This is a genomic window from Halomonas nitroreducens (assembly GCF_003966155.1).
In the GTDB taxonomy this organism is placed as follows: domain Bacteria; phylum Pseudomonadota; class Gammaproteobacteria; order Pseudomonadales; family Halomonadaceae; genus Halomonas; species Halomonas nitroreducens.
This window is the reverse complement of record NZ_RXNS01000004.1, coordinates 1-57,022: the sequence shown is the minus strand read 5'-3', so window position 1 is coordinate 57,022 and position 57,022 is coordinate 1. Positions and strand designations below refer to the sequence as shown.

At 68.3% G+C, this 57,022-nt stretch carries 50 protein-coding genes, 2 tRNA genes and 1 pseudogene (1 of these 53 cut by a window edge); 30 read left to right on the top strand and 23 right to left on the bottom strand.

The annotated features are described in order from the left end of the window. The 3 genes from grpE to dnaJ form a co-directional block, all read left to right on the top strand. On the top strand, positions 1-494 hold the 3' portion of the coding sequence (gene grpE, locus EKG36_RS05295) for a nucleotide exchange factor GrpE (protein WP_126481776.1). 127 nt of this gene lie to the left of the window's left edge; 494 of the gene's 621 nt are visible here — the last part of the coding sequence; the start codon falls outside the window, past its left edge; the stop codon is at positions 492-494. Positions 495-625: 131 nt separating this feature from the next. Next, positions 626-2,554, top strand: a complete 1,929-nt coding sequence (gene dnaK, locus EKG36_RS05290; protein WP_126481774.1) for a molecular chaperone DnaK — start codon at positions 626-628, stop codon at positions 2,552-2,554. Between the two features lie 91 nt (positions 2,555-2,645). After that, positions 2,646-3,785, top strand: coding sequence for a molecular chaperone DnaJ (dnaJ, locus tag EKG36_RS05285; RefSeq protein WP_126481772.1), 1,140 nt, complete (start codon positions 2,646-2,648; stop codon positions 3,783-3,785). Between the two features lie 66 nt (positions 3,786-3,851). Here the strand turns inward: dnaJ and EKG36_RS05280 are convergent, their stop codons facing one another. Both EKG36_RS05280 and corA read right to left on the bottom strand, forming a co-directional pair. Further along, positions 3,852-4,487 (bottom strand): HNH endonuclease, encoded by a 636-nt coding sequence (locus EKG36_RS05280; RefSeq protein WP_185827488.1) that lies wholly within the window; start codon positions 4,485-4,487, stop codon positions 3,852-3,854. A 437-nt stretch (positions 4,488-4,924) separates the two neighbouring features. Then, positions 4,925-5,890 (bottom strand): magnesium/cobalt transporter CorA, encoded by a 966-nt coding sequence (gene corA, locus EKG36_RS05275; protein ID WP_126481768.1) that lies wholly within the window; start codon positions 5,888-5,890, stop codon positions 4,925-4,927. A 174-nt stretch (positions 5,891-6,064) separates the two neighbouring features. Between corA and EKG36_RS05270 the strand changes: the two genes are divergently transcribed. Both EKG36_RS05270 and EKG36_RS05265 read left to right on the top strand, forming a co-directional pair. Further along, entirely contained in the window at positions 6,065-6,346 is a 282-nt protein-coding gene (locus EKG36_RS05270) for a DUF2218 domain-containing protein (RefSeq protein WP_126481766.1), read from the top strand. Next, positions 6,343-7,251, top strand: coding sequence for a DMT family transporter (locus EKG36_RS05265; protein WP_246007440.1), 909 nt, complete (start codon positions 6,343-6,345; stop codon positions 7,249-7,251). The genes EKG36_RS05270 and EKG36_RS05265 overlap by 4 nt, the downstream gene beginning before the upstream one ends. Before the next feature lie 145 nt (positions 7,252-7,396). Here EKG36_RS05265 and EKG36_RS05260 read toward each other — a convergent pair whose 3' ends face one another. Further along, positions 7,397-9,328 (bottom strand): MBL fold metallo-hydrolase, encoded by a 1,932-nt coding sequence (locus EKG36_RS05260; protein WP_126481764.1) that lies wholly within the window; start codon positions 9,326-9,328, stop codon positions 7,397-7,399. A 132-nt stretch (positions 9,329-9,460) separates the two neighbouring features. On the opposite strand from EKG36_RS05260, the gene dapB reads away from it, so the two are divergent. The 4 genes from dapB (at position 9,461) to greA (ending at position 15,459) form a co-directional block, all read left to right on the top strand. Further along, positions 9,461-10,267 carry a 4-hydroxy-tetrahydrodipicolinate reductase gene (gene dapB / locus EKG36_RS05255; protein WP_126481762.1) on the top strand — a complete coding sequence of 269 codons (807 nt, stop codon included), beginning with the start codon at positions 9,461-9,463 and terminating at the stop codon, positions 10,265-10,267. A 283-nt stretch (positions 10,268-10,550) separates the two neighbouring features. Continuing rightward, entirely contained in the window at positions 10,551-11,696 is a 1,146-nt protein-coding gene (gene carA / locus EKG36_RS05250) for a glutamine-hydrolyzing carbamoyl-phosphate synthase small subunit (protein ID WP_126481760.1), read from the top strand. Positions 11,697-11,755: 59 nt separating this feature from the next. Then, a complete protein-coding gene (carB, locus tag EKG36_RS05245) occupies positions 11,756-14,986 on the top strand; it encodes a carbamoyl-phosphate synthase large subunit (protein WP_126481758.1) in 3,231 nt (1,076 codons plus the stop codon). Continuing rightward, a complete protein-coding gene (gene greA, locus EKG36_RS05240; protein ID WP_126481756.1) occupies positions 14,983-15,459 on the top strand; it encodes a transcription elongation factor GreA in 477 nt (158 codons plus the stop codon). The genes carB and greA overlap by 4 nt, the downstream gene beginning before the upstream one ends. A 119-nt stretch (positions 15,460-15,578) precedes the next feature. On the opposite strand, the gene yhbY is transcribed toward greA, so the two are convergent. Then, positions 15,579-15,905, bottom strand: a complete 327-nt coding sequence (gene yhbY / locus EKG36_RS05235) for a ribosome assembly RNA-binding protein YhbY (RefSeq protein ID WP_126481754.1) — start codon at positions 15,903-15,905, stop codon at positions 15,579-15,581. Between the two features lie 183 nt (positions 15,906-16,088). On the opposite strand from yhbY, the gene rlmE reads away from it, so the two are divergent. From rlmE to EKG36_RS05155, 16 genes are all read left to right on the top strand, one after another. Further along, complete coding sequence (rlmE, locus tag EKG36_RS05230; protein WP_126481752.1) at positions 16,089-16,742, top strand: 23S rRNA (uridine(2552)-2'-O)-methyltransferase RlmE; 654 nt, start codon at positions 16,089-16,091, stop codon at positions 16,740-16,742. 219 nt (positions 16,743-16,961) lie between these two features. Then, complete coding sequence (ftsH, locus tag EKG36_RS05225) at positions 16,962-18,935, top strand: ATP-dependent zinc metalloprotease FtsH (protein WP_126481750.1); 1,974 nt, start codon at positions 16,962-16,964, stop codon at positions 18,933-18,935. A 94-nt stretch (positions 18,936-19,029) separates the two neighbouring features. Continuing rightward, entirely contained in the window at positions 19,030-19,896 is an 867-nt protein-coding gene (folP, locus tag EKG36_RS05220; protein WP_126481748.1) for a dihydropteroate synthase, read from the top strand. After that, positions 19,889-21,238: a phosphoglucosamine mutase gene (gene glmM / locus EKG36_RS05215; protein WP_126481746.1), complete on the top strand. Its 1,350-nt coding sequence runs from the start codon at positions 19,889-19,891 to the stop codon at positions 21,236-21,238. The genes folP and glmM overlap by 8 nt, the downstream gene beginning before the upstream one ends. 72 nt (positions 21,239-21,310) lie before the next feature. Next, positions 21,311-22,060 (top strand): triose-phosphate isomerase, encoded by a 750-nt coding sequence (gene tpiA / locus EKG36_RS05210; RefSeq protein ID WP_126481744.1) that lies wholly within the window; start codon positions 21,311-21,313, stop codon positions 22,058-22,060. 4 nt (positions 22,061-22,064) lie between these two features. Beyond that, a complete protein-coding gene (secG, locus tag EKG36_RS05205; RefSeq protein WP_126481742.1) occupies positions 22,065-22,427 on the top strand; it encodes a preprotein translocase subunit SecG in 363 nt (120 codons plus the stop codon). Positions 22,428-22,451: 24 nt separating this feature from the next. Continuing rightward, positions 22,452-22,538 (top strand) — tRNA-Leu (locus EKG36_RS05200). A gap of 120 nt (positions 22,539-22,658) precedes the next feature. After that, a tRNA-Met gene (locus EKG36_RS05195) sits at positions 22,659-22,735 on the top strand. A gap of 222 nt (positions 22,736-22,957) precedes the next feature. Continuing rightward, positions 22,958-23,419 (top strand): ribosome maturation factor RimP, encoded by a 462-nt coding sequence (gene rimP, locus EKG36_RS05190; RefSeq protein WP_126481740.1) that lies wholly within the window; start codon positions 22,958-22,960, stop codon positions 23,417-23,419. A 40-nt stretch (positions 23,420-23,459) separates the two neighbouring features. Further along, positions 23,460-24,953 (top strand): transcription termination factor NusA, encoded by a 1,494-nt coding sequence (gene nusA, locus EKG36_RS05185; protein ID WP_126481738.1) that lies wholly within the window; start codon positions 23,460-23,462, stop codon positions 24,951-24,953. A gap of 28 nt (positions 24,954-24,981) precedes the next feature. Beyond that, positions 24,982-27,504 (top strand): translation initiation factor IF-2, encoded by a 2,523-nt coding sequence (gene infB, locus EKG36_RS05180; protein WP_126481736.1) that lies wholly within the window; start codon positions 24,982-24,984, stop codon positions 27,502-27,504. 18 nt (positions 27,505-27,522) lie between these two features. After that, positions 27,523-27,942 (top strand): 30S ribosome-binding factor RbfA, encoded by a 420-nt coding sequence (gene rbfA / locus EKG36_RS05175; RefSeq protein WP_126481734.1) that lies wholly within the window; start codon positions 27,523-27,525, stop codon positions 27,940-27,942. Further along, the gene (gene truB / locus EKG36_RS05170; RefSeq protein ID WP_126481732.1) at positions 27,942-28,871 is read left to right on the top strand and encodes a tRNA pseudouridine(55) synthase TruB; all 930 of its coding nucleotides are present in this window, start codon (positions 27,942-27,944) and stop codon (positions 28,869-28,871) included. The genes rbfA and truB overlap by 1 nt, the downstream gene beginning before the upstream one ends. An 88-nt stretch (positions 28,872-28,959) precedes the next feature. Further along, positions 28,960-29,229: a 30S ribosomal protein S15 gene (rpsO, locus tag EKG36_RS05165; protein ID WP_126481730.1), complete on the top strand. Its 270-nt coding sequence runs from the start codon at positions 28,960-28,962 to the stop codon at positions 29,227-29,229. A gap of 167 nt (positions 29,230-29,396) precedes the next feature. Further along, positions 29,397-31,529, top strand: a complete 2,133-nt coding sequence (gene pnp / locus EKG36_RS05160; protein ID WP_185827487.1) for a polyribonucleotide nucleotidyltransferase — start codon at positions 29,397-29,399, stop codon at positions 31,527-31,529. 180 nt (positions 31,530-31,709) lie between these two features. Next, the gene (locus EKG36_RS05155) at positions 31,710-32,828 is read left to right on the top strand and encodes an MFS transporter (protein WP_425459578.1); all 1,119 of its coding nucleotides are present in this window, start codon (positions 31,710-31,712) and stop codon (positions 32,826-32,828) included. A gap of 87 nt (positions 32,829-32,915) precedes the next feature. Here EKG36_RS05155 and EKG36_RS05150 read toward each other — a convergent pair whose 3' ends face one another. From EKG36_RS05150 to dksA, 11 genes are all read right to left on the bottom strand, one after another. Continuing rightward, complete coding sequence (locus EKG36_RS05150; protein WP_126481724.1) at positions 32,916-34,091, bottom strand: acetyl-CoA C-acetyltransferase; 1,176 nt, start codon at positions 34,089-34,091, stop codon at positions 32,916-32,918. A 144-nt stretch (positions 34,092-34,235) separates the two neighbouring features. Next, positions 34,236-34,616: an aspartate 1-decarboxylase gene (gene panD / locus EKG36_RS05145; RefSeq protein ID WP_126481722.1), complete on the bottom strand. Its 381-nt coding sequence runs from the start codon at positions 34,614-34,616 to the stop codon at positions 34,236-34,238. A 38-nt stretch (positions 34,617-34,654) separates the two neighbouring features. After that, positions 34,655-35,503: a pantoate--beta-alanine ligase gene (panC, locus tag EKG36_RS05140; RefSeq protein WP_126481720.1), complete on the bottom strand. Its 849-nt coding sequence runs from the start codon at positions 35,501-35,503 to the stop codon at positions 34,655-34,657. Continuing rightward, positions 35,503-36,294 carry a 3-methyl-2-oxobutanoate hydroxymethyltransferase gene (panB, locus tag EKG36_RS05135; RefSeq protein WP_126481719.1) on the bottom strand — a complete coding sequence of 264 codons (792 nt, stop codon included), beginning with the start codon at positions 36,292-36,294 and terminating at the stop codon, positions 35,503-35,505. The genes panC and panB overlap by 1 nt, the downstream gene beginning before the upstream one ends. Before the next feature lie 105 nt (positions 36,295-36,399). Then, the gene (gene folK / locus EKG36_RS05130) at positions 36,400-36,897 is read right to left on the bottom strand and encodes a 2-amino-4-hydroxy-6-hydroxymethyldihydropteridine diphosphokinase (protein ID WP_126481717.1); all 498 of its coding nucleotides are present in this window, start codon (positions 36,895-36,897) and stop codon (positions 36,400-36,402) included. Further along, positions 36,894-38,291: a polynucleotide adenylyltransferase PcnB gene (pcnB, locus tag EKG36_RS05125; RefSeq protein WP_126481715.1), complete on the bottom strand. Its 1,398-nt coding sequence runs from the start codon at positions 38,289-38,291 to the stop codon at positions 36,894-36,896. Before pcnB ends, folK begins: the two co-directional genes overlap by 4 nt. A gap of 855 nt (positions 38,292-39,146) precedes the next feature. Next, positions 39,147-40,568, bottom strand: a complete 1,422-nt coding sequence (locus EKG36_RS05120; RefSeq protein ID WP_126481713.1) for a sigma-54-dependent transcriptional regulator — start codon at positions 40,566-40,568, stop codon at positions 39,147-39,149. Continuing rightward, positions 40,546-43,506, bottom strand: a complete 2,961-nt coding sequence (locus tag EKG36_RS05115; RefSeq protein WP_126481711.1) for an ATP-binding protein — start codon at positions 43,504-43,506, stop codon at positions 40,546-40,548. Before EKG36_RS05115 ends, EKG36_RS05120 begins: the two co-directional genes overlap by 23 nt. Positions 43,507-43,681: 175 nt before the next feature. Continuing rightward, entirely contained in the window at positions 43,682-43,861 is a 180-nt protein-coding gene (locus EKG36_RS05110) for a hypothetical protein (RefSeq protein ID WP_126481709.1), read from the bottom strand. A gap of 10 nt (positions 43,862-43,871) precedes the next feature. Beyond that, complete coding sequence (gene gluQRS / locus EKG36_RS05105) at positions 43,872-44,771, bottom strand: tRNA glutamyl-Q(34) synthetase GluQRS (RefSeq protein ID WP_126481707.1); 900 nt, start codon at positions 44,769-44,771, stop codon at positions 43,872-43,874. 81 nt (positions 44,772-44,852) lie between these two features. Further along, complete coding sequence (gene dksA, locus EKG36_RS05100) at positions 44,853-45,290, bottom strand: RNA polymerase-binding protein DksA (protein ID WP_126481705.1); 438 nt, start codon at positions 45,288-45,290, stop codon at positions 44,853-44,855. Positions 45,291-45,530: 240 nt separating this feature from the next. On the opposite strand from dksA, the gene EKG36_RS05095 reads away from it, so the two are divergent. Then, positions 45,531-46,700 carry a pyridoxal phosphate-dependent aminotransferase gene (locus tag EKG36_RS05095; RefSeq protein ID WP_126481703.1) on the top strand — a complete coding sequence of 390 codons (1,170 nt, stop codon included), beginning with the start codon at positions 45,531-45,533 and terminating at the stop codon, positions 46,698-46,700. Then, a complete protein-coding gene (gene sfsA, locus EKG36_RS05090; protein WP_126481701.1) occupies positions 46,700-47,452 on the top strand; it encodes a DNA/RNA nuclease SfsA in 753 nt (250 codons plus the stop codon). Before EKG36_RS05095 ends, sfsA begins: the two co-directional genes overlap by 1 nt. Before the next feature lie 9 nt (positions 47,453-47,461). Here the strand turns inward: sfsA and EKG36_RS05085 are convergent, their stop codons facing one another. The 6 genes from EKG36_RS05085 to EKG36_RS05060 form a co-directional block, all read right to left on the bottom strand. Further along, positions 47,462-47,911, bottom strand: coding sequence for a DUF4426 domain-containing protein (locus EKG36_RS05085; protein WP_246007438.1), 450 nt, complete (start codon positions 47,909-47,911; stop codon positions 47,462-47,464). Positions 47,912-47,960: 49 nt separating this feature from the next. Then, entirely contained in the window at positions 47,961-48,560 is a 600-nt protein-coding gene (gene metW, locus EKG36_RS05080; RefSeq protein WP_126482173.1) for a methionine biosynthesis protein MetW, read from the bottom strand. Continuing rightward, positions 48,560-49,717 (bottom strand): homoserine O-succinyltransferase MetX, encoded by a 1,158-nt coding sequence (gene metX / locus EKG36_RS05075; RefSeq protein WP_126481699.1) that lies wholly within the window; start codon positions 49,715-49,717, stop codon positions 48,560-48,562. Before metX ends, metW begins: the two co-directional genes overlap by 1 nt. A gap of 37 nt (positions 49,718-49,754) precedes the next feature. Further along, positions 49,755-50,348, bottom strand: a complete 594-nt coding sequence (locus EKG36_RS05070; protein ID WP_126481697.1) for a YggT family protein — start codon at positions 50,346-50,348, stop codon at positions 49,755-49,757. Positions 50,349-50,383: 35 nt separating this feature from the next. Then, positions 50,384-51,208, bottom strand: a complete 825-nt coding sequence (gene proC, locus EKG36_RS05065) for a pyrroline-5-carboxylate reductase (protein ID WP_126481695.1) — start codon at positions 51,206-51,208, stop codon at positions 50,384-50,386. Positions 51,209-51,269: 61 nt separating this feature from the next. Next, positions 51,270-51,986 (bottom strand): YggS family pyridoxal phosphate-dependent enzyme, encoded by a 717-nt coding sequence (locus EKG36_RS05060; protein ID WP_126481693.1) that lies wholly within the window; start codon positions 51,984-51,986, stop codon positions 51,270-51,272. A gap of 53 nt (positions 51,987-52,039) precedes the next feature. Here EKG36_RS05060 and EKG36_RS05055 point away from each other — a divergent pair. Further along, positions 52,040-53,074, top strand: a pseudogene (locus tag EKG36_RS05055) (type IV pilus twitching motility protein PilT). A 27-nt stretch (positions 53,075-53,101) separates the two neighbouring features. Next, a complete protein-coding gene (locus EKG36_RS05050) occupies positions 53,102-54,244 on the top strand; it encodes a PilT/PilU family type 4a pilus ATPase (RefSeq protein ID WP_126481691.1) in 1,143 nt (380 codons plus the stop codon). Positions 54,245-54,259: 15 nt separating this feature from the next. On the opposite strand, the gene EKG36_RS05045 is transcribed toward EKG36_RS05050, so the two are convergent. Further along, on the bottom strand, positions 54,260-55,390 hold the full coding sequence (locus EKG36_RS05045; protein ID WP_126481689.1) for an anhydro-N-acetylmuramic acid kinase: 1,131 nt from the start codon (positions 55,388-55,390) through the stop codon (positions 54,260-54,262). A gap of 116 nt (positions 55,391-55,506) precedes the next feature. Between EKG36_RS05045 and tyrS the strand changes: the two genes are divergently transcribed. Further along, complete coding sequence (gene tyrS, locus EKG36_RS05040) at positions 55,507-56,706, top strand: tyrosine--tRNA ligase (RefSeq protein ID WP_126481687.1); 1,200 nt, start codon at positions 55,507-55,509, stop codon at positions 56,704-56,706. A gap of 129 nt (positions 56,707-56,835) precedes the next feature. Here tyrS and EKG36_RS20605 read toward each other — a convergent pair. Then, a partial coding sequence (locus EKG36_RS20605; RefSeq protein ID WP_221766050.1) for a hypothetical protein occupies positions 56,836-57,022 on the bottom strand: 187 nt, incomplete at its 5' end.

The window sequence follows — 57,022 nt, the reverse complement described above, 5'->3', positions numbered from 1 at the left end:
CCGCCGAGGTCGCGGAGAATCCCGAGGCCGAGGTGCTGGCCGCACGGGTCGAGGAGCTCGAGCAGACGCTGGCCGAGACCAAGGACCAGGCGATGCGCACCGCGGCCGAGGCCCAGAACGTGCGGCGCCGGGCCGAGCAGGAAGCCGAGAAGGCGCGCAAGTTCGCCCTGGAGAAGTTCGTCAAGGAGCTGCTGCCGGTGGTCGACAGCCTGGAGAAGGCGCTGGAGGCCATGGGCGAGGATGCCACCGAGGCCCACCGCGAGGGCGTCTCGATGACCCTGAAGATGCAGCGCGACGTGCTGGCCAAGTTCGGCGTCGAGGAAATCGAGCCCCAGGGCGAGCCCTTCGACCCGCAGTACCACGAGGCCATGGCGATGGTGCCCAACCCCGAGATGGAGCCCAATACCGTCATGGAGGTGATGCAGAAGGGCTACCTGCTCAACGGTCGCCTGGTGCGCCCGGCCATGGTGGTGGTCAGCCAGGCCGCCGGCTGAGCCGCACGCATTCTTTCGCACACAAAGGCGGCTCAGGGTCTTGAAAAGACGTCGAGGGCCCCCAGATAGACGGCAACCCCGCGGCAAACGCCGCATACGACGAATCTGCAACGCAATTTCGAGGATTTCCTATGGGACGCATCATCGGTATTGACCTGGGGACCACCAACTCCTGCGTGGCCGTGCTGGACGGCGACAGCGCCAAGGTGATCGAGAACGCCGAGGGCGCGCGCACCACCCCGTCCATCATCGCCTACACCGACGATGGCGAGACGCTGGTGGGCCAGGCGGCCAAGCGCCAGGCGGTGACCAATCCCCAGAACACCCTGTATGCCATCAAGCGCCTGATCGGTCGTCGCTTCAAGGACGACGTGGTGCAGAAGGACATCAAGATGGTGCCCTACACCATCACCGAGGCCGACAACGGCGACGCCTGGGTCGAGGTCAAGGGCAACAAGCTGGCACCGCCGCAGGTCAGCGCCGAAGTCCTCAAGAAGATGAAGAAGACCGCGGAAGACTACCTGGGCGAGACCGTCACCGAGGCGGTCATCACCGTGCCGGCCTACTTCAACGACAGCCAGCGCCAGGCCACCAAGGACGCCGGCCGCATCGCCGGCCTGGAGGTCAAGCGCATCATCAACGAGCCGACCGCGGCGGCGCTGGCCTATGGCATGGACAAGGCCCGCGGCGACAAGACCATCGCGGTCTACGACCTGGGCGGCGGTACCTTCGACATCTCCATCATCGAGGTGGCCGACGTCGACGGTGAGACCCAGTTCGAGGTGCTGGCCACCAACGGTGACACCTTCCTGGGCGGCGAGGACTTCGACCTCAAGCTGATCAACTACCTGGTCGACCAGTTCAAGGCCGACAGCGGCATCGACCTGTCCGGCGACAACCTGGCCATGCAGCGCCTCAAGGAAGCCGCCGAGAAGGCCAAGATCGAGCTCTCCAGCGCGCAGCAGACCGAGGTCAACCTGCCCTACATCACCGCCGACAACACCGGCCCCAAGCACCTCAACGTCAAGGTGACCCGGGCCAAGCTGGAGTCGCTGGTGGAGGAGCTGGTCAAGCGCTCCCTGTCGCCCTGCAAGACCGCGCTGGCCGACGCCGGCCTGTCCGCCTCCGAGATCGACGACGTCATCCTGGTCGGCGGCCAGACCCGCATGCCGATGGTCCAGTCCAAGGTCGCCGAGTTCTTCGGCAAGGACGCCCGCAAGGACGTCAACCCGGACGAGGCCGTGGCCGTGGGCGCGGCGATCCAGGGCGGCGTGCTCGGCGGTGACGTCAAGGACGTGCTGCTGCTCGACGTCACCCCGCTGACCCTGGGCATCGAGACCCTGGGCGGCGTGATGACGCCGCTGATCGAGAAGAACACCACCATCCCGACCAAGAAGACCCAGACCTTCTCGACCGCGGATGACAACCAGACCGCCGTGACCATCCACGTGCTGCAGGGCGAGCGCAAGCAGTCCAGCGGCAACAAGTCGCTCGGCCGCTTCGACCTCAGCGACATCCCGCCGGCGCCGCGCGGCGTGCCGCAGATCGAGGTCGCCTTCGACCTGGACGCCAACGGCATCCTGCACGTGTCCGCCAAGGACAAGGCCACCGGCAAGGAGCAGTCCATCGTCATCAAGGCCTCCAGCGGTCTGTCCGAGGACGAGATCGAGCAGATGGTCCAGGACGCCGAGGCCCACGCCGACGAGGACAAGAAGTTCGAGGAGCTGGTGCAGCTGCGCAACCAGGCCGACGGCATGGTCCACGCCGCCCGCAAGACCCTCGAAGAAGCCGGCGACAAGGCCAGTGACGAGGAGAAGCAGGCCATCGAGAGCGCCGCGTCCGACCTCGAGGAAGCCCTCAAGGGCGACGACAAGGACGACATCCAGGCCAAGCTCGACACGCTGACCGAGGCCTCCGGCAACCTGGCACAGAAGATGTACGCCGAGCAGGGCGAGGCGGCCCAGGGCGCCGAGGCCGGCAGCGAGGCCGGTGCCAAGCAGGAAGACGACGTGGTCGACGCCGAGTACGAGGAAGTCAACGACGACCAGAAGAAGCAGTAACCACGACGCCTGAATCACGGACGACGCCAGCGCGGGGGCACGACTCCCGCGTTGGTGTTTCCGCAGAGTCGCTACGGAGGCGGACAGACACATGTCCAAGCGTGACTACTACGAGATACTGGGCGTCGAGCGCGGGGCCGACCAGAAGGACATCAAGAAGGCCTACCGACGCCTGGCCCAGAAATTCCACCCGGACCGCAATCCGGAAGACGAGACCGCGGCCGAGAAGTTCCGCGAGGTCTCCGAGGCCTACGAGGTCCTGACCGACAGCGAGAAGCGTGCGGCCTACGACCAGTTCGGCCATGCCGGCGTCGACGGCCAGGCCGGGGCCGGCGGCTTCGGTGGTGCCGGGGCCGGTGGCTTCAGCGATATCTTCGGGGATGTCTTCGGCGACATCTTCGGCGGCGGCGGGGCGCGGCGCAATCCCAACGCCCCGCAGCGCGGCAGCGACCTGCGCTACAACCTCGAGCTCGACCTCGAGAGCGCGGTGGCCGGCACCAGCGTGGATATCCGCGTGCCGCGGCACATCGAGTGCGAGCGCTGCGACGGCGACGGCGCCGAGCCGGGCTCCAGCAAGGAGACCTGCCCGACCTGTGCCGGCCACGGCCAGGTGCGCATGCAGCAGGGCTTCTTCGCCGTGCAGCAGACCTGCCCGACCTGCCACGGCAGCGGCCAGCACATCAAGGTGCCGTGCCACAAGTGCCATGGCGAGGGCCGGGTGCGCGAGACCCGCACCCTCTCGGTGAAGATTCCCGCCGGCGTCGACACCGGCGACCGCATTCGCTTGAACGCCGAGGGCGAGGCGGGGATCAACGGCGGCCCACCCGGGGACCTCTACGTCCAGGTGGCCATCAAGCCGCACCACATCTTCGAGCGCGAAGGCCGCCACCTGCAGTGCGAGGTGCCGATCAACTTCGTCGACGCCACCCTGGGCGGCGAGCTCGAGGTGCCCACCCTGGACGGCCGGGTCAAGCTGAAGATCCCGCCCGAGACCCAGACCGGCAAGATGTTCCGCCTCAAGGGCAAGGGCGTGAAGCCGGTGCGCGGCGGCCCCCCCGGGGACCTGCTGTGCAAGGTCGTGGTCGAGACTCCGGTCAAGCTCAGCGAGGAGCAGAAGGAGCTGCTGCGCCGCTTCCAGGAGAGCCTGGAGGGCAGCAACAGCCACCACTCGCCGAAGAAGACCAGCTTCTTCGACGGCGTGAAGAAGTTCTTCGAGGACATGAAGCCGTAAGGCTCGCCTCGCCGGCACGCCAGGGCCCCGCACTCCCCAGGGAGGCGGGGCCTTGTCGTTGCCGGGTCAGCGCTGCAGGTGCGCCTGACGCCAGGCGAGGGCGTCGGCACTGGGCTGCCAGCGCAATTCTCTGGGCAACACCAGCCGGGTGCCGTCCAGTTCGCAGAGCCAGCGATTGTCCGGCACCAGGGCGTCGACGGTGGGGCTGACATGCCAGCGGTGATCGGGCCCCGGGGCGATCAGGTGGTTGTCCATGGCCCAATGGAGATTCGGCGTGAGTGCCAGGCCGTTTGTCGGGTGATCATCCTGGCTGACGGAGAAGGGGATCAGGTGGGCGGCTTCCACCAGGTAGCGGTAGTCCGGGGTGATGCATCGCAGCCGTGTAGCGGCGCATCGATAGTCGTAAGCTTCCAGCACCAGGGCTCGGAAGGCGGCAGAGCGGGCGTATCTTTGGCCGGCTTCCTCGATACCCGCGGCCAGGCGCTCCGGATGCCGCTGATAGTCACCGCTGGCCAGCGCAGTCTCGAGATACGCCTCGAGACGTTTCGCGGGGTGACCATCGGGGGCGAGATAACGGTGGGCCAGTAGCGTGCAGGATTGTCTGGCCAGATCGCTATTCTGCCAGGCAGCGAACAGCTGGTTGTCGAGCCGTGCCGAGGTGAAGCGCTCGCGAAGCTGGTTCAGGGACTTGGGTTGCCCCATCTGGTCGGCCATCCCTTGCACGGCCTGACATACTCCGGGCGCCAGAGCTTGCCGGAGGGGCCTTCCCGATTTCTCAAGGCCCACATCGGCATCCACGGCCGGGCGCGATGTCTTTCTCCCGTCGCTGTCTCGAAAATGTCGTGGTAGCGAGCGATCAGGCGGGTATCGATCGCGATATGGGGGGAGACGACATGGCCTGCCTGAATCTCGCAGATGATCGCCAGCAGGAGGCAGGGCTGATGAGGCGCGGGCCGCCCCTTGCTCCGGTCGACTTTGAGCCGTGTCAGGCAGTCAAGCCGCGAATCCATCTGCCCTCCTTGGTTGCGTTCCCGAGGCCGCTTCCGCGGGGCTCACACAAGCCCGCCGCGGCATACTGCTCTGGCGAGTGACCATCCTATATCACTTATATAAAACGTTTGCAGGCCGATGACCCAAGCTTACAGCCAGCCCGTGCGCCGGAAGCGCCGGTAGAGCCCGCCGCAGGCCAGCCCCATCAGCGCCAGCGCCAGGGGGTAGCCGAAGCGCCAGTCGAGTTCCGGCATATGCGCGAAGTTCATCCCCCAGACCCCCGCCAGGATGGTGGCCACGGCGAAGATCGCCGCCCAGGCGGCCAGGCGCTTGTGCACCTCGCTCTCGTCGATGGCCACCATCGACAGGTTGACCTGGATCGCCGTGATGATGGTCTCGCGGACGGTCTCCACGGCCATCTCGATGCGGTGCAGATGGTCGTAGACGTCGCGGAAGTATTCCTGGGTGTCGAGGCACAGCGCCGGTACCCGGCCGCCGAAAAGGTGGGCGCTGGCCTCGGCCAGCGGGGTCACGGCATGCTTGACCTGCATGGTCTGGCGCTTGAGCTGGTAGAGGCGCTCGAGGCTCGAGCGGGCGGTGCCGCGGACGAAGATCTGGTCCTCGATGCTCTCGAGCTCGGCCTCCAGCGCCTCGACCACCGGGAAGTAGCGGTCGACGATCACGTCCATCAGCGCATAGAGCACAAAGGAGGGGCCCTGCTTGAGCAGTTCCGGCTCGTGCTCGCAGCGCTTGCGCACCCCGGCGAAGCCCTGGCCGGGATGTTGGCGCACCGAGAGCACGTAGCCGGGGCCGGCGAACACCGCGACCTGACCGGACACGAGCTCCCCGTCGGCGACCGTGATCATGTGCATGGTGACGAACAGCGCCTCGCCGTACTCCTCGACCTTGGGACGCTGTTCGCCGTGCAGGGCGTCCTCGACGGCCAGTTCATGCAGGTCGAAGACGGTCTCGAAGGGCGCCAGCTCCTCCTTGTCGGGGTTGTGCAAGGCCACCCACACGAAGCAGTTCGGCCGGGCCATGTAGTCGGCGATGTCGGCTGGCCGGATATCGCGCAGTCGGTGCCCCTGCTCGTAGGCCACGCAGTTGACGATCATCGCGGCGTCCCTCCTGGCAGGTGAACGGGTCCGTCAGGGATGAGCATAGTCCCACCGCCCGGCGCGGCTCGACTCGCGGCGCCAACGCAGCGCCTGTCGCGAATCGCACTCTGGCGCTTCGGGGGGCGCACGTCATAGGCTGGAGATTCACCTTCAAGGAAAGCGGAGATCACCATGCCGATTTCACGTGCCGAGATCGCCACCGAGTCCGGCGAGAAGCTGCTCAAGCGGCTGTGCAAGCACTGGGCCCACAATCAGGACGTGGAGCAGCAGGGCAGCGAGGGGCGGGTCAGCTTCGAGGATGGCTCCTGCCTGCTGTGGGCCGAGCCGGACAAGCTGCAGGTGGCCGTCGAGGCCCTGGACGAGGAGGGGCTCGACCGCCTGGAAGGCGTGGTCGCCAGTCACCTGGAGCGCATGGCCGGCGACGAGGCCCTGCAGATCGTCTGGGAAAATTGAGCGCCGAGACGCCGACGGTTCGCACCGCCCACCTGGGCATGCTGCTGTGGGCGTCGCTGGTGGGACTGTCGTTCCCCGCCGTGGGGCTGATGAGCGCGCTGCCACCGCTCTCGCTCACCGCGCTGCGCTTCGCCATCGCCTGCCTGGGCCTGGCCCTGCTGGTGCGCCGGGTGCCGGGCGCCTGGCCGGGCTGGCGGTCGCTGCCGCTGTTCGCCGCCATGGGGCTGTGCCTGGCCGGCTTCTTCGGTGCCATGTTCTGGGCGGCCCATCATGCCACGGCGCTGTCCATGGCCACCCTCTACGTAACGGTGCCCCTGCTCGCCTACGGCCTGGGGCTGGGGGCCGGCGTCGAGCGGCTGGCCTGGCGACTGCCGGCGATCCTCGCCCTGGGCGCGACGGGGGCCCTGGGGCTGGCCTTCGCCGAGGCCCTGGAGCGCGGTGGCGCGCTGCGCTTCGGAGTGGGCGAGGCGGTATTCTTCCTCGGCTGCCTGTGCTCGGCCCTCTATCCGGTGCTCAGCAAGTGGGGGCTGACCCGGGGCGTGCTGCCCGCCTCGGCGGCGGTGCGCACCTTCTGGAGCCTGGGGCTCGGCGGGGTGCTCATCGGCCTGCTGGGTCTGGCGGTGGAGCCGGTGGGCCGGCTCGCCACCATGAGCTGGCGCGATGGCCTGTTGCTGGTCTACCTGGGGCTGGCCTCCAGCGCCCTGACCTTCTGGCTGATGCAGCGGGCCACGGCGGTGCTGACTCCCGGCGCCATCACCGCCTATGGCTACCTGGTGCCCTTCGTCTCGATGCTGCTGTTGTTCATCGAGACGCCCTCGCGCCTCGGCTGGTCCTGGCTGCCGGGCAGCGCCCTGGTGCTGCTGGCCATCGGCCTGCTGCTGCGCCATGACCCGACGGCCGACTGAGCCTACGCTTTGTCTGAAAACTGCCTGCGCTCGCCCATCCGGCGTTAAAACTCGGCTCAAAGTACTCATTTACACCGTGTAAACTCCGTCTTTTCGCCGATTTTTGCCTTGTCTGGCCATCGCTCGCCGCCTTTTCAGACAAAGCTTAGTCCGCCGTCGGTACCGCCAGGCCGGGATAGTGGGGACGGATCTCGTCGTAGAGCGGGCGCGGGTCAGCGGCATGACGGCGCGAGAAGTGGAAGGGCACCAGTTGCGCCACGCCCGCCGCCCTGGCGATCTCGCCACAGGCCCGGGCGGTCAGGTGGCCGGTACGGCGGGCCTGGTCGGCCTCCGCCTCGAGGAAGGGGGCCTCGCAGACCAGCACGTCGGCGTTCCTCGCCAGGGCCTGCAGGCGGCGCCGGTTGTCCGGCGTGTCGCCCAGGTCGGTGGCATAGACCAGCCGCTGGCCCGAGCGCATCTCCAGCAGCTCCGCCGCCAGGGTCGCGGCGGGCAAGGGCGTGCCGCCGGGCGGCTGGATCGGGGCGTCGGCCTGGCCGGCCAGCATCCGTCGCTTGAGCTCGCCGAGCCAAGGGCCGGGCGGCCAGCCTCGCGCCGCCAGCCGTGCCTTGCGTACCCTGGCCTCGGCGTGAGGCTCGAAGGCGAAGGCCAGTACCGGTGTGCCGTGGTCGAGGGTCGTCGCTCGCACGCCGAAGCCGGGCTCCTCGAGGAGCCGTCCCCCCTCGGCACGTCGGGTCGGTAGTGCCTCGGGGGCGCGGCCCGCCACGAGGGCGTGGCGCACCAGCCGCTCACCGTGCAGCTCCGCCACCTCGAAGCGCGGGGCCTTGTCGCCCACCCGATCCCAGAGCACGCCGCTCATCAGGCCCCGCACGTGCTCGGCGAGCCCCGGCGGACCATAGAGCCGGCATGGCGGGTAGTCGCCGATGCGCGAGCGCAGCAGCCACGGGAAGCCGCCGATATGGTCGAAGTGAGCGTGGCTGATGAAGACATCGCTGACCTGATGGGCGAGCCGCGCCGGCAGGCGCCCGGCGTCGCCGAGGTCGAACAGCAGGCTGCGTCGCTGGTGGCGTAGTCGCAGGTGCAGCAGGGGGTCGCCGAACACGCCGTTGACCAGGGTGGCCACGGCCCGCTCGAGGCGCACCACCGGCCGCGGCCCGCCGTCGGCCGTCGCCGGCGGCAGGCTGTGGGTCAGTTCCGGCAAGGCCCCGGCCGCGCGGATGTGCCGATGGCGGGGGGCGGTCCCCAGCACGCCGTCGCGGTCGCGGTGGGCGTCGCGGATCACCACCGCGGCCACTGCGGCCGAGGGGGCCGCGACGCGCACCCGCAGGCAGTCCGGCGTCAGCGCGACCACCTCGCCCAGCGCCAGGGTCTCGCCGTGGGCGTCGAGCAGGCCGACCTGGCGGCCCCGCCAGGCCTCGGGGGCCGAGCGTGGCGGTGGGGTGCCCAGCATCGCGAGGCCGTCCAGCGCCAGGGCCTGTTCGCCGGCGCCGTCCAGCCAGGCTTGCCAGGCCACGGTGCGGCGCTGCTTGCGCGCCAGCTTGCCCGGATGGCGCGCCTCGGCGGCGGGGGCGAGGCGACGGCAGGGCAGCCCCAGGGCGCGGCATTCGTCGGCGAGGGGAGGCGCGGCGCCCTCCGGCACCAGCAGGGCCAGTGCCCGGGCGTCGCCGACCCCGGCCAGGGCCAGCAGCAGCTCGGCGGCCCCGGCGCCGCGCACCACGCCGGGGGCATCGATCAGCAGCGGCCCGGGCGGGCAGTGGGCGGCCAGCCGGCGCAGGGCATCCACCAGCGGCAGGCGAAAGCGGGCGGCATCCAGGCTGCACAGCGCGGCCAGCCGCTCCGTGTACCAACCTGCGCCCCGCCACACCCCGAGCGCCACGGCCCCCGGGGGGCCGAACCCGGGCAGGCCGGGGTCGGCGGTCAGGCAGCGGCAGACCACGCCCCGGCGCGCCAGGGCGGTGGCCGCCGCGGCGGCCAGGGTGGTCTTGCCGGTGCCCGGCGCGCCGGCCAGCAGCACCCGCTGGTGGCGGCGCAGCAGCGCCAGCAGTGGGTGGTCGGCGGGCAGCGGGGTCGGTTCCGGCATGGCGCGGCATCTCCTGGGCGGATAGCTCCAGTGTGGGCGATATCGCCTTCCGGCCCCAAGGCGCGGGGCCCCGACCGGGGCGGCCTCTGGTATACTCTCGGCACTTCATGCCATCGAACCTCAGGAGCCCGCATGACCCGTATCGCCATCGTCGGTGTCGCCGGCCGCATGGGCCGCACCCTGGTCAACGCCGTGCAGCAGGACGCCGAGGCCACCCTGGCCGGCGGCATCGTCGAGCCGGGAAGCTCGCTCGCCGGCGCCGATATCGGCGAACTGGCCGGCATCGGCAAGCTGGGCGTGGCCGCCGCCGACTCCCTGGCGGCCATCGTCGACGACTTCGACGTGCTGATCGACTTCACCGCCCCGCAGGTGACCCTGGCCAACCTGGCGTTCTGTGCCGACCACGGCAAGCGCATCGTGATCGGCACCACTGGCCTCTCCGACGATGAGCTGGCCGAGCTGGACGGCTACGGCGAGCGGCTGGCGATGGTCTTCGCCCCGAACATGAGCGTCGGCGTGAACCTGACCCTCAAGCTGCTCGAGACCGCCGCCAAGGCACTGGGCGACGAGGGTTACGACATCGAGGTGATCGAGTCCCACCACCGCCACAAGGTCGACGCCCCCTCCGGCACGGCGCTGAAGATGGGCGAGGTGGTCGCCGAGTCCCTGGGCCGCAGCCTCAAGGAGCATGGCGTCTTCGAGCGCGTCGGTCAGTGCGGGCCGCGCAGCGCCGAGGAGATCGGCTTCGCCACCGTGCGCGCCGGTGACATCGTCGGCGAGCACACCGTGATGTTTGCCACCGAGGGCGAGCGCATCGAGATCACCCACAAGGCCTCCAGCCGCATGACCTTCGCCAAGGGGGCGGTGCGCGCCGCCCGCTGGGTGGCCGCCCGGGACAAGGGGCGCTACGACATGCAGGACGTGATCGGCCTGGCCTGAGTCGAGGGGGTAGCCGGCGCGGCGCTGATCCTGTAACATTCCAAAAATTTTGGCCGGGCGCCGGCACTCCATTGCCGCGCAAGCGCTTGTTGCGTCGGCCCAGCATTCCGAGCGAATGACAACAAGCGGGATGAAACCGGTCTTCTGTCGGGTTTCGTCCCGCTTTTTTACGACCCGGTCGCGCCCTGCGTGGCCGGGTGTTTCTGGAGGCGACGGGTGCTCACCCGGCCTGTCGGGCGCCAGCCGAAGAAGTATTCCTTGACGAGCATGGGAGGACGTTGCGTTGAACAAACCCGCGATACTGGCCTTGGAAGATGGCAGTGTGTTTCATGGCACCGCCATCGGCGCCGATGGGCAAACCAGCGGTGAGGTGGTGTTCAATACGGCCATGACGGGCTATCAGGAAATCCTTACCGACCCCTCCTATACCCGCCAGATCGTCACCCTGACCTATCCGCACATCGGCAACACCGGCGTCAATGCCGAGGACGTGGAGTCCGGGGCCATCGCCGCCGCCGGCCTGGTGATCCGCGACCTGCCGCTGCTGGCCAGCAGCTTCCGCTCCGAGCAGACACTCTCCGACTACCTGGCCAGCCAGAACGTGCTGGGCATCGCCGACATCGATACCCGCCGGCTGACCCGCATCCTGCGCGACAAGGGCGCCCAGAACGGCGCCATCCTCGCCGGTGGCGAGGCCGAGGGCGCTGACGCCGAGGCGCGTGCCCTGGAGGCCGCACGCGCCTTCCCGGGGCTCAAGGGCATGGACCTGGCCAAGGTGGTCTCCTGCCAGTCGCCCTACGAGTGGTCCGAGGGCGAGTGGAGCCTGGGGCAGGGCTATGCCGACGCCGCCGCGGCCGAGCGTCCCTACCATGTCGTCGCCTACGACTACGGGGTGAAGCGCAACATCCTGCGCATGCTGGCCTCCCGCGGCTGCCGCCTGACCGTGGTGCCGGCCCAGACCCCGGCCAGCGAGGTCATGGCACTGGCCCCGGACGGCATCTTCCTCTCCAACGGTCCCGGCGACCCGGAGCCCTGCGAGTACGCCATCGCCGCCATCCGCGAGCTGCTCGAGACCGGGGTGCCGATCTTCGGTATCTGCCTGGGCCACCAGCTGCTGGCGCTGGCCAGCGGGGCGAGCTCGGTGAAGATGAAGTTCGGCCATCATGGCGCCAACCACCCGGTGCAGGACCTCGATTCCGGCCAGGTGATGATCACCAGCCAGAACCACGGTTTCGCGGCCGAGGAGTCGACCCTGCCCGAGACCCTGCGGGCCACCCATCGCTCGCTGTTCGACGGGACCCTGCAGGGCATCGAGCGCACCGACCGGCCGGCCTTCAGCTTCCAGGGGCACCCGGAGGCGAGCCCCGGCCCGCGTGACGTCGCGCCGCTGTTCGACCGCTTTATTGCCATGATGAAGGAACGCCGCTAAGCGTTGATCCTCAGTCACCATCGAGTCCATCTTTACACCGATTAGCCGCGGGAACCGTCATGCCCAAACGTACCGACATCCAGAGCATCCTGATCATCGGCGCCGGCCCCATCGTCATCGGCCAGGCCTGCGAGTTCGACTACTCCGGCGCCCAGGCCTGCAAGGCCCTGCGCGAGGAGGGCTACCGGGTCATCCTGGTGAACTCCAACCCGGCCACCATCATGACCGACCCGGTGATGGCCGATGCCACCTACATCGAGCCGATCACCTGGCAGGCGGTGGAGAAGATCATCGAGGCCGAGCAGCCCGATGCCGTGCTGCCCACCATGGGCGGCCAGACCGCGCTGAACTGCGCCCTGGACCTCGACAAGCACGGCGTGCTCGCCAAGCACGGCGTGGAGATGATCGGCGCCAACGCCGATGCCATCAACAAGGCCGAGGACCGCGACCTCTTCGACCAGGCCATGAAGCGCATCGGCCTGGAGTGCCCCAAGGCCAAGGTCGCCCACACCATGGACGAGGCCTGGACGATCCAGGGCGAGCTGGGCTTCCCGGTGATCATCCGGCCTTCCTACACCATGGGCGGCTCCGGCGGCGGCGTGGCCTACAACAAGGAGGAGTTCGAGGAGATCTGCACCCGCGGCTTCGAGCTCTCCAACAACCACGAGCTGCTCATCGACGAGTCGCTGCTGGGCTGGAAGGAATACGAGATGGAGGTCGTTCGCGACAAGAACGACAACTGCATCATCGTCTGCTCCATCGAGAACTTCGATCCCATGGGCGTGCACACCGGTGACTCCATCACCGTGGCCCCGGCCCAGACGCTGACCGACAAGGAATACCAGATCATGCGCGACGCCTCCCTGGCGGTGCTGCGCGAGATCGGCGTCGAGACCGGCGGTTCCAACGTCCAGTTCGGCGTCGATCCGCGCACCGGGCGCGTGGTGGTCATCGAGATGAACCCGCGGGTGTCGCGCTCCTCGGCGCTGGCCTCCAAGGCCACCGGCTTTCCGATCGCCAAGATCGCCGCCAAGCTGGCCGTGGGCTATACCCTGGACGAGCTGCAGAACGACATCACCGGCGGCCGCACCCCGGCGTCCTTCGAGCCGTCCATCGACTATGTGGTCACCAAGATCCCGCGCTTCACCTTCGAGAAGTTCCCCCAGGCCAACGATCGCCTGACCACCCAGATGAAGTCGGTGGGCGAGGTGATGGCCATCGGCCGGACCTTCCAGGAGTCGCTGCAGAAGGCGCTGCGTGGCATGGAGACCGGCAACGATGGCCTCGACCCCAAGGTCACGGCCTTCACCGAGGAGGCCATGGCGCACATCAAGGGCGAGCTGCAGGCCGCCGGCGCCGAACGCATCTTCTTCGTCGCCGACGCCATGCGCGCCGGTCTCGGCGTCGACGAGATCTTCGCGCTGACCAATATCGACCGCTGGTACCTGGTGCAGATCGAGGACCTGGTGCGCAGCGAGGCCGAGGTCGCCCGGCGCTCGCTGTCGGACTTCACGCCGCGCGAGCTCTATGCGCTCAAGCGCAAGGGCTTCAGCGATGCCCGCCTGGCCAGGCTGCTCGGTGTCGCCGAGAAGGAGTTCCGCAAGACCCGCCAGAAGGCCGGCATCCGCCCGGTGTACAAGCGGGTCGACACCTGCGCGGCAGAATTTGCGTCCGATACCGCCTACATGTACTCCACCTACGAGGAGGAGTGTGAGGCCGAGGCCTCCGATCGCCAGAAGATCATGGTGCTCGGTGGCGGCCCGAACCGCATCGGCCAGGGCATCGAGTTCGACTACTGCTGTGTGCATGCCGCGCTCGCCATGCGCGATGACGGCTATGAGACCATCATGGTCAACTGCAACCCGGAGACCGTCTCCACCGACTATGACACCTCGGATCGCCTCTACTTCGAGCCGGTGACCCTCGAGGACGTGCTGGAGATCGCCGACAAGGAACAGCCCGCCGGGGTGATCGTACAGTTCGGCGGTCAGACGCCGCTCAAGCTGGCCCGCGAGCTCGAGGCCGCCGGGGTGCCGATCATCGGCACCACGCCGGATGCCATCGACCGCGCCGAGGATCGTGAGCGGTTCCAGCAGATGATCGACAAGCTGGGGCTCAAGCAGCCGCCCAACGCCACCGCGCGCAGCTTCGACGAGGCCTTCGCCAAGGCCCAGGCCATCGGCTACCCGCTGGTGGTGCGGCCCTCCTACGTGCTCGGCGGCCGGGCCATGGAGATCGTCTACGACGCTTCCGAGCTGGAGAACTACATGACCCATGCGGTCAAGGTCTCCAACGACTCGCCGGTACTGCTGGACCACTTCCTCAACGCCGCCATCGAGATCGACATCGATGCCGTCTCCGACGGTCAGCAGGTGGTGATCGGTGGCATCATGCAGCATATCGAGCAGGCCGGCGTGCACTCCGGCGACTCTGCCTGTGCGCTGCCGCCCTACTCGCTGCCCGCCGAGGTGCAGGACGAGATGCGCGAGCAGGTCAAGCGCATGGCCGTGGAGCTCGGCGTCAAGGGCCTGATGAACGTGCAGCTGGCCTGGCAGGGCGGCGAGATCTACGTCATCGAGGTCAATCCGCGGGCCTCGCGCACCGTGCCCTTCGTCTCCAAGTGCATCGGCACCTCCCTGGCCCAGATCGCGGCCCGCTGCATGGCCGGCACCACTCTGGCCGACCAGGGCTTCGATAGCGAGCGGGTGCCGCATTTCTACAGCGTCAAGGAGGCGGTCTTCCCGTTCGCCAAGTTCCCGGGCGTAGACCCCATCCTGTCGCCGGAGATGAAGTCCACCGGCGAGGTCATGGGCTCCGGCGATACCTTTGCCGAGGCCTTCTACAAGGCCCAGCTGGGCGCCGGCGAGGCGATTCCGCGGCTGGATGGCGAGCGCAAGGCCTTCCTCTCGGTGCGCGATCCGGACAAGGCGGGTGTTATCGAGGTGGCCCGTTCTCTGTTAAAATTGGGCTTCACCCTATGTGCGACCCGTGGCACGGCATCGGCCCTCGAGGCGGCTGACCTGCCGGTGGAGATCGTCAACAAGGTATATGAAGGTCGTCCGCATATCGTCGATCTGCTCAAGAACGACGAGGTCGCCTATATCGTCAACACCACCGAGGGCCGCCAGGCCATCAATGATTCCTCGGTGATCCGCCGCACCGCACTCGCTCGCAAGGTTCCCTATGCCACCACCCTGGCCGGGGCCAATGCCGTTTGTCTGGCGCTCGAATACGGCAACGCCATCACCGTGCGGCGGTTACAGGAACTGCATGCAGGAGTCAGTCAATGAACAAGGTCCCGATGACCGTCGTCGGTGAGCAGCGTCTTCGCAAGGAGCTCGAGGAACTCAAGAGCGAGGCACGCCCCAACGTGATCGCCGCGATCGCCGAGGCCCGCGAGCATGGCGACCTCAAGGAAAACGCCGAATACCATGCGGCTCGCGAGCAGCAGGGCTTCATCGAGGGGCGGATCCAGGAGATCGAGGGCAAACTCTCCAATGCGCAGGTCATCGACGTCACCAAGCTGCCCAAGACCGGCAAGGTGATCTTCGGCGTGACCGTGGAGCTGATCAACCTGGAGACTGACGATGAGGTGACCTACCGCATCGTCGGCGAGGACGAGGCGGACATCAAGGCCGGCCAGATCTCCGTCACCTCGCCCATCGCCCGCGCCCTGATCGGCAAGGAAGAGGGCGACGTGGTGCTGGTGCGTACCCCGGGCGGCGACGTCGAGTACGAGATCGGCAAGGTCGAGCATCTGTAGTCCTTCGGGCAGCTGTAAGCCATAAGCTTTAAGCTGTAAGAAAACACCCCCCGAGGCAGAACCTCGGGGGGTGTTTCGGCTTGACTTACAGCTTACGGCTTAAAGCTCTGAGCGCCAGCTCAGCGCCGGCCGTGGTGCTCCTCGAAGCGCTTGATGTTGGAGAGCTTGGGGTTGCCCTTGGGGTTATGGCGATAGAGCAGGGCGACCTTGCCGATCTTCTGTACCAGCTCGCCGCCGCTCGCGGCGACCAGTTCCTCGAGCATGGCGGTGCGATCGTCGCGCTCGGGGAGGGCCAGCTTGACCTTGACCAGCTCGTGGTCGGAGAGGGCGCGGTTCAGCTCGGCGATCACGCCCTCGGAGAGGCCGTTCTCGGACACCGTGACCACGGGGTCGAGGTGATGCCCGATGCTGCGGAATGCTTTCTTTTGTGCCTGTGACAAGCTCATGGTATCTTGACTCTTCCCGGTTGGCGCGCAGCGCACATGGTACGGTGAATCGCTCCGCGGCGAAAGCGCGGCCAGCCTCGCCTGCCTCCAGTCACCCCGGGCCCGCAGGTCAGCACCCCGTCCCAGGTCTATTCCGGAAACCGCTCGACCGCCTGTCATCCAGGATCATTCACAGGTGATGCCGTGGCACGTTCCCAAGATTCCCGCCCCAATCGGCGCGGCGCCAGCAAGAGCAGCGCCGGCTGGCTGAAGGAGCATTTCGACGACCGCTATGTGCAGCAGAGCTGGCAGGACGGCTATCGCAGCCGTGCCAGCTACAAGCTGCTGGCCCTGGACGACAAGGACAGGCTGCTGCGTCCCGGCATGACGGTCATCGACCTGGGGGCCGCCCCCGGCGGGTGGAGCCAGGTGGCCGCCGAGAAGGTCGGCGATCGGGGCCTGGTCATCGCTTCCGACATCCTCGAGATGGACGCCCTGGCCGGCGTCGACTTCGTGCAGGGTGACTTTACCGAGGAGGCGGTCCTCGAGGCGATCCTCGCCCGGCTCGGTGAGCGGCCGGTGGACCTTGTGATGTCGGACATGGCCCCCAATATGAGTGGCATGGCCGCCATCGACCAGCCCCAGGCGATGTACCTGGTGGAGCTGGCGCTGGATCTGGCACGCCAGACCCTGTCCCCCGGGGGGATCTTCCTGGCCAAGGTCTTCCAGGGCGAAGGTTTCGACGCCTACCTCAAGGAGTTGCGCAGCGACTTCACGCGGGTGGTGACCCGCAAGCCGGAGGCCTCCCGCGCCCGTTCTCGAGAGGTCTACCTGCTGGCGGAGGGTTTTCGCGGCTGAGCCGGTGTCCCGGCGCGGCCGCCGTGGGTGCCGCGGCATCCCGATAGTCACAGGCTAACGATCCGATGGCCGGACACGAGGGCGTGTCTGTGTCACAGTGAATGCCATAGCCACGGGTGGGCCCGGCCTGCCCCCATGCTGGCTGAACATGTGCTGCTGATGTAGTGTCGAAAGCAAAGGCGTGTTCGGCCGACAGATTCTTGCAATGAGGGTAGTCCCTTGAACGACATGGCGAAGAACCTGATTCTGTGGTTGGTCATCGCGGCAGTGCTGCTGACGGTGTTCAACAACTTCAGCGTCGAAAACGCACCCCAGACGATGAACTACTCCCAGTTCGTCGAACAGGTGCAGAACCAGCAGATCGAGAGCGTGACCATCGATGGCTACTCCATCAGCGGCGAACGCACCGATGGCTCCCAGTTCCAGACCATCCGGCCGGCGGCGGAAGACCCCAAGCTGATGGATGACCTGCTTGCCCACAACGTCACCGTGGTCGGCAAGAAGCCCGAGGAGCAGAGCCTGTGGACGCGGTTGTTGATCGCCAGCTTCCCGATCCTGCTGATCCTGGCCATCTTCATGTTCTTCATGCGTCAGATGCAGGGCGGTGGCGCCGGCAAGGGCGGCCCGATGAGCTTCGGCAAGTCCAAGGCCAAGCTGCTCTCCCAGGACCAGATCAAGACCACCTTCGCCGACGTCGCCGGCTGCGACGAGGCCAAGGAAGAGGTCGAGGAACTGGTCGACTTCCTGCGCGACCCCACCAAGTTCCAGCGCCTGGGCGGCACCATTCCCCGCGGCGTGCTGATGGTGGGGCCGCCCGGCACCGGCAAGACGCTGCTCGCCAAATCCATCGCCGGCGAGGCCAAGGTGCCGTTCTTCTCGATCTCGGGTTCCGACTTCGTCGAGATGTTCGTCGGCGTGGGCGCCTCCCGCGTGCGCGACATGTTCGAGCAGGCCAAGAAGCAGGCGCCCTGCATCATCTTCATCGACGAGATCGACGCCGTGGGCCGCTCGCGTGGTGCCGGCATGGGCGGCGGCAACGACGAGCGCGAGCAGACCCTCAACCAGCTGCTGGTCGAGATGGACGGCTTCGAGGCCAACGAGGGCATTATCGTCATCGCCGCCACCAACCGTCCCGACGTGCTCGACCCGGCGCTGCTGCGTCCGGGCCGCTTCGACCGCCAGGTGGTGGTGCCGCTGCCCGACATCCGCGGCCGCGAGCACATCCTCAACGTGCACCTGCGCAAGGTGCCGCTGGCCGATGACGTCAAGCCGTCGCTGATCGCCCGTGGCACCCCTGGCTTCTCCGGCGCCGACCTGGCCAACCTGGTCAACGAGGCTGCGCTGTTCGCCGCCCGGCGCAACAAGCGCCTGGTGGGCATGGAAGAGCTGGAGCTGGCCAAGGACAAGATCATGATGGGCGCCGAGCGCCGCTCCATGGTCATGACCGAGAAGGAAAAGCTCAACACCGCCTATCACGAGTCGGGCCACGCCATCATCGGCCTGGTGATGCCGGAGCACGACCCGGTCTACAAGGTGACCATCATCCCCCGGGGTCGGGCGCTGGGCGTGACCATGTTCCTGCCCGAACAGGACCGCTACAGCCTGTCCCGCCAGCAGATCATCAGCCAGATCTGCTCGCTGTTCGGTGGCCGCATCGCCGAGGAGATGACCCTGGGGCCGAACGGCGTCACCACCGGGGCCTCCAACGACATCAAGCGGGCCACCGAGCTGGCCCACAACATGGTGGCCAAGTGGGGGCTGTCCGACGAGATGGGCCCGGTGATGTACGACGAGGACGAGTCGCACCAGTTCATGGGTGGCGCGGGACAGGGCGGCAAGCTCAAGTCCGGCGAGACCACCACCAAGCTGGACAAGGAGGTGCGCCGGATCATCGACGATTGCTACCAGCAGGCCCGGCAGATCCTCGAGGACAACCGCGACAAGCTGGATGCCATGGCCGAGGCGCTGATGCAGTACGAGACCATCGATTCGACCCAGCTCAAGGACATCATGGAGGGGCGCGCCCCGCGTCCCCCCGAGGGTTGGGACGATCCCAGTGGTGGTTCGCCCTCGGCCGGCCGTACCGAGAGCGAGCCCTCGCCCTCGGACGTCGCCGAGGACGGCGACGGCGAGGATGGGGAGGAGCCGAGCCGTCGGCCCTCCGACCCCCTCGGGGGGCCGGCGGGCAGCTGATCCGCCGTGACGTGACCATCGGGCGCCCTGCGGGGCGCCTTCGCCGTGGAGAGGGCCGTTCGGCCCTTGCCCCTCAACGACGCCCTTCAGGACGATGATGCACACCAGACCCGCGACACAGCTGCCCTGCGGCCGGCACCGGCTCGATCTCTCCTTTCCCCGCGTGATGGGGATCCTCAACGTCACTCCCGACTCCTTCTCCGATGGCGGCCGCCATGTGGCCCTCGACGATGCCCTGTGGCGCGCCGAGCAGATGCTGGCCGAGGGCGCGGCGATCATCGACGTGGGCGGCGAGTCCACCCGGCCCGGCGCCGCGCCGGTCTCGCCCGACCAGGAGCTGGACCGGGTGGTGCCGGTGGTCGAGGCGCTGGTGCGCGAGCTGGATGCCCTCGTCTCGGTGGATACCAGCACGCCCGAGGTGATGCGCGAAGCCTCGCTGAAGGGGGCGGGGATGATCAACGACGTGCGCAACCTGCGCCGCGAGGGCGCCATGATGGCGGCTGCTACCAGCGGCCTGCCGGTGTGCCTGATGCACATGGTCGGCGAGCCGGGCGACATGCAGGACGCGCCTCATTATGATCGCCCCGTGGAGGAGGCAGTGGCCGACTTCCTGGCGCAGCGCATCGCCGACTGCGAGGCCTCGGGACTGCGTCGCGAGCGCCTGCTCCTCGATCCGGGCTTCGGCTTCGCCAAGACCGTGGAGCACAACCTGCGCCTGCTCCATCATATGGACCATCTGGAGCGCCTCGGCCTGCCGCTGCTGGTGGGCATGTCCCGCAAGAGCATGATCGGCAAGGTGCTGGACCGGCCGGTGGAGGAGCGCCTCCCCGGTGGCCTGGCGCTCTCCGCTCTGGCGGTGGAGCGGGGCGCACGAATCCTGCGCGTCCACGACGTGGCCCCCCACGTGGATGCGGTGAACATGACCTGGGCCGTCCTCAAGGAAGGGTGCGAGAATGACTAGACGCTATTTCGGTACCGACGGGGTTCGCGGCACGGTGGGCGAGGCGCCCATCACTCCCGACTTCATGCTCAAGCTGGGCTGGGCCACCGGCCGAGTGCTGTCCCGCGAGTCGGGGCAGGCCCGGGTGCTGATCGGCAAGGACACGCGGATCTCCGGCTACATGTTCGAGTCGGCCCTGGAGGCCGGGCTGTCCGCCGCCGGCGTCGACGTCATCCTGCTCGGCCCCATGCCCACCCCGGCGATCGCCTACCTGACCCGGACCTTCCGGGCCGATGCCGGCATCGTCATCTCGGCCTCCCACAACCCCTTCGCCGACAACGGCATCAAGTTCTTCTCCGCCGAGGGGGTCAAGCTGGCCGATGCCGTCGAGGCCGACATCGAAGCGATGCTCGACGAGCCGCTGACCACCGTGGCACCGGATGCCCTGGGCAAGGCCAGGCGGGTGGACGACGCCGCCGGCCGCTATATCGAATTCTGCAAGTCGACCCTGCCCGAGCGGGTCAGCCTGCACGGCCTGAAGATGGTCATCGACTGCGCCCACGGTGCCACCTATCACATCGCGCCCAGCGTGTTCCGCGAGCTGGGTGCCCAGGTCAGCGTGATCGGTGCCGCACCGGATGGCCTCAACATCAACCACCAGGTGGGCTCCACCCACCCCGCGGCGCTGCGCGCCGCGGTCATCCAGCAGGGGGCCGACCTGGGGGTGGCCTTCGACGGCGACGGCGACCGGGTGCTGATGGTCGACGCCGACGGCCGCGAGATCGATGGCGATGACATCCTCTACCTGATCGCCCGGGACCGCCATGGCCGGGGCGACCTGGGCGGCGGGGTGGTCGGCACCCTGATGAGCAACTTCGGCCTGGCCGCCGCGCTGGAGGCCATGTCGATCCCCTTCGAGCGGGCCAAGGTCGGCGACCGCTACGTCATGGAGCGCCTGGCGACCAATGGCTGGCAGCTGGGCGGCGAGTCCTCCGGGCATATCGTCTGTGGCCATGTGCAGACCACCGGCGACGGCATCGTCTCCGCGCTGCAGGTGCTGTCGATCATGGTGCGCGAGGGCCGGCCGCTGGGCGAGCTGCTGGACGGCCTGGAGAAGGCGCCGCAGATGCTGGTCAATGTGCGTCTGACGCCGGGGGCCGACGCCAAGTCGCTGATGGAGGCCCCGGCGCTGAAGTCCGCCGTGGCAGCGGTGGAAGCCGAGCTGGGCGACCAGGGCCGGGTGCTGCTGAGGCCCTCCGGCACCGAGCCGCTGATCCGGGTGATGGTCGAGGGCCGGCCGCACCTGGACGTGGGCGGCCTGGCGCGCCGCCTGGCCGACGACGTCCAGGGGCTGCTGTCCTGAGGGTTCGGGCCCTGGTTGTCTTGACAGGGCCGCTCCTATACCATTCCGCTCCACCTTGAAAGAGGAACCTCCATGCCCACGCCGCTGATCGCCGGTAACTGGAAGATGAACGGCTCCCTGACCCTGGTCGAGGATTTCGGCCAGGCCTTCGCCGATGCCGACCTGCCGGAAGGTGTGGAGATGGCGCTGATGGTGCCTTTCCCCTTCTTGCAGGCCGCGGGCCGGGCCTTCGCTGGCTCTCGGCTGGCTCTCGGCGCCCAGACGCTGAGCGATCAGCCCTCCGGGGCCTTCACCGGCGAGGTCAGCGGCGAGATGCTCCGCGAGCTCGGCGCCGGCCTGGTGCTGGTCGGCCATTCCGAGCGGCGCACCCTGTTCGGCGAAGATGACGCCGCGGTGCTGGCCCGGGTGCGGGCCGCCCTGGTCGTGGGGCTACGGCCGGTGCTGTGCCTCGGCGAGACCCTCGAGGAGCGCGATGCCGGGCGTACCGAGGCCGTGGTGCTCGGCCAGCTCGAGGCGGTGTGTGATGCGCTGGCGGCCGACGAGCGGACCCGCCTGGTGATTGCCTACGAGCCGGTGTGGGCCATCGGTACCGGACGCACCGCGACCCCGCAACAGGCTCAGGCGGTACACGCCGCCATCCGCACGCGCCTGGCGGCCTACGACGCCGGCCTCGCCGAGGGCATGCAGCTTCTCTACGGTGGCAGCATGAAGGCCGCCAACGCCGCCGAGCTGCTCGCCCAGCCGGACATCGACGGCGGCCTGGTGGGCGGCGCGTCCCTTCAGGTCGACGATTTCCTAGCCATTTGTCAGTCAGCAGGTTGAACCCATGCAAGTTGCCATTCTCATGATCCACGTGGCGATCGCCATCGCCCTGGTCGTCCTGATCCTGCTGCAGCAGGGCAAGGGCGCCGATGCCGGTGCCTCCTTCGGTGGCGGCGCCTCCCAGACCGTGTTCGGTTCGCGGGGCAGCGGCAGCTTTCTGTCGCGCGCCACCGGCGTGTTGGCCGCGGCCTTCTTCGCCACCTCCCTGACCCTGGCCTACTTCGCCTCCCAGGCCGGCCAGGCGCCGGAGGAAGCGGGCATTCCCGATGCCGAGCTGATCGAGCAGCAGAATGCCGTGCCGACCCTTGACGACGAGGGCAACGGTATGGATAATGCAGCGCCAGTGCTGGAGGAAAGCGGCAACTGAGTCGCGGATCCGGCCTCCCCTGATGCCGAAGTGGTGGAATTGGTAGACACGCTATCTTGAGGGGGTAGTGACCTTACGGTCGTGCGGGTTCAAGTCCCGCCTTCGGCACCATTTGAAGTCGGCGCGGTGGTTTTCGCCACGGGTCGAGCCTTCAACAGCAGGATTGGCGGAGCGGTGCTTTGTCACTTGACGCAAGAGTCAGGCAGGCATACAATCACCGACCTAGATTGATGCGGGGTGGAGCAGTCTGGTAGCTCGTCGGGCTCATAACCCGAAGGTCATCGGTTCAAATCCGGTCCCCGCTACCATCTTCGAGGCAGGCATGCAGGTTGTTTTCGGGGCATGTCAGAGAGCCGAAGTGGTATACAGGTTTCTTGTAAAAGCCCCTTCCTGTGAAGGGGCTTTTTGTTAGCGGCCAGCCCGCCGGTCGATGCCGGCGATGCTGATCCGGGCAACGCCAATCAGCCACCTGACTTTCCTGTTCACTCCCGGCCAGGTGCCTGATGCAACGGCTGTAGGAGCTTTCTTCCGTGGCAATCAAGGATGCTGCGCTACATGCGCTGATCGAACCGGTGGTCTCGGCCATGGGCTTCGAGCTGTGGGGCATCGACTACCTGTCCCAGGGTAAACATTCCCGGCTGGTGATCTACATCGATCACGAGGACGGGGTGAGCGTGGATGATTGCGCCGATGTCAGTCGCCAGGTCAGCGCCGTGTTCGATGTCGAGGACCCCATCGCCGGCGAGTACCGGCTCGAAGTGTCGTCCCCGGGCATGGACCGGCCGCTGTTCACTCTCGAGCAGTTCGAACGCTATGCCGGTCATGTGGTGGCCGTGAAGCTGCGGGTGCCCTTCGACGGGCGGCGCAAGTTTCAGGGCCTGCTGGCCGGCATCGAGGGCGACGAGGTGCTGCTGCAGCTCGACGGCGAGGAATATTGCTTTCCCATCGAGAGCATCGACCAGGCGCGGGTCGTTCCGCAGTTCGGTCAGTGAGGTCGGTGCAAACGGACGGGTTTTCTGGTGAGGCTAAGGCATGAGTAAAGAGATTCTGGCGGTCGTCGACGCGATCTCCAACGAGAAGGGGGTCCCCCGCGAGGTGATCTTCGAGGCCGTCGAGGCGGCGCTGGCCAGTGCGTCACGCAAGCGCTTCGAGGACGAGGAAGCCAGCGTGCGGGTGCATATCGACCGGCAAACCGGCGACTACGAGACTTTCCGGCGCTGGGAGGTCGTGGAGGATGACGACTTCGACGGCCCCGATGCCCAGATCAAGCTCTCCTTCGCCGAGCGCCGTGATCCGCCCCTGGGGCTGGGTGACGTGGTCGAGGAGCAGATCGAGAACGCCTCCTTTGGCCGCATCGCCGCCCAGACCGCCAAGCAGGTCATCGTGCAGAAGGTGCGCGAGGCCGAGCGCGCCGAGGTGGTGCGTCTCTACGCTGACCGCGAGGGTGAGCTGGTCGCCGGCATCGTCAAGAAGACCACCCGCGACGGCCTGATCATCGACCTGGGCGAGAACGCCGAGGCGTTCCTGCCGCGCAGCGAGATGATTCCCGGTGAGCGCTACCGCATGAACGAGCGCGTCCGTGCCCTGCTGACCAAGGTCGACCCCGAGGCACGCGGTGCCCAGCTGATCCTCTCCCGGACCTGTCCGGAACTGATCATCGAGCTGTTCAAGATCGAGGTGCCGGAGATCGCCGAGCAGCTCATCGAGATCAAGGGGGCGGCCCGTGATCCCGGTTCCCGGGCCAAGATCGCGGTCAAGACCAATGACCGTCGCATCGACCCGGTGGGTGCCTGCGTGGGTATGCGCGGCTCGCGGGTCCAGGCGGTGTCCTCGGAGCTGCAGAACGAGCGCGTGGACATCGTGCTGTGGGACGACAACCCCGCCCAGCTGGTGATCAACGCCATGGCGCCGGCGGATGTCGCCTCTATCCTCGTCGACGAGGACGCCCACGCCATGGACGTGGCCGTCGCCGAGGACAACCTGGCCCAGGCCATCGGCCGTAGCGGCCAGAACGTGCGCCTGGCCTCCGAACTCACCGGCTGGCGTCTCAACGTCATGACCGAGGATGAAGCCGAGGCCAAGCGCGATCAGGAAATCGACAGCCTGGTCGAACACTTCATCCAGCACCTGGACATCGACGAGGACGTGGCACGTCTGCTGGTCGAGGAAGGCTTCACCTCCCTGGAGGAGGTCGCCTATGTCCCGGTGGAGGAAATGCTGGAAGTCGAGGAGTTCGACGAGGATCTCATCGAAGAGCTGCGCGCTCGCGCCAAGGACGAGTTGTTGAACCTGGCCATCGCCTCCGAGGAGGAACTCGATGGTGCCCAGCCGGCCGACGACCTGCTGGAGATGGACGGTATGGAGCGTCACCTGGCCTTCATTCTGGCCAGTCGAGGCATCGTCACCATGGAGGACCTCGCCGAGCAGTCCGTCGATGACCTGACGGACATCGAGGGGCTGGACGAGGAGCGCGCCGCGGCACTGATCATGACTGCCCGTGCGCCATGGTTCGAGAGCGAACAGTAAAACGGGTCACGGGCTGAGGAGGGTCGTAATGTCAGAAATGACCGTTAAGGATTTTGCAGTGAAGGTGGGGCGCGACGTTCCCCGCCTGCTGGAACAGATGAAAGAAGCCGGGCTCGGCCAGAAGGCCGAGAATGACGCCGTGTCCGAGGAGGACAAGCGGCAGCTGCTCGACTATCTCACCAAGAGCCATGGCGGCAGCGCCGGTGCCGGGGCGAAGAATCGCATCACCCTGACCCGCAAGACGCGCAGTCGCATCAAGTCCGGCGATCGCGGCAAGAGCATCGAGGTGCAGGTGCGCAAGAAGCGTACCTACGTCAAGCGTGAGGAAGAGAAGCCCGCCGAGGAGCCCAAGGCTCAGGATCATGGCCCGCGCCAGCTGGTCGGTGACATGGCCGAGGCCGAGGCCAAGCGCGAGGCCGAGGCCGCCGAGGAGGCCAAGCGTCGCGCCGCCGAGGAGTCCGCTCGCCAGGCGGCCGAGAAGGTCGAGGCCGAGAAGGCCCAGGCCGTGCCGACCGAGCCCGAGATCCCGGTGCCGGAGCTCGAGACCGCCGCGCCGAGCCCCGAGGAGGCGCCCGCGCCGCCCAAGGAAGGCCGTGCCGAGCCGCGCCGCGCCGCGGTCAAGAAGGCCAGCGGCAAGGCCGGCAAGAAGGGCCGCGACGATCGTGACGACGACCGTGGCGACCGCGAGGAACGGCGCCGCGGCGGCAAGAAGGCCAAGCGCGCCGAGCGCCGCGGCGGCCGCCGCGGGGGCAGCCAGGGTGGCGGCAAGCACGGCTTCCAGAAGCCGACCCAGCCGATCGTCCGCGAGGTCTCGATCCCCGAGTCCATCAGCGTCGCCGACCTGGCCGACAAGATGTCGATCAAGGCCAACGAGGTCATCAAGGCGATGTTCACCATGGGCGCGGCGGTGACCATCAACCAGACCATCGACCAGGACACCGCGGCCATCGTGGTCGAGGAGATGGGCCACAAGCCCAAGCTGGTCAAGGACGATGCCCTGGAGACCGAGGTCCTCGAGGCCATCTCCTACGAGGGCGACGAGATCACCCGTTCGCCGGTCGTGACCGTCATGGGCCACGTCGACCACGGCAAGACCTCGCTGCTCGACTACATCCGCCGGGCCAAGGTGGCCACCGGCGAGGCCGGTGGCATCACCCAGCACATCGGCGCCTACCACGTCGAGGACGACCATGGCGGCGTGACCTTCCTGGACACCCCCGGCCACGCGGCGTTCACCGCCATGCGGGCCCGCGGGGCCAAGGCCACCGACGTGGTGGTCCTGGTGGTCGCCGCCGACGACGGCGTCATGCCCCAGACCATCGAGGCCGTGGAGCACTCCAAGGCCGCCGGCGTGCCGATGGTGGTCGCGGTCAACAAGATCGACAAGTCGGGCGCCGACCCGGATCGCGTCAAGAACGAGCTCTCGCAGCACGGCGTGATCTCCGAGGAGTGGGGCGGCGACACCCAGTTCGTGCATGTCTCCGCCAAGTCCGGCGAAGGCATCGAGACGCTGCTGGAGGCTATCCAACTGGTCTCCGAGGTGCTCGAGCTCAAGGCCGTCCCCGAGGCGCCCGGCAAGGGCGTGGTGGTCGAGTCGCGCCTCGACAAGGGCCGTGGCCCGGTGGCCACCGTGCTGGTCCAGAACGGCACCCTGAAGAAGGGCGATATCGTGCTCGCCGGCCTGCATTACGGCCGCGTCCGCGCCCTGACCAACGAGCTGGGCAAGCAGGTCGACGAGGCCGGCCCGTCCATGCCGGTGGAGGTCCAGGGCCTGGATGGGACGCCCGAGGCCGGTGATGACTTCATGGTCGTGGCCGACGACAAGAAGGCCCGCGAGGTCGCCAACTTCCGTCAGGGCAAGTACCGCGAGGTGCGTCTGGCCCGCCAGCAGAAGGCCAAGCTGGAGAACATGTTCAGCCAGATGGGCCAGGAAGAGGCGGCCAAGCTCAACATCGTGCTCAAGGCCGACGTCCAGGGCTCCCTGGAGGCCATCAAGGGCGCGCTGGAAGAGCTCTCCACCGACGAGGTGCAGGTCTCCGTGGTGTCTTCCGGGGTGGGCGGCATCACCGGTACCGACGCCAACCTGGCGCTGGCCTCCGAGGCCATCGTGATCGGCTTCAACGTGCGTGCCGACGCCGCGGCCCGCGAGATCATCGAGCGTGAAGGCCTGGAGCTGCGCTACTACAGCGTCATCTACCAGCTGATCGACGAGGTCAAGCAGGCCATGAGCGGCATGCTCGAGCCGGAGTGGAAGGAAGAGATCGTCGGCGTGGCCGAGGTCCGCGACGTCTTCCGCGCACCCAAGATCGGCGCCGTCGCCGGCTGCATGGTGGTCGAGGGCACTGTCCATCGCCACAAGAAGATCCGCGTGCTCCGCGAGAACGTGGTCATCTACGAGGGCGAACTCGAGTCGCTGCGCCGCTACAAGGACGACGTCCAGGAAGTGCGCAACGGCATGGAGTGCGGCATTGGCGTGAAGAACTACAACGACGTCCAGGTCGGCGACAAGATCGAGGTCTTCGACCAGGTCAAGGTCGAGCGGACGCTCTAACCGCTCGAGGAGCCGATCATGCGCGAGTTCAAGCGTACCGACCGGGTGGCCGACCAGCTCCAGAAGGAGCTGGCGGTGCTCATCCAGCGCGAGATCAAGGATCCGCGGCTGGGCATGGTCACCGTCAGCGGGGTCACGGTCAGCCGTGACCTCGGCTATGCCGACGTCCACGTGACCCTGCTGGGCGAGCAGGACGCCGAGCGCATCAAGGAGAACCTGACGGTGCTCAAGCGTGCCGCCGGCTTCCTGCGCAGCCAGATCGCGCGGCGCATCAAGCTGCGCCATGTTCCGGAGCTGCGCTTCCACTTCGACGAGAGCGTGGTTCGCGGCCAGCGCCTGTCCTCGCTGATCGACGAGGCGGTGGCGAGCGATCGCGACCGTCACGGCGATGACGACGAGGGCGATGCAGGCGAGCGCGGCGAGGGAGAGCGGGACTGATGGCGCGTCGGCGTCGCGGATTGCCGGTGGACGGCGTGCTGTTGCTGGACAAGCCCCAGGGCGCGTCCAGCAACCACGCACTGCAGCGGGCCAGGCGCCTGTTCCAGGCGCAGAAGGCCGGCCACACCGGTACCCTCGACCCCATGGCCACCGGCCTGCTGCCGGTGCTCTTCGGCGAGGCGACCAAGTTCTCCGCCTACCTGCTGGAGGCGGACAAGGTCTATCGCACCCGGGTCGAGCTGGGCGTGCTCACCGACAGCGGTGACGCCGAGGGCGAGGTGCTCGAGCGCCGCGAGGTGCCGGCGCTGTCCGTGGCGGACCTCGAGGGCGTGCTCGCGCGTTTCCGGGGCGAGCTCGACCAGGTGCCGCCGATGCACTCGGCGCTCAAGCACCAGGGGCGCAAGCTCTATGAGCTGGCCCGCGAGGGCAAGACGGTTACGCGTGCAGCGCGCCGCGTGACGGTGTATGATGCGCGCCTCCTGGCGTTCGAGGGCACTGCCTTCGAGATGGAGGTGCACGTCAGCAAGGGCACCTACATCCGCACCCTGGCCGAGGACATCGGCCTGGCACTGGGCTGTGGCGCCCACATCAGCGCTCTGCGGCGGCTCAAGACCGGCCCTTTCGAGGCCGCGGGCATGGTCACGTTTGATGCGCTCGAGGCCCTGCCGGACCAGGCGGCCCGCGAGGCCGTGCTGCTGCCGGTGGATGTGCTGGTGGCGGGATTGCCGCGACTGGCGCTGGATGCCCAGGCGGCGAGCCGCCTGCGGCATGGCCAGACCGCCAGGCTCGACACGGGCGAGCTGCCCGTCGACGGCCTGGCGCGACTCTACCACGACGAGGCCTTCCTGGGACTCGGCGTGGTCCGGGCGGTGGGGGAAATCGCGCCCCGTCGCCTACTGAGCACCGCCGTCTCGGCGGGCTCGGCATAAAACCCGCCCATCGGGCAGGCGTGGAGACTGCAAATATGCGTGGTCTCCGACATTCATCATTCAGGCATATTGCTTACTGGAGAGACAGATGGCACTGACCGCTGAACAGAAGTCCGAAATCGTCAAGGAATACGGCCGTGGCGATAACGACACCGGTTCCCCCGAAGTGCAGGTGGCCCTGCTGACCGCGAACATCGACGGCCTGCAGGATCACTTCAAGACCAACAAGCAGGATCACCACTCCCGTCGTGGCCTGATCCGCATGGTCAACCAGCGTCGCAAGCTGCTGGACTACCTGAAGCGCAAGGACTTCGAGCGCTATCAGTCACTGATCCAGCGCCTGGGCCTGCGTCGCTAAGCGACGCCCGCCAGGACGCCGTGAAACGGGCAGCCCCTCGGGGCTGCCCGTTTTGCGTTTGTGGCCGGCAAGGCGCTTAACCGGTGGCCCTCGCGGGCGTCAACCCCTAAAATGGTCGCCGAGTCGAAACGACCCGAACATGAATCGAAAAGTTGAAGGAAGTCGCCGTGAACCCGGTCAAGAAAACGTTTGAGTACGGTCGCAGCACCGTCACCCTGGAAACCGGGCGCATCGCCCGCCAGGCCACCGGTGCCGTGATGGTCACCATGGACGACACCGTGGTGCTGTGCACCGTGGTGGCGAAGAAGGAGGCCAACCCGGCCCAGCCCTTCTTCCCGCTGTCCGTCCACTACCAGGAGAAGACCTACGCGGTCGGCAAGATTCCCGGCGGCTTCTTCAAGCGCGAGGGGCGTCCCACCGAGAAGGAGACCCTCACCTCGCGACTGATCGATCGCCCGATCCGCCCGCTGTTCCCCAAGGGCTTCATGAACGAGGTCCAGGTGATCTGCTCGGTGCTGTCCACTGACCGCAACCATGATCCGGACATCGCCGCCATGATCGGTACCTCCGCGGCCCTGGCGGTCTCCGGCGTGCCGTTCAATGGCCCCATCGGCGCGGCGCGGGTCGGCTTTACCGAGGACAAGGGCTACTTCCTCAACCCCACCGTCGAGGAGCTCACCGGCTCCGAGCTGAACATGGTGGTGGCCGGCACCGAGAAGGCCGTGCTGATGGTCGAGTCCGAGGCGAGCGAGCTGCTCGAGGACGAGATGCTCGGCGCCGTGCTCTACGGCCACCAGGAGATGCAGGTGGCCATCGCCGCCATCAACGAGCTGGCCACCGAGGCCGGCAAGCCCAAGTGGGACTGGCAGGCGCCTGCCGAGAACACCGCCCTCAAGGACGCCGTGGCGCGCGGCTTCGAGGCCAAGGTCGGCGAGGCCTACCGCATCACCGACAAGATGGCCCGCCAGGATGCCCTGTCCGCCCTCAAGGCCGAGGCGGTCGAGTCGTTGGCCGGTGAGGAAGAGGGCCAGTTCGACGCCGACGACGTCAAGGGTGCCTTCGCCGGGCTCGAGAAGCGCGTCGTGCGCTCCCGGGTGGTCAAGGGCGAGCCGCGCATCGACGGCCGCGACCTCAAGACCGTGCGGCCGCTGTCGATCGAGGTCGGCACCCTGCCCAAGACCCACGGCTCGGCGATCTTCACCCGCGGCGAAACCCAGGCGATCGTCATCGCCACCCTGGGCACCCTGCGCGACGCCCAGCTGATCGAGTCGCTGGAAGGCGAGCGCAAGGACCGCTTCCTGCTGCACTACAACTTCCCGCCCTACAGCGTGGGCGAGGCCGGCTTCATGGGCGGCCCCAAGCGTCGCGAGATCGGCCACGGCCGCCTGGCACGCCGCGGTGTCCAGGCCATGCTGCCCGCCGAGGACGACTTCCCCTACACCATCCGCGTGGTCTCCGAGATCACCGAGTCCAACGGCTCCAGCTCCATGGCCTCCGTGTGCGGCTCCTCGCTGGCGCTGATGGATGCCGGCGTGCCGATGAAGGCGCCGGTGGCGGGCATCGCCATGGGCCTGGTCAAGGACGAGGACGGCTTCGCCGTGCTCACCGACATCCTTGGCGACGAGGATCATCTCGGTGACATGGACTTCAAGGTCGCCGGTTCCTCCGAGGGGGTCACCGCCCTGCAGATGGACATCAAGATCGAGGGCATCAACGAGGAGATCATGGAGCAGGCGCTGCAGCAGGCTCACGAGGCCCGCCTGCACATCCTCGAGCAGATGAACGCGGTGATCGACCAGAGCCGTGCCGAGGTCTCCGAGAACGCGCCCTCCATGGCCACCATCAAGATCGACCCGGAGAAGATCCGCGACGTCATCGGCAAGGGCGGTGCCACCATCCGCAAGATCTGCGAGGACACCGGCGCCTCCATCGACCTGGACGACGACGGCACCGTGCGCATCTACGCCGAGGACAAGTCCGCGGCCAAGGCGGCCATCGATACCGTGCTGGCGATCACCGCCGAACCGGAGATCGGCAAGCTGTACCGCGGCAAGGTGGTGCGCATTGCCGACTTTGGCGCCTTCGTCAACATCATGCCGGGCACCGACGGCCTGGTGCACATCTCGCAGATCGTGCCCGAGCGGGTCAACGACGTACGCGACTACCTCAACGAGGGCGACGAGATCGTGGTCAAGGTGCTCGACATCGACAACCGCAATCGCGTCAAGCTCACCATCAAGGAGATGACCGACGAGGAAAAGGCGGCGTTCGAGGCCGAGGAGGCCGAGACCGCCCTCTGATCGTACGCTCATGAGCCGAACGCCCCCGTGGCTCACGCCACGGGGGCGTTCTTGTCTGGGGCCCGGGACGGGCCCGTCACGGGGCAGGGAAGGGATATGACAGAGACGCTACCCAGCGAGCCGACACCCGTCGCCAAGGCCATCACCGCACGCCGCGACTGGCTGGGCGTGGTGGCGGTGATGGTCGGCATCTTCCTGCTGGTCACCGCCGAGCAGTTGCCTATCGGCCTGCTCTCCCAGGTGGCTGGCGCGCTATCGGTCACGCCTGGCATCGCCGGGCTGCTGATCACCGTACCGGGGGTGGTGGCGGCCTTCGCTGCCCCGCTGCTGCCGGTGGCGGTGGGGCGCTTGGATCGCCGCCTGATGCTGACCGGGCTGATGGCGCTGATGACCCTGGCCTGCCTGGCGGGCGCCGTGGCCGGCAGCTTCGCCGTGCTGCTGGCCACCCGGGTGCTGGTGGGGGTGTGCATCGGCGGCTTCTGGGCCATCGCCGGGGGGCTGGCCTCGCGGCTGGTGGCGCTGGAGCAGGTGCCGCGGGCCATGGCGGTGATCTTCAGCGGCGTGGCCGGTGCCTCGGTGCTGGGCGTGCCGGCGGGCACCTGGCTCGGCGAGCAGACCGACTGGCGCATCGCCTTCGCCGCCCTGGCCGGCCTGAGCCTGGCGGTGACCCTGGCCCTGTGGGCGCTGCTGCCGCGCCTGCCGGCCCGACAGCCGGTGCGCCTGGCCAGCCTGGCGGGCCAGTTCGCCAGTCGCGGCGTGCGGGTCGGCGTGACCGTCACCGCCCTGATCGTGGTCGGTCATTTCGCCGCCTATACCTTCATCAGTCCGATCCTGCAGGACATCGCCGGAATTCCCCTGGCCAGCGTCAGCGGCCTGCTGTTGCTCTACGGGGGGGCGGGGCTGGCGGGCAACTTCCTCGCCGGCAGCGCCGCCGGGCGGTATCCCTATCTCACCGTGCTGGTCATCCCGCTGCTGCTCGCCGTTGCGACCCTGGCCTTCCCCTGGCTGGGTCGCCAGGCCCCCACGGCGATCGCCCTGCTGATGCTCTGGGGGGCGGTGTTCGGCAGCATCTCGGTCAGCCTGCAGACCTGGATCCTCAAGAGTGCGCCCAATGCCGAGGCCGCCACCGCGTTGATGGCCTTCGTCTTCAACCTGGCCATCGGGGTCGGCGCCATGGCCGGCGGCCGGGTGGTGGACAGCATCGACCTGTCGGGCGTGCTGTGGGCCGCCGGCGGCCTGTTCGCCCTCGCCGCGGGGATCGTGGCCGGTACGCCGTCACGGGTGGTGGGACGGTCCTGAACACGACAAGGCCCCCGCGATGCGGGGGCCTTCCGTGAGGACATGACGTGGGGCGGGCCGGGGGGCGCCCCGCCTCGTCAGGTCGGCCTAGCGCTCGATGGCCAGCGCCACGCCCTGGCCGCCGCCGATGCACAGGGTCGCCAGACCCTTCTTGGCATCCCGGGCGATCATCTCGTGGACCAGGGTCACCAGGATGCGGCAGCCGGAGGCGCCGATGGGGTGGCCGATGGCGATGGCGCCGCCGTTGACGTTGACCTTCGAGGTGTCCCAGCCGAGCTCCTTGTTGACCGACAGGGCCTGGGCGGCGAAGGCCTCGTTGGCCTCGACCAGGTCGAGGTCGTCGAGGCTCCAGCCGGCCTTCTCCAGGCAGCGGCGAGTCGCCGGGGCCGGACCGATGCCCATGATCGAGGGGTCGACGCCGGCGTTGGAGTAGGCCTTGATGCGGGCCAGCGGCTCGAGCCCCAGGGCCTTGGCCTTCTCGGCGGAGCACAGCATGACCACGGCGGCGCCGTCGTTGATGGAGGAGGCGTTGCCGGCGGTGACGGTGCCGTCCTTCTTGAAGGCCGGGCGCATGCCGGCGAGCTTCTCGGCGGTCACGTCGCGGGGCCCCTCGTCGGTGTCGCAGACCAGCGGGTCACCCTTGCGCTGGGGGATCTCCACCGGGACGATCTGGCCCTTGAACTTGCCTTCCTTGATGGCGGCCGCGGCCTTCTGCTGGGAGGCGGCGGCGAACTCGTCCATCGCCTCGCGGGTGATGCCGTATTTCTCGGCCAGGTTCTCCGCGGTGATGCCCATGTGGTAGCCGTTGAAGGCGTCCCACAGGCCATCGTGGACCATGGAGTCGATGGCCTTCCAGTCCCCCATGCGCTGGCCGGTGCGCGAGTTGGGCAGCACGTGCGGCGACAGCGACATGTTCTCCTGCCCACCGGCCAGGATCAGCTCGGCATCGCCGCAGAGGATCGCCTGGGTGGCCAGGTGCAGGGCCTTGAGGCCGGAGCCGCAGACCTTGTTGATGGTCATGGCGGGCACGGCATCGGGCAGGCCGGCCTTGATGGAGGCCTGGCGCGCCGGGTTCTGGCCGGTGCCTGCGGTGAGTACCTGACCGAGAAGGACCTCATCCACCTGGTCGGGTGCCACGCCGGTACCAGAGAGGATGTCCTTGATGACATGGGCGCCGAGGTCGCTGGCGGGGACGCTGGCCAGGGAGCCGCCGAAGGTGCCGACGGCGGTACGGCGCGCGGCAACGATCACCACTTCTTGCATGGGGGTTACTCCTGAAGTTCAACGGACGGGCGTCCGTTCAGCATAGGGGACGCTTGTGCACTGCGGCAATCCCCGGTGGAGTGAAAAGCGCGGAACTTCAGTATAGGCGAGGAGGGAGGGGCCGGGGCAGCGCCCCGGCGAGGCTCAGGCCAGCTGCACCGGGATGGCGTTGCTGGTGTGGCTGATGGCGTTGCCTTCCTGCAGGTAGACCAGCGCCGGCTCGTGGCTGTCGAGCTCGGCCTCGCTGTACTGGGCGTAGCTGCAGATGATCACCCGCTGGCCTTCGCTGGCCAGGTGGGCGGCGGCGCCGTTCACCGAGATCACCTTGGAGCCTTCCTCTGCGCGGATGGCGTAGGTGGTGAAGCGCTGGCCGTTCTCGACGTTGTAGATCTGGATCTGCTCGTTCTCGCGGATGCCGGACAGGTCCAGCAACTCGCCGTCGATGGCGCAGGAGCCCTCGTAGTTCAGTACGGCGTGGGTGACGCGGGCCATGTGCAGCTTGGCCTTGAGCATGATGGTCAGCATGGGAGCAACTCCTCTCTTGCTTGGCGGTGGCCGGGCCCTCAGCGGGGGAGGGTCAGCGACAGGTTGTCGATCAATCGGGTCGGGCCCAGGCGCGCCGCAACCAGCAGTACGGCCTCGCGCGTCGTCTCGACGACCGGGCCCAGGTCGGCGGCGCGAAGTTCCAGGTAGTCGGGGGCGAAGCCGGCCTCGCGCAGGCGCGAGAGGCCGGCCGCGAGGGTCGGGGCCGGCGCCTCGCCGGCCTGCAGTGCCTGGCGCAGCTCGACCAGGGTCTGCTGCAGGCGGGGCGCCACGGCGCGCTGGGCCTCGCTCAGGTAGCCGTTGCGCGACGACAGGGCCAGCCCGTCCGCGGCGCGCACGATGGGCACGCCGACCACCTCTACCGGCAGGTGCAGGTCGCTCACCAGGCGTCGGATCACCGCCAGCTGCTGGTAGTCCTTCTCGCCGAAGCAGGCCACGTCGGGCTGCACCAGGTTGAACAGCATGGTCACGATGGTGGCCACGCCGTCGAAGTGGCCGGGGCGCGCCCCGCCGCACAGTCCCTCCGAGACCTCCGGCACGCTGACCCGGGTCTGGGCAGCGAGGCCTCGTGGATAGAGCGTGGCTTCGTCGGGGGCGAACAGCAGCTCGCAGCCGGCCGCCTCGAGCCGAGCCTGGTCCTCGGCGAGGGTGCGCGGATAGGCGTCCAGGTCCTCCCCGGGACCGAACTGCATGGGATTGACGAAGATGGTCGCCACCACCACGTCGGCCCGGCGCCGCGCCTCGTCGACCAGTGCCAGGTGGCCATCGTGGAGGTTGCCCATGGTCGGCACCAGGCCGATGGTGCGGCCTGCGCGGCGGTGGGCCGCCAGACGCTCGCGCAGCGCCGGGATCTCGTGCAGGGTGTGCATCAGAAACAGTGCTCCTCGGCGGGGAAGCGCCGCGCCTTGACGTCCTCGTGGTAGCGCCGGAAGGCGCCCTGGATGTCATCGGCCTCCGCCATGAAGTTCTTCACGAACCGCGGGCTGCGCCCGGCGGTCACGCCGAGCACGTCATGCATCACCAGTATCTGGCCATCGACGTCCGGTCCGGCGCCGATGCCGATCACCGGCACCTCGAGGGCCTCGGCCACGGCGCGCCCCAGGCTCGCCGGCACGCACTCGAGCAGGATCACCGAGGCGCCGGCCTCGACCAGGGCACGGGCATCCTCGAGGATGCGGCTGGCCTGGTCGGCATCGCGGCCCTGGACCTTGTAGCCGCCCAGCTGATAGACGGTCTGCGGGGTCAGTCCCAGATGGGCGCAGACCGGGACGCCGCGGCGGGTCAGCTCACGGATGCCATCGGCCATCCAGGCCTCGCCCTCCACCTTGACCAGCTCGGCCCCGGCGCGCATCAGGGCCCCGGCGTCCTGCAGCAGGCGCTCGGTGCTCGTGTTGCTCATGAACGGCAGGTCGACCATCAACAGGCTCGCCCCCTTGCCACGCGTCACGCAACGGGTGTGGTAGCAGACGTCGTCCAGGGTCACCGGCAGGGTGCTGGCGTGCCCCTGCAGGACCATGCCCAGGGAATCTCCGACCAGCAGCACCTCGACCCCGGCCTCACGGGCGGCGTGGGCGAAGGTGGCGTCATAGGCGGTCAGGCAGCTGAAGGTCTCACCGGCGCGCTTGAAGGCCTGCAGCGTGCTCAGGGTGACGGTTTTCATGGCGTGCTCTCGTGTCGTCGGTGGGGCACCGGGCCCCATGTGTAACCCGCAATTGTTACCCGAACCGGGTGAGAGTGTCGATAGGTAACACCCATCCCCCTGTCCTCAGGGCGAGGGTAACACCTGCTGCAGGTCACGTCGGTCCAGGGACGCGGCCAACGCCTCGATCCAGCGACCATCCGGCAGGCGCAGTTCCGGGGCCAGCTCGGCCAGGGGCACCAGCACGAAGGCGCGCCGCACCATTTCCGGGTGGGGCAGGGTCAGCCGCGGCGTCGACAGCTGCCGGTCATCGAACAGCAGCAGGTCGAGGTCCAGGGTCCGGGGACCCCAGCGACGGGCGCGGACCCGGCCGTGATGCTGCTCCAGGGCCTGCAGCTGGTCGAGCAGGGCCAGTGGTGATAGGCGCGTCTCCAGCTCGGCCACCGCATTGACGAAGTCCGGCTGGTCGGCGGGACCGACCGGACGGCTGGCATAGCGTCGCGAGGCCCGCCGACGGCGGGTCAGCGGCAAGGCGTCGAGCTCGTCCAGGGCGCGCTCGACATGGTCGTGGGGGCCGTCGAGATTGCTGCCCAGGCCGATCCAGGCGATATGCACAGGGCTCATTCGTCGGTCGGAGGCTTGCGCGGCTTGCGGCGGCGGCGGCGACGCTTGCGGGGCGCGTTGGTGCCGGCCGGGTCGGCGCCCACCTTGCTCAGCAGGCGGCGTTGCTCGTGCTCGTCGGCGTCCTGGAAGGCGGTCCACCAGTCGCCGAGCCCGGGCGCCAGCTCGCCGGCAGCCTCGCGGACCAGCAGGAAATCGTAGGCGGCGCGGAAGCGCGGGTGCTCGCGGGTCTGGAAGACCCGCTTGCCGCGGCGCAGCGGCAGGCGCTGCTGCAGGTCCCAGATGTCGCGCATCGGCAGGCTGAAGCGCTTGGGGATGGCGACGTGCTGGAGCTGGCGCGAGATGACCTTCTGGGAGGCCGCCTGCAGGGCCGGGATCGGCGGCATGCCGTCGTCTTCGAGTTCCCGCTGGCGCAACTGTACCGGCCCCCACAGCAGGGCCGCGAAGAGGAAGGCCGGGGTCACCGGGCGTTCCTCGTGAATGCGCCGGTCGGTGCTGGCCAGGGCTCGCTCCACCAGCGGCTCGGCCCACTCCAGCTGAGCCATGGCCTCGTCGGCCTCGGGGAACAGCATGGCGAACAGGCCATAGTCGCGCAGCAGCCGGAAGGTTTCGACACCGTGGCCGCTCATGAACAGCTTGAGCACCTCGTCGAACAGCCGGGCCGGCGGTACCTGGAGCAGCAGGGGGGCGAGCTCGTGGACCGGTGCCTCGCTGGCGGGGTCCAGGTGGAAGTCGAGCTTGGCGGCGAAGCGCACGGCGCGCAGCATGCGCACCGGGTCCTCGCGATAGCGTGTCGCCGGGTCGCCGATCAGCCGCAGGGTGCGGGTCTCGATATCGCGCACGCCATCGGCGAAGTCGTGGATCGAGAAGTCGGCGATATTGTAGTAGAGGGCATTGATCGTGAAGTCGCGGCGCAGGGCGTCCTCCTCGATGTTGCCCCAGACATTGTCGCGAAGCAGCATGCCGTCGTTGGACTGCTGGGCGATATGGTCGCCATGGTCGTCGCCGGGTTTGCCGCGGAAGGTGGTGACCTCGATCACCTCGCGACCGAAACGGACGTGGACGATGCGGAAGCGGCGGCCGATGATGCGCGAGTTACGAAACAGCTCCCGGACCTCTTCCGGCGTGGCGTCGGTGGCCACGTCGAAGTCCTTGGGCATGCGGCCCAGCAGCGAGTCGCGGATGCAGCCACCGACCAGGAAGGCCTCGTGCCCGGCGTTGTGCAGCCGGTAGAGCACCTTGAGCGCGGCATCGCTGAAGTGCTGGCGCGATACCGGATGCTCCTGGCGGGGGATGATGCGAAGCACGGGGTTGCCGGCCGACGCATCCTGAGGGCCGAACAGCGACCTGATGTGCTCGCCCGGGCTCTGCAGAAAGCGGGTAAAACCTTTGATCATGCGGCGTTATCGACTCGCGGGGGTACGAAAAGCGTTGAGTGTAGCGGACGGCCGACACCTTGCAAAGGATGAGCGCCTCTGGCATCGGGGCCGCACAAGCAAAAGGGGAGGCCATTGGCCTCCCCCGTCAAGCAAGGTGCAGCATCCCTGCTGCTGGTTCTTCTTCGTGATGGCGCATCGCCTTGAATACGCACCACAGTCACCAAGGAGTTCTCAGGCAAGCAATGTTGTTGTCGTTGTTGACGTTCCTGACGGCGACCGCCTCGTATTCAAAACAATAATCCAACCACGACGGCATGGTGTCATACCTTCCCCCGACGTCTTGTTCTTGTTGACGGGGGTGCACCTCGCCGGCCCTTGTTGTTGTTCGTGGCCGTTGGTGGTGCGTCGCGTCCTGGTTCCGGGCTTCGAGCGTGTTGTTGTTGTTGACCTCGAAGGACTCGCGCTCTGTGTCGCCGTTGTTCTTGTTGTCGACATCGCGCTCAAAAGTCGCGGGCCCGGCGTCTTGTTGTTGTTGCTGGTTCGGGCCCCAGTCACCTCGCGTCGACCTTGTTGTTGTTGGGAGTCGAGGGTGACATCCGGAAATTGTTTTTCTTGCCCTAGATATTGCAGAGGCTGTGCCATGATATGGAAAAAATCATAAAAACAGTGGCTTAGGTTTTGCTGGCCGATGAGTGCGACGAGCAGTCGGGCGATGTGTTACCCCGTCGGCGCCATCATGGGGCAGGGGGTGTGTGGGAAGGTAACAGATGGTGCAGGCGAGGCCGCCGAGACCTCAAAAAGCGCACCCGCGGCAGGAGCCGCGGGTGCTAGCACTTTGGTCGGGTTGACGCCGGCATCACGTCGCGTGGGCTGTCAGCTGGCGCTGCGCCTCGGCCCCTTCTTGCGGGGTATCCCCAGGCGCTGGCGGCGTTCCCAGAGGCATTTGCGACTGATGCCCAGCTTCTGGGCCAGCTCGGTCTCGCTCATCTGGTCCTGGTGCTCGAGCACGAAGTGCTGGAAGTAGTCCTCCAGGGAGAGATCCTCCTCGTCGAGTCCAGGCTCCTCCTCGCCGTCGGAGTCGCCGCTGGATGTCGACGGCCCGGGGGTCTGGCCCGCCGGCTCGGGAGGGCGGGGCGCCGGGGTTGGCCGCGGCCCCGGGGAGAGCCCCAGGTCGTCGGGGTGGATCAGGTGACCCTCGGCAAGGATGACCCCGCGCTCGAGGGCATTCTCCAGCTCACGGACATTGCCCGGCCAGGGGAAGTCGCGGATGACCCGCCGGGCGGCGCGGGACAGGCGCAGTCCTTCCCGGTCATGTCGCTGGCAGGCCTTGTCGAGCAGTACATCGGCGATCTCCAGGATGTCGTCCTCGCGGTCGCGCAGCGGTGGCAGGTCGATCTGCATCACGTTGAGGCGGTAATAGAGGTCGAGGCGGAATTCGCCGGTCTTCGACAGGGCGCGCAGGTCGCGGTGGGTGGCGGCGATCAGGCGCACGTCCACGTGGCGGGTCTCCACCGAGCCGATCTTGCGGATCTCGCCCTCCTGCAGGACACGCAGCAGGCGGGCCTGAGCATCCAGGGGCAGCTCGCCGATCTCGTCGAGGAAGAGGGTGCCGCCGTCGGCGGCCTCCACCAGGCCGGTGCGCGCGGCGCTGGCCCCGGTGAAGGCGCCCTTCTCGTGGCCGAACAGCTCGGACTCGATCAGTGTTTCGGGAATCGCGGCGCAGTTGACGCAGACCAGCGAGGCCGCGGCACGCTTGCTCTGTTGATGGATGGCCCGGGCGACGAGTTCCTTGCCGGTGCCGGACTCGCCCTGGATCAGTACGGTGACGTCGGCCGGGGCGGTCTTGCGGATGCGAGTGTAGACCGCCTGCATGGCCGGACAGTTGCCGATCATGGTCTGGCGCTGGCCGCCGGGCTCGGTGATGTCGGGCGGCTCGGCGCGGTGGGTGGCCTGCTGGTGCAGCACCCGGGCGACGGTCTCGAGTAGCTCGTCATGGTCGAAGGGCTTGGCCACGTAGTCCACGGCCCCGAGTTTCAGGGCCTCCACCGCCGAGCGCATGCTGGCGTAGCTGGTCATGATCAGCACCGGCACCGGCGCGGCCCGGGCGATCAGTTCGGTGCCGGGCTCGCCCGGCAGGCGCAGGTCGCTGATCACCAGGTCGAAGCGCTGCGGGTCGAGGTCCAGCGCCTCGGGCACGGAGCCCGCCTCGCTGACCGTGTGGTCATGGCGCTCCAGCAGCCGCCGCAGGGCGCTGCGAATGATGGCTTCGTCTTCAACGATCAGAATCCGGCTCATCGGGGGTTTCACCATCCTCTTGGTTGAGCGGCAGCCACAGCAGGATGCGGGTGCCGGTTGCCTGCTCGGCGGGAGGAGACTCGATCTCGATCTGGCCGCCATGCTCGGCGACGATGCTGTAGACCAGCGGCAGGCCGAGGCCCGTGCCCTCACCGGCTGGCTTGGTGGTGGTGAAGGGCTCGAACAGGTGGTCGCGCACCCGTTCGTCGATGCCATGGCCCTCGTCGGTGACGCTGACCAGCAGCCAGCCCCCCCGGGGCGCGGCATCGATGATCACCCAGCCGCCCGGATCGCTGGCGTCCCGGGCGTTGCCGATCAGGTTGATCATCACCTGCTGCAGGCGTTGGCTGTCGCCGAGCACCTCATGGGACGGCGGGCAACGGTTCTCGTAGTGGACATCCTCCCCCGAGCGGGCGAGGTGGATCAAGTGCAGGGCCTCGTCGGTCACGGCGGCCATCGACACCGGGGCGAAGGTCGTGCCGGCCACATGGCGACCGCCATGGGCGAAGCCCACCAGCGACCCGACGATTCGCGAGACCCGGTCGGTGAGCTGCTGGATCTGGTCGGCAGTCTCCAGCAGCGCGGGGTCGTCGGTGTCATAGCGCAGGTTCTGGGCCAGCGAGGAGATGCCGGTGATGGGGTTGCCGATCTCGTGGGCCACGCCGGCGGCCAGCTGGCCGATCGAGGCCAGGCGGGCGGCATGGACCAGCTCGTCCTCCAGCCACTTCATCTCGCTGTGATCCTCGACCAGGATGACGTTGCCGCCGGGCTCGTGCTGGTCCTCGTGCAGCTCGGCCTTTTGCAGGCTCAGGTAGCGCAGGCCCTTGGCCAGGGTCACCGGCTGCTTGTAGAGGTGGTTCGCGGGCTCGGCCAGGATCTGGCCGAGCAGGGCGTTCCAGGGCGGCGGCAGGTAGTCGCGGTGGGCGCCGATGACCGATTCGCCCTCGATGCCGGAGAGTTCGGCCAGGGCATCGTTCCACATCAGCAGCTCGCCATCCTCGCCGAAGGCGCATAGCCCCACCGGCAGGCGGGTCAGGGTGCGCCGGTGATAGCGGCGCAGGCCGTCGAGCTCCCTTGCCAGGCCGGTGAGCCGCGAGCGATAGGCTTCCAGGCGGCTCTCGACGAAGTGGATGTCCTCGGTGGCATCGGGGCCGTCCTGCCGATAGGGCAGGAAGCGGTCGACGATGTCCTGGGCTACCGAGGGCCCCATCAGGCCGGAGAGATTGGCCTGGATGCGGTCGCGCAGGCGGCGCAGGGCATAGGGCCGGCCGTCCAGGGGCGACAGCTTGAGCGCCGCCAGGGCGCGGTCCACCTCGCGGTTGGCGACCTCCTCGCCCAGGGCGCGGGCCAGGTGGTGCTTGATCTCCTCGCCGTTGGCGGCCACCAGCGGCAGGCGCATGGGGCGGATCACCGCGTCCACCGAGCAGGCCTCGGCGGCGGCGCGCTCGCCGGCCGAGGTGCGGGTGGCCAGGGAGACGAGGATGAAGGTCAGGATGTTCGCGGCCAGCGAGACCAGGGTCACGACGTACCAGTCGGGATCGCCGGCCAGCACCTCGAGCCCCGGGGGCAGGATCACCAGGGGCGGGAGCTGGCTGAGCAGCGGCACCCAGAGCCCGGCAAGCCATACCAGCACGCCCATCACGAGGCCGGAGACCATCCCCTTGCGGTTGGCCCCGGGCCAGTAGAGCAGCGCCAGCATGCCGGGCAGGCACTGGGCCATGCCGATGAAGGAGGCCAGGCCCAGGGTCGAGAGGTCGTGGTGCACGCCCACGGTGCGGTAGAACACCCAGCCGCCGAAGATCACCGCGGCGATCAGTCCCCGGCGCAGCCAGCGCAGCCAGCGGTAGAGGTCCGGCTGGGCGATGGGCGGGTGCGCCACCAGTACCAGGTGGTTGAGGATCATCCCCGACAGCGCCAGGGAGATGATGATCATGGTGCCGCTGGCTGCGGCCAGGCCGGCGATGAAGGCCAGCGCCCCTACCCACCAGGATGAGGAGAGCGTGAAGGCCAGGTAGGCGGCACTGGTGTTGCCGATGTCGACACCCAGCCGCTGGGCCCCCCACAGGATCAGTGGCACCGGCAGCGCCATCAGCAGCAGGAACAGCGGCAGGGCCCAGCCGGCCTGGAGCAGGGTGCGCCGGTTGAGGGTCTCGGCGAAGGTGATATGAAACATGTGCGGCATCAGGAAGGCCGCGGCGAAGAACAGCAGCAGCAGGGTGCGCCACTGGGCGGGGTCCAGGTGGGCGGTCTCCGCCTGGGCAGGGTGGCCCGGGCCGTCGAGCCAGGCCTGGAGGTCGGCGGGCCCGTCGAAGATGCCGTAGAGGGCGAAGGCGCCGAGGGCCAGCATGGCGCCGAGCTTGACCACCGACTCGAAGGCGATGGCTGCCAGCAGGCTGTCGTGGCGGGCGTTCAGGTGGCTGTGCCGGGCGCCGAAGAGGATCGCGAACAGGGCGATCAGGCAGCAGAAGGCCAGCGCCAGCCACTCCGGGGAGCCGGCCCCGGACAGCAGGTGGATGGCGTTGCCCATGGTCTGCACCTGCAGCGCCAGCAGGGGCAGCACCGCCAGCAGGCTCACCAGGGTGATCAGGGTCCCGACCCAGCGCGAGCGGAAGCGGAAGGCGAAGAGGTCGGCCAGCGAGGCCAGCTGGTAGGTCCGGGTCATGCGCTGGATGGGCACCAGCAGTACCGGGGCGAGCAGGAAGGCTCCCGCCACGCCCAGGTAGTAGGCCAGGTAGCCGAAGCCGCTGCGGCTGGCCTGCTCGATGCTGCCGTAGACCGCCCAGGCGCTGGCATAGACGCCCAGCGCCAGGGTATAGACCGCCGGGTGGCGGACCAGGCGCGTCGGCAGCCAGCCGCGTTCCACGGCCACGGCACAGAGGAACAGCAGCAGCAGGTAGCCGACACCGAGGGCCAGCAGGCTGGCAAGGCTGGTGCTCATCGAGGTGTCTCCCAAGTGCCCTGTTTCAGCGGTTGACGGTAGCACTCCGGCGGCCCCTCGGGCCGCCAGGCGGCGTTGCCACTCCTCGCCATAGCGCTGCTATGCCGCGTCGCGGCGCCTGGCCAGACGGCCCGAAGCGCTCGGCATCTCTTCAACGAAGCTCCGAAACAGGCCACTAGCGCCGCTCGTCGAGCTTGCGTTTCTGTTCCAGCCACAGGGTCAGCGCGATCAGTACCCCCCAGATGACGAAGGGGCGGTACCAGGCGACCCCGGGGCTGCCCCAGCCGCTCATCAGCAGCGGCGAGAGCAGGTAGCCGCCGAAGACCAGGAACAGCATGATGCGATAGACGTACAAGGGCCTCTCCTCAGGGCGTGGCGGCATCATCCGGCAGGCGGCGCTCGAACTCGGCACGCAGGCGCTCCGGCTCCCAGCGGGCGATGGCCCAGTCGAGTTGCTCCGCCACCGGGGCGATGGCCAGCTCGGCGGGCGGGGCCTGGTCCAGGACGTCCAGGGCGCGGTGCAGCAGGGGGCGCACGGCGGCGTCCGCTTCCGGCAGGGCGGGGGCCATGTTCTGCTTCGACAGCTTCTGGCCATCGCCACCGAGGATCAACGGCAGGTGCAGGTAGCGGGGCACCGGCAGTCCCAGGGCCTCCTGCAGCTGGCGCTGCCAGGGGGTGTTGTCGAGCAGGTCGGCGCCGCGCACCACGTCGCTGATGCCCTGGTCGGCGTCGTCCACCACCACGGCCAGCTGGTAGGCCCAGAGGCCGTCCTTGCGCTTGAGCACCACGTCGCCGAGTGTGGCCGGGTCGAAACTCTGGCGGCCGAACAGCCGGTCCTGCCAGATCACCGGGCGCAGTCCCAGGTCGCTGCGCAGCCGCCAGGCCACCGGCTTGCCGGGCTCGCGGACGCCCCTGCGGCACCAGCCGGGGTAGATCGGGTAATCCCGCCACTGCTTGCGCGAGCAGCTGCAGGGATAGGCCAGGCCCTTGGCTTCGAGGTGCGCCAGAGCCGCCGCATAGGCGGCATCACGGTCGTGCTGCCAGGTCACCGGGCCGTCCCAATGCAGGCCGAAGGCCTCCAGCTGGCGCAGGATGGTGTCGGCGGCGCCGGAAGGACAGCGCGGCGGATCGATGTCCTCGATGCGGACCCCCCAGTGACCGTTGCGGTGGCGGGCGTCGAGGAAGCTGGCCAGGGCCGCGATCAGCGAGCCGAAGTGCAGGGGCCCCGAGGGCGTCGGGGCGAAGCGGCCGCGGTAGGCGTTCATGGACGGCTCCGGGGCGAGAGGACGAACAAGCGAACGGGCACCCGGGGGTGCCCGTCGAGAGGCTGGCCTCGGCGCGAGACCTCAGCCGCCGAGCTGCTTCTCCTTGAGCTCGGCCAGGGTCTTGCAGTCGACGCACAGGGTCGCGGTGGGACGGGCCTCGAGGCGGCGGATGCCGATCTCGACGCCACAGGCGTCGCAGAAGCCGTAGTCGTCCTCGTCGATCTTTTCGATGGTCTCGTTGATCTTCTTCAGCAGCTTGCGCTCACGGTCGCGGGTGCGCAGTTCGAGGCTGAAGCCCTCCTCCTGGGTCGCCCGGTCGGCCGGATCGGCGTAGTTGTTCGCCTCCTCCTGCAGGTGGCGCACCGTGCGGTCCACTTCCTCCATCAGTTCCTGTTTCCAGCCCAGCAGGATCTGTCGGAAGTGCTCGAGCTGCTTCTCGTTCATGTACTCTTCACCCGGAGCCGGCTCGTACGGGGTGAATTTCTTGGGCGCTTCCATCTTCTTTTCTGCTACTGGCATGGGACTGCCTCGTTACTTGAGTGACTGCTGATCAATACCCGCCGCGGTGCTAAGGTATCTCACGCCAAAGGGATGCTTGTTTAGCGAAAAAACTCGGGCTTTGCAACACCTCCCTGAGTGAGGACTGCGTCGGCACTCCAAAAGTCGTAACATGCAAAGTTTGACTATGGCAGGCCAGAAAGATGCCCGCCACGCCGGCGTGTCGTCGACGGGCCGGCCGCACCGTGCAAGGAGACCCCCATGCCCTGGAGTTCGCGCCTCGATGCCGTCGCTCCCTTCCGCGTGATGAGCCTGCTGGAAAGCGCCCAGGCCCGGGAGGCCGCGGGTCATGACGTCATTCACCTGGAAGTGGGCGAGCCGGACTTCCCCACCCCCGCGCCGGTGCTGGCGGCGGGCCAGCAGGCGCTGGCCCGGGGCCAGACCCGCTACACTCCGGCCGCCGGACTGCCGGCCCTGCGCGAGGCCATCGCCGGGCACTACGCCCGCCATTTCGGTGCCGAGGTCGACCCACAGCGAATCCTGGTCACCCCCGGGGCCTCCGGGGCCCTGTTGCTGGCCAGCCAGCTGCTGGTGGAGGCCGGTGACCGGGTGCTGATGGCCGATCCCACCTATCCCTGCAATCGCCACTTCATGGCGCTGGCCGGGGCCGAGGTCGACGTCGTGCCGGTGGGGCCAGCGAGCGGCTGGCAGCTGGACGCCGAGCTGGTGGCCCGCCACTGGGGCGAGGCCACGCGGCTGGCGATGCTGGCCTCGCCCTCCAACCCCACCGGCCACATGCTCGACGCGGCGGGACTCGCGGCGGTGGCCGAGACCGTGGCGGGCCGCGGCGGGGCGCTGCTGGTCGACGAGATCTACCAGGGGCTCTGCTACGAGCTGGCGCCGCTCTCGGCCGCCGCCGTCGCGCCCGAGGCCTTCGTGGTCAACAGCTTCTCCAAGTACTTCGGCATGACCGGCTGGCGCCTGGGCTGGCTGGTGGCCCCCGAGGCGGCCGTCGAGCCGCTTACCCGGCTGGCCCAGAACGTCTTCCTGGCCGCCCCCACGCCGGCCCAGCATGCCGCCCTGGCGGCCTTCAGTCCCGAGTGCCGTGAGCTGCTGGAGGCGCGCCGCGGCGAGCTACAGCGTCGCCGCGACGCCCTGCTCGCCGGCCTGGCGGGCCTCGGGCTGGCGCCGGACCTGCCGCCCCAGGGGGCCTTCTACCTGTGGCTCGACATCGCCCGCTACAGCCGCGACAGCGAGGCCTTCTGCCGGCGCCTGCTGGAGGAGGAGAACGTTGCCATCACCCCGGGCACCGACTTCGCCGTGCACGGCGGCGAGCACCATGTGCGCATCGCCTTCACCACCGACATCGCCCGGCTGGAGGAGGCGGTGGCGCGCCTCGGACGCTTCCTGGCCCGGCAGGAGGGCGGCTGATGCGCTATCCGGCGCTGGTGCCCGGCACCCTGCTGCGGCGCTACAAGCGCTTCCTGGCCGACGTGCGGCTCGACGACGGGCGCGAGGTGCTCGCCCACTGCCCCAATACCGGCTCCATGCGCGCGGTCGACGTCCCGGGCTGCCGGGTATGGCTGTCGCCCAGCGACAATCCCCGGCGCAAGCTGGCCTGGACCTGGGAGCTGATCGAACTGCCGCAGCCGGAGGGCGCCAGGGCGCTGGCCTCGGTGCACACCGGACGGACCAACCGCATCGTCGAGGAGGCGCTTGAGGCCGGGGATATCGGGGAACTGGCGGGCCTGGGCCCGCTGAAGCGCGAGGCCCGGATCGGGGGCGCCCATCGCGCCCGACTGGATTTCCGGCTGGGAGACGCGGACGGCGCGGCGGCCTATGTCGAGGTCAAGCAGGTGACCCTGCGCGAGGCGGATGGCCACGGCTATTTCCCCGACGCGGTCAGCGCGCGGGGGCGCCGGCACCTCGAGACGCTGGCGGGGCTCGCCGCCGCGGGGCAGCGCGCCGTGCTGCTGTTCTGCGTGGCTCACGAGGGCATCGGCGACGTGGCCCCCGCGAGTCACCTGGACCCGGCCTATGCCGAGGCGCTGCGGCGGGTCGCCGCCCAGGGCGTGGAGGTGCTGGCGCGGGCCTGCCGCTTCGACCGGGAGCACGGTCGCCCCCGGGGCGTCGCGCTCGGCGAGGCCCTGCCGGTCGATCTCGAGCGACGCTTCCCGGGCTAGCTCAGGCCACTAACGGTCGATATAGAAGCGCTGGATGAAGCTCACATCGACCGGGGCGGCATTGCGGTCGGGGGCCACCTCGAGTTCGAAGCGCATCGGCTCGCCCTCGTGGATGCGGAAGGTGGCGATATGGTAGATGCTGTCGCCATCCCGCACGGTCCGGAAGCGCAGCGACAGCGGCTGGCCGGTGAGGCCGCTGACCTGGCCGTCGACCCGGGCGTTCACCGAGCGCGGCGCGCCCTCGCTTTGCTCCTGCAGCACGCTGACGTTGAGCATCCCGGTGACGCGACTGCGCTGGATACCCGCCGCCGCTGCCACCTCGGGGGCGAGGAAGCTGGTGTTCAGGGCGTTGTAGTGGATCTGGTAGTCGCCGACCTGCTCGAACTGCTGGGCCTGGGCCAGGGGCACGGCCAGCAGCAGGCTGGTGGCCATCGCACCCAGGGTCTGTCGAATCGTCATGCCGTCTGCCCTCCTGTCGCGAAATCGGTCCTCGTGCGTCATCCCCGGCTCAGCCCGGGTGGCGGGCGACCCGGAAGATGGCGATCTCGCCGAACAGGTTAGGCCACCACCGCGAGGTCCAGTGCCCCTCATGGTCGCCGATGCCCACTGCCCGGTCGACGATTATCAGACCCTTGTCCCGGCACAGGTGTTCAAAGTCGTTGAACGTCGACAGGTGGATGTTGGGCGTGTCGTACCAGGCATGGGGCAGCGACTTGGAGACCGGCATGTAGCCGCGCAGACCCAGATAGGCGCGGTGCCGCCAGTAGGCGAAGTTGGGGAAGGTGATGATGCACTCCCCGGCGACCCGCAGCATCTCGTCGAGCATGCGGTCGGGGCGGCGCAGGGCCTGCAGGGCCTGAGTCATCACCACCAGGTCACAGGCATCGTCCTCGAAGTTGGCCAGGCCCTCGTCGAGGTTCTGCTCGATGACGTTGACGCCGCGGGCCAGGCAGGCGGTGATGCCCTCGGGGTCGATCTCCAGCCCGTAGCCGGTGACGCCCTTGTCGCGGGCCAGCGCGGCCAGCAGGGTGCCATCACCGCAGCCCAGGTCGAGCACCCGGGCGCCCTCGGGCACCCAGCCGTGGATCCGTTTCAGGTCGGCGCGCATCATGGGCGGTCCTCCAGTCCCTGGTCGCGGGCCACGCGCTGCATGAAGGCGGCGAACACCGCCTGGTAGCGCGGTTCGGGCAGCAGGAAGGCATCGTGACCGTGGGGCGAGTCGATATTGGCGTAGCTGACCGACTTGCCGGCACGGATCAGGGCGTTGACCAGTTCCTTGGAACGCCACGGCGGGAAGCGCCAGTCGGTGGAAAAGCTGACCACCAGGAAGGGACAGTCGGCCGGTGCCACGGCCGCCGCCAGGTCGCCGCCGTGGGCCGCGGCCGGGTCGAAGTAGTCCAGTGCCTTGGTCATCAGCAGGTAGGTGTTGGCATCGAAGGACGTCGAGAAGGTATCGCCCTGGTAGCGCAGGTAGGACTCCACCTGGAACTCCACGTCATAACCGAAGTTGAGGTCCTCGCTGCGCAGGTCGCGGCCAAACTTGCTGCCCATGGCGTCTTCCGACAGGTAGGTGATGTGGCCCACCATGCGGGCCAGCTTGAGGCCGCGTCGGGGCAGGGCGCCGTGGTCGGCGTAGTGGCCATCGAAGTAGTCCGGGTCGGAGCGGATGGCCTGGCGGGCCACCTCGTTGAAGGCGATGTTCTGGGCCGAGAGCTTGGGCGTCGCGGCGATCACCACGGCGTTGGCGATGCGCTCGGGGTAGCTCAGCGTCCACTGCAGCACCTGCATGCCGCCCAGGCTGCCGCCGACCACCGCGGCGAAGCGCTCGATGCCCAGGCGGTCGGCCAGCCGAGCCTGGCTGTGTACCCAGTCGCTCACCGTCATCATCGGGAAGTCGGGCCCCCAGGCCTCGTCGGTCTCGGGGTTGAGGCTGGTGGGGCCGGTGCTGCCATGGCAGCCGCCGAGATTGTTCGCCGAGACGACGAAGAAGCGGTCGGTGTCGATGGACTTGCCGGGGCCGATGTGGGCGTCCCACCAGCCGGGCTTGCGCTCATCCCGCGAGTGGTAGCCCGCGGCGTGGTGGTGCCCGGACAGGGCGTGACAGATCAGGATGGCGTTGCTGCGCTCGGCATTGAGGGTGCCGTAGGTCTCATAGACCAGGTCATAGGCCTGCAGCGTCCTGCCGCAGGCCAGGGCAAGCGGGTCGTCGAAGTGCGCCGTCTCGGGCGACACCAGGCCGACCGAATCGCGGGGAAGCTCGGTCATCGGGCGTGTCGTGTCCAGTCGTTGTGGTGGCGTTGTCTTAGAGGCCGACCAGGGCGCCGACGATACCGGCGGCACGGATCAGCGAGCCCACCACGATACCATCGATGAGACTGATGGCGATGAACACCACGATGGGCGAGAGGTCGAGCATGCCGAGCGGGGGGATCACCCGCCGCACCGGGGCCATGATCGGCTCCACCAGCTGCATGACCAGGATGGCCCCCGGATGGCTGGCACGGGGCGCCACCCAGCTGAGGATGATCATCACGATCAGCGCGAAGAAGTAGATCTTGAGGATGGCGTTGGCCAGCGCCGCCACGGCCCCGATGGCCAGGTCGTCCACCGGGGCCATGCCGTAGCCGGCGATCTGCAGGATGGCGATGATGGCCACCAGCTTGATGACGAAGCCGCAGGCCAGGGTGGCCAGGTCGAAACGCCCCATCACCGGCCCCAGAAAGCTCTGGAAGGGGCGTACCGCCGGCTGGGTGATCTTCACCACCGACTGGCTGATGGGGTTGTAGTAGTCCGCCCGTGACGCCTGCAGCAGGAAGCGCAGCATCAGCAGGAACAGGTAGATATTGACGAGGGTGTTGACCAGCAAGAGGCCGGCATTTCCCAGTTGACTGCCCATCAGGGCTCCTCCATGTCGCGTGTATGCTTGCCGGCTCAGCGCTTGCCGAGTTCCTCGGCCATCTCCCGGGCGCGCTCGGCGCAGGCGGTCATGGCCTGCTGCATGATGTCCCGCAGGCCAGCGTCTTCCAGGTGCTCGATGGCGCGCTCGGTGGTGCCGCCCGGCGACATCACGTTGCGCTTGAGCTCGCCGGGCGGCTTGTCGCTGGCCATCGCCATGCGCGCGGCGCCGAAGGCGGTCTGCATGGCCAGTCGCCGGGCGGTGTCCGCGGGCAGGCCGAGCCTGGCGCCGGCCTCTTCCATGGCCTCGAACATCAGGAAGAAATACGCCGGGGCGCTGCCGGAAACGGCGGTCACGGCCTCCAGCAGGGCCTCCTCCTCGACCCACTCGACCAGGCCCACGGCCTCGAGCAGCTCGGTGGCCAGGCGGCGTTGGGCCTCACTGACCCGCGGGTTGGCATACAGGCCGGCGGCCCCGGCGCCGACCAGCGAGGGAGTGTTGGGCATGCAGCGCACCACGGCAAGTTCCCCGCCGAGCCAGCTCTCCAGGGTCTCCGCGGGCAGACCGGCCGCCACCGAGAGGATCAGCGGCTTGCGGGCCTGTACGGCGTCGCGCATGGCGCTGCACACGTCGTGCATGATCTGCGGCTTGACCGCCAGCACCACCACGTCCGCATTCGCCACCGCGGCGGCGTTGTCGGTCTCGGTGTGGATGCCGAGCTTCTCGCGGACCGGAGCGAGCATGTCGTCGCTGGGCGAGGTGGCGGTGATGGCCTCGCGGGGATACCCGCTGTCGATCATCCCGCCGATGATGGCGCTGGCCATGTTGCCGGCGCCGATGAAGGTGACTTGGCTTGCCATGGTGTTGTCCTGTCTGGGTCGACGAGTGGAGCCGCCGGCGGGCCGGCGGCGTCGTGGGCTATCAGTCGTTGGTATCAGGCCGACGGCGTTCGCCGAAGATGGCCGTACCGAGTCGTACCAGGGTGGCGCCTTCCTGCACCGCGGCCTCCAGGTCGCCGCTCATGCCCATCGAGAGGGTATCGAGCTCGGCGTCCGGGAAGCGCGCGCGTAGTGCCTCCAGGGCCTCGCGCAGCCGGGCGAAGGGCGCGCGCTGGGCCGTCGGGGTCTGGGCCGGGGCCGGGATCGCCATCAGTCCGCGCAGCGAGAGCCGGGGCATCGCCAGCACGGCCTCGGCCAGCGAGGGCAGGGCCGCGAGGGTGACCCCGGACTTCGAGGCCTCGCCGCTGATGTTGACCTGCAGGCAGACATTCAGCGGCGCCATGCCCGCCGGGCGTTGATCGTTGAGACGCCGGGCGATCTTCTCGCGGTCTACGCTATGTACCCAGGCGAAATGGGCGGCCACGTCTCGGCTCTTGTTGGACTGCAGGGGGCCGATGAAATGCCAGACGATGTCGTCCAGGTCGGCGAGCTCGGCCTGCTTGTCCAGGGCCTCCTGGACGTAGTTCTCGCCGAACTCGCGCTGGCCGAGCCGCCAGGCCTCGCGGATCAGGGCGGCGGGCTTGGTCTTGCTGACCGCCAGCAGCCGCGCCGCGTCGGGGGCACGGCCGGCATCGGCCAGCGCCGCCTCGAGGCGGCGGCGGGCCGCGGTCAAGGAATCGGAAAGTACCAGATCCGTCATGTCGCGAGGTCTGTCATACTAAGAACACCTTATCCCGGGAGCAGGGGAAACGCATGGATATTACCGAACTGCTGGCATTCTCGGCAAAGCAGAACGCCTCGGACCTGCATCTGTCGGCGGGTCTGCCGCCGATGATCCGTGTCGATGGCGATATTCGCCGGCTCAATGTGCCGGCCATGGAGGACCGCGAGGTCCGCAAGCTGATCTACGACATCCTGGCCGATCGCCAGCGCCGGGATTTCGAGGAGTTCTGGGAGACCGACTTCTCCTTCGAGGTCCCGGGCGTCTCGCGCTTCCGTGTCAACGTCTTCAACCAGGCGCGTGGCGCCGGCGCGGTGTTTCGTACCATTCCTTCCGAAGTGTGGACCATGGCGGATCTGGGCATGGGCGACGTCTTCCGCCGCCTGTCCATGCTGCCTCGGGGGCTGGTGCTGGTGACCGGCCCCACCGGCTCGGGCAAGAGCACCACGCTGGCGGCGATGATCGACTACGTCAACTAGAACCGCTTCGAGCACATCCTGACCATCGAGGACCCGGTGGAGTTCGTCCATCGCAGCAAGCGCTGCCTGGTCAACCAGCGCGAGGTGCACCGCGACACCCACGGTTTCGCCCCTGCCTTGCGCAGTGCCCTGCGCGAGGACCCCGATGTCATCCTGGTCGGCGAGATGCGCGACCTGGAGACCATTCGGCTGGCGCTGACCGCGGCCGAGACCGGCCACCTGGTGTTCGGCACCCTGCACACCACCTCGGCGGCCAAGACCATCGACCGGATCATCGACGTCTTCCCCGGCGACGAGAAGGCCATGGTGCGCTCGATGCTCTCCGAGTCGCTGCAGGCGGTGATCTCCCAGGCGCTGCTCAAGCGCCAGGGCGGCGGCCGGGTCGCGGCCCACGAGATCCTCATCGCCACTGCCGCGGTGCGCAACCTGATCCGCGAGGACAAGGTGGCGCAGATCTACTCGGCAATCCAGACCGGCGGGAACCTGGGCATGCAGACCCTCGATGCCTCCCTGGCGCGCCTGGTGGCCGACAACGTGGTGGCCCGGGAAGAGGCCCAGGCCAAGGCCAAGGCCGTCTTGGCGAGCTGAAGCGGGTGACCGGCAAGGAGTCCTGACATGACCGCAAAAGAATGGCTGTACCAGCTGCTGGACATCATGATCGAGAAGGATGCCTCGGACCTGTTGATCTCCGTGGCGGCGCCGCCGACCCTGAAGATGGCCGGCAAGCTGACGCCCATGGGCGACCAGGGGCTGAGCATCGCCCAGGTCACCGAGCTGGTGACGGCCTCGATGCCGGAGGTGCCTCGCCAGCGTTTCATCAACGAGCACGAGGCCAACTTCGCGCTCAGCCTGGAGGGGCGGGGCCGTTTCCGGGTCAGCGCCTTCCAGCAGCGCAACCAGCCGGCCATGGTGATCCGCCGCATCGCCTTCGAGATTCCGCACCTGGAGGAACTGTCGCTGCCCACGGTGCTCGGCGATCTGGCCAACCACAAGCGCGGCCTGGTGTTCGTGGTTGGTGGCACCGGCACCGGCAAGTCGACCACCCTGGCCTCGATGATCCAGCAGCGCAACGAGACCATCGGTGGCCACATCATCAGCGTCGAGGATCCCATCGAGTACGTGCACCCGCACCGCAAGGCGATCATCAACCAGCGCGAGGTGGGCATCGACACCGAGTCCTACGAGGTGGCGCTCAAGAACACCCTGCGCCAGGCCCCGGACGTCATCCTGATCGGCGAGATCCGTACGCGGGAGACCATGGAGCATGCCCTGACCTTCGCCGAGACCGGCCATCTCTGCCTGGCGACCCTGCACGCCAACAACGCCAACCAGGCACTGGACCGGATCATCCACTTCTTCCCCCACGAGCGGCATGAGCAGGTCTGGCTCGACCTGTCGCTGAACCTGCGCGCCATCGTCGCCCAGCAGCTGCTGCCCACGATGGATGGTGGGCGCTGCCCGGCCATCGAGCTCATGCTCAAGTCGCCGCTGATCGGCGACCTGATCCGCAAGGCCGAGGTGTCCGAGGTCAAGAACATCATGGCCCGTTCCCGGGACCAGGGCATGCAGACCTTCGACCAGGCCCTCTATGACCTCTTCAAGCAGGGACGCATCACCGAGGAGGTGGCGCTGGTCCACGCCGACTCGGCCAACGACCTGCGCATGATGATCAAGTACGGCGACGAGCGGGGCGAGGGGCTGGCCGAGGCCAAGGAGGCGGCCAGCCATCTGTCGCTGCGCGGCGAGGACGATTACTAGGCAGGGAGCGGTCGCTCAGGGGGCGTAGACGCCCCCCAGCACGCGTGGCCCGGCGGCGCCGGTGACCGAGGGCAGGTTGCCCGGCAGCCCCTCGAGGCGGCGCCAGGCCAGCCAGGCGAAGGCCGCGGCCTCCAGCCAGTCGGCGGGCCAGCCCAGGTCGCGGCTGTCCTCCAGGGGCGTCTCGGGGAGGCGGCGCGCCAGGCGGGCCAGCAGGTCGGGGTTGTGGGCCCCGCCGCCGCACGGGATCAGTCGCCCGGCGGGGGGCGCCGCCAGCGATTCTCGCGCCATCTCGATGCCCAGGGCCACGCTGGCGGCAGTCAGTTCGGCGAGGGTCGCCTGGACGTCCGCCGGCGCTTCCCCGCCCGACAGTCGCGCCGTCAGCCAGTCCAGGTGGAATACCTCCCGCCCGGTGCTGCGCGGCGGCGGGCGGTGGAAGAAGGGTTCGCCGAGCAGGCGCTCGAGCAGCGCCTCGTCGACCCGGCCCGAGGCCGCCCAGGCTCCACCCTCGTCGAAGCGCCCGCCCCGATGGCGCCCATGCCAGGCGTCCAGCAGGGCGTTGGCTGGCCCGGTATCGAAGCCCAGGGGCGGGCGCTCGTCGCCGGCCGGGGGCAGCAGGGTCAGGTTGGCGAAGCCACCCAGGTTGAGCACCAGGCGCCACTCATCGGCAGACCGGAACAGCGCCTCATGGAACGCCGGTGCCAGCGGCGCGGCCTGACCGCCCGCGGCCAGATCCCGGCGACGGAAGTCGGCGACCACCCGGCAGCCGGTGAGCTCGGCCAGCCGGCTGGGGTTGTCGAGCTGCAGGGTATAGGCCGGCCCCTCGCCATGCCCCCAGGGGGCATGCTCGATGGTCTGGCCATGGCTGCCGATGGCGGCGATCGCCGAGGCGTCAGTGCCGCTGGCAGCCAGCAGGCCCGCCACTGCCTCGGCTTGCAGCGCGCAGAAAGTCTGCTCGGCAGCGGCGAGCTCGGCGAAACTCACGCGCTCGGCATGGCACAGCTGCCACAGGGCGTCGCGAAGCTCGGCCGGCATCGCCGCACCGTGGGTGGCCACCAGGCATGGCGGGGTGTCTGCGGCGATGTCGACCAGGGCGGCATCGATGCCATCCAGGCTGGTGCCGGACATCAGGCCGATATACAGGGGCATGGGGGACTCCCGGGAAGGGCTCAACCGTCGATGGCTGGCATGATAACATTCTCTGCCATTGCCAAAGTCCATCGCCGCCCCGAACACGGGCCGCCCTGTCGAGTGGAGAGGAGAGCATGTCCGATGTCGCCGACGCGCTAGCGTTGCTCAAGCGTGGTACCCACGAGATCCTGCTCGAAGACGAGCTGGAGAAGAAACTGGCCTCCGGCCGCAAGCTGCGCATCAAGGCGGGCTTTGACCCCACCGCCCCCGACCTGCACCTGGGGCACAGCGTGCTGCTCACCAAGATGCGCCAGTTCCAGGATCTCGGCCACGAGGTGATCTTCCTGATCGGCGACTTCACCGGGCGCATCGGCGACCCCACCGGCAAGAACGTCACCCGCAAGCCGCTCACCGAGGCCGAGGTCAAGGCCAATGCCGAGACCTACAAGGAGCAGGTGTTCAAGATCCTCGATCGCGACAAGACCGAGGTGCGCTTCAACGCCGAGTGGTTCGCCGCGATGAGTGCCGCCGACATGATCGAGCTGGCCGGCCAGAGCACTGTTGCCCGCATGCTGGAGCGCGACGACTTCGAGAAGCGCTACAGGTCCGGCCAGGCCATCTCCATCCACGAGTTCCTCTACCCGCTGGTCCAGGGCTACGACTCCGTGGCCCTGGAGGCCGATGTCGAGCTGGGCGGTACCGACCAGAAGTTCAACCTGCTGATGGGGCGCGAGATCCAGAAGCATTTTGGCCAGGAATCCCAGGTGGTCATCACCATGCCGCTGCTCGAGGGCCTCGATGGCGTGCAGAAGATGTCCAAGTCGCTCGGCAATTACGTGGGCGTCGACGAGGCGCCTGGCACCATGTTCAACAAGCTGGTGTCCATGCCCGACAGCCTGATGTGGCGCTACTACGAGTTGCTGTCCCTTAAGAGCAACGAGGAGATCGATGCCCTGAAGCGCGACGTCGAGGGCGGCGCCAATCCCCGCGACATCAAGATGGAACTGGCCCGGGAGCTCATCGCCCGCTACCACGGCGAAGAGGCCGCGGCCACGGCTCATCGCAGTGCCGGCAACCAGCTGGCCGAGGGCGAGCTGCCGGAGGACCTGCCGGAGGTGGAGGTCGACTTCGAGGGCAACGCCCAGGCGCCCATCGCCGCGGTGCTCAACCGGGCCGGGCTGACCAAGAACAGTGCCCAGGCCAAGGACATGCTCGGCAACGGTCGGGTCAAGGTGGATGGCCAGGTGGTGGCCCGGGACCACATGCTCGACGGCGGGCGCAGCTATGTCATCCAGGCCGGCAAGAAGCGCTATGCCCGAGTGACCATCACCTGACGGCGTCGCGCCCGACGTCGATGAACGCCCGCTCCGTGCGGGCGTTCGTGTCTCTGGCGGAAGCAGCGATCTATCCACAACGGGTGCTGGTCGAGACCGGCTGTGGATAGTCTGGCGTGGGGGTGGTTGTCATCGCGGCTTCATGGCGCCGACACGCCCCTGAAACTTTTTCCTCCGCAGGGCTTGCGCCACCCCCGGAGAATCCGTAAAGTACGCATCCGCTGCCGGCGACGGGCAACGTTGCAGGCGGTGATGAGTGGCAGAAGTGCTTGTTTCTTCGAGGGTTTTTTGAAAAGACCCGGTTGACAGGCTCGCC

Coding starts and splice junctions, on each gene's coding strand:
- rbfA (WP_126481734.1), top strand. CDS start 27,523: ATGCGCGAGTTCAAGCGTACCGACCGGGTGGCCGACCAGCTCCAGAAG.
- EKG36_RS05260 (WP_126481764.1), bottom strand. CDS start 9,328: ATGCCGGAACCGACCCCGCTGCCCGCCGACCACCCACTGCTGGCGCTG.
- dapB (WP_126481762.1), top strand. CDS start 9,461: ATGACCCGTATCGCCATCGTCGGTGTCGCCGGCCGCATGGGCCGCACC.
- metW (WP_126482173.1), bottom strand. CDS start 48,560: ATGCGCGCCGACCTGAAACGGATCCACGGCTGGGTGCCCGAGGGCGCC.
- EKG36_RS05115 (WP_126481711.1), bottom strand. CDS start 43,506: ATGAGCACCAGCCTTGCCAGCCTGCTGGCCCTCGGTGTCGGCTACCTG.
- EKG36_RS05280 (WP_185827488.1), bottom strand. CDS start 4,487: ATGGGGCAACCCAAGTCCCTGAACCAGCTTCGCGAGCGCTTCACCTCG.
- pcnB (WP_126481715.1), bottom strand. CDS start 38,291: ATGATCAAAGGTTTTACCCGCTTTCTGCAGAGCCCGGGCGAGCACATC.
- EKG36_RS05155 (WP_425459578.1), top strand. CDS start 31,710: ATGGTCGGCATCTTCCTGCTGGTCACCGCCGAGCAGTTGCCTATCGGC.
- gluQRS (WP_126481707.1), bottom strand. CDS start 44,771: ATGAACGCCTACCGCGGCCGCTTCGCCCCGACGCCCTCGGGGCCCCTG.
- EKG36_RS05060 (WP_126481693.1), bottom strand. CDS start 51,986: ATGACGGATCTGGTACTTTCCGATTCCTTGACCGCGGCCCGCCGCCGC.
- EKG36_RS05095 (WP_126481703.1), top strand. CDS start 45,531: ATGCCCTGGAGTTCGCGCCTCGATGCCGTCGCTCCCTTCCGCGTGATG.
- tpiA (WP_126481744.1), top strand. CDS start 21,311: ATGCCCACGCCGCTGATCGCCGGTAACTGGAAGATGAACGGCTCCCTG.
- panB (WP_126481719.1), bottom strand. CDS start 36,294: ATGAAAACCGTCACCCTGAGCACGCTGCAGGCCTTCAAGCGCGCCGGT.
- metX (WP_126481699.1), bottom strand. CDS start 49,717: ATGACCGAGCTTCCCCGCGATTCGGTCGGCCTGGTGTCGCCCGAGACG.
- dnaJ (WP_126481772.1), top strand. CDS start 2,646: ATGTCCAAGCGTGACTACTACGAGATACTGGGCGTCGAGCGCGGGGCC.
- EKG36_RS05070 (WP_126481697.1), bottom strand. CDS start 50,348: ATGGGCAGTCAACTGGGAAATGCCGGCCTCTTGCTGGTCAACACCCTC.
- carB (WP_126481758.1), top strand. CDS start 11,756: ATGCCCAAACGTACCGACATCCAGAGCATCCTGATCATCGGCGCCGGC.
- panD (WP_126481722.1), bottom strand. CDS start 34,616: ATGCTGACCATCATGCTCAAGGCCAAGCTGCACATGGCCCGCGTCACC.
- glmM (WP_126481746.1), top strand. CDS start 19,889: ATGACTAGACGCTATTTCGGTACCGACGGGGTTCGCGGCACGGTGGGC.
- panC (WP_126481720.1), bottom strand. CDS start 35,503: ATGCACACCCTGCACGAGATCCCGGCGCTGCGCGAGCGTCTGGCGGCC.
- truB (WP_126481732.1), top strand. CDS start 27,942: ATGGCGCGTCGGCGTCGCGGATTGCCGGTGGACGGCGTGCTGTTGCTG.
- rpsO (WP_126481730.1), top strand. CDS start 28,960: ATGGCACTGACCGCTGAACAGAAGTCCGAAATCGTCAAGGAATACGGC.
- EKG36_RS05085 (WP_246007438.1), bottom strand. CDS start 47,911: ATGACGATTCGACAGACCCTGGGTGCGATGGCCACCAGCCTGCTGCTG.
- secG (WP_126481742.1), top strand. CDS start 22,065: ATGCAAGTTGCCATTCTCATGATCCACGTGGCGATCGCCATCGCCCTG.
- corA (WP_126481768.1), bottom strand. CDS start 5,890: ATGATCGTCAACTGCGTGGCCTACGAGCAGGGGCACCGACTGCGCGAT.
- infB (WP_126481736.1), top strand. CDS start 24,982: ATGTCAGAAATGACCGTTAAGGATTTTGCAGTGAAGGTGGGGCGCGAC.
- EKG36_RS05045 (WP_126481689.1), bottom strand. CDS start 55,390: ATGCCCCTGTATATCGGCCTGATGTCCGGCACCAGCCTGGATGGCATC.
- EKG36_RS05150 (WP_126481724.1), bottom strand. CDS start 34,091: ATGCAAGAAGTGGTGATCGTTGCCGCGCGCCGTACCGCCGTCGGCACC.
- folK (WP_126481717.1), bottom strand. CDS start 36,897: ATGAGCCCTGTGCATATCGCCTGGATCGGCCTGGGCAGCAATCTCGAC.
- greA (WP_126481756.1), top strand. CDS start 14,983: ATGAACAAGGTCCCGATGACCGTCGTCGGTGAGCAGCGTCTTCGCAAG.
- nusA (WP_126481738.1), top strand. CDS start 23,460: ATGAGTAAAGAGATTCTGGCGGTCGTCGACGCGATCTCCAACGAGAAG.
- EKG36_RS05270 (WP_126481766.1), top strand. CDS start 6,065: ATGCCGATTTCACGTGCCGAGATCGCCACCGAGTCCGGCGAGAAGCTG.
- sfsA (WP_126481701.1), top strand. CDS start 46,700: ATGCGCTATCCGGCGCTGGTGCCCGGCACCCTGCTGCGGCGCTACAAG.
- folP (WP_126481748.1), top strand. CDS start 19,030: ATGATGCACACCAGACCCGCGACACAGCTGCCCTGCGGCCGGCACCGG.
- tyrS (WP_126481687.1), top strand. CDS start 55,507: ATGTCCGATGTCGCCGACGCGCTAGCGTTGCTCAAGCGTGGTACCCAC.
- dksA (WP_126481705.1), bottom strand. CDS start 45,290: ATGCCAGTAGCAGAAAAGAAGATGGAAGCGCCCAAGAAATTCACCCCG.
- EKG36_RS05120 (WP_126481713.1), bottom strand. CDS start 40,568: ATGAGCCGGATTCTGATCGTTGAAGACGAAGCCATCATTCGCAGCGCC.
- proC (WP_126481695.1), bottom strand. CDS start 51,208: ATGGCAAGCCAAGTCACCTTCATCGGCGCCGGCAACATGGCCAGCGCC.
- EKG36_RS05050 (WP_126481691.1), top strand. CDS start 53,102: ATGACCGCAAAAGAATGGCTGTACCAGCTGCTGGACATCATGATCGAG.
- dnaK (WP_126481774.1), top strand. CDS start 626: ATGGGACGCATCATCGGTATTGACCTGGGGACCACCAACTCCTGCGTG.
- yhbY (WP_126481754.1), bottom strand. CDS start 15,905: ATGAGCTTGTCACAGGCACAAAAGAAAGCATTCCGCAGCATCGGGCAT.